The organism is Sporosarcina sp. P26b (genome assembly GCF_002743245.1).
Classification (GTDB): domain Bacteria; phylum Bacillota; class Bacilli; order Bacillales_A; family Planococcaceae; genus Sporosarcina; species Sporosarcina ureae_C.
On sequence record NZ_PDYW01000010.1, the window covers coordinates 1 to 57,019 of the forward strand.

64 protein-coding genes, 1 other RNA gene and 2 riboswitches (1 of these 67 cut by a window edge) are annotated in these 57,019 nt (G+C 39.3%); of the genes, 40 read left to right on the forward strand and 25 right to left on the reverse strand.

Going from position 1 to position 57,019, the window contains the following annotated elements:
* The 5 genes from CSV69_RS10440 to CSV69_RS10460 all read right to left on the reverse strand — a co-directional run.
* The coding region (locus tag CSV69_RS10440) for a transposase (protein ID WP_143560824.1) at positions 1–190 on the reverse strand (190 nt) is incomplete at its 3' end.
* A gap of 171 nt (positions 191–361) precedes the next feature.
* Positions 362–583, reverse strand: coding sequence for a hypothetical protein (locus CSV69_RS10445; protein WP_099693378.1), 222 nt, complete (start codon positions 581–583; stop codon positions 362–364).
* Positions 584–834: 251 nt separating this feature from the next.
* A riboswitch (cobalamin riboswitch) is annotated at positions 835–1,025 on the reverse strand.
* A gap of 97 nt (positions 1,026–1,122) precedes the next feature.
* Positions 1,123–2,469 (reverse strand): MATE family efflux transporter, encoded by a 1,347-nt coding sequence (locus CSV69_RS10450; protein WP_099693379.1) that lies wholly within the window; start codon positions 2,467–2,469, stop codon positions 1,123–1,125.
* Positions 2,466–2,930 carry a GNAT family N-acetyltransferase gene (locus tag CSV69_RS10455; RefSeq protein ID WP_085427225.1) on the reverse strand — a complete coding sequence of 155 codons (465 nt, stop codon included), beginning with the start codon at positions 2,928–2,930 and terminating at the stop codon, positions 2,466–2,468. The genes CSV69_RS10450 and CSV69_RS10455 overlap by 4 nt, the downstream gene beginning before the upstream one ends.
* Before the next feature lie 61 nt (positions 2,931–2,991).
* On the reverse strand, positions 2,992–3,552 hold the full coding sequence (locus tag CSV69_RS10460; protein WP_085427224.1) for a TetR/AcrR family transcriptional regulator: 561 nt from the start codon (positions 3,550–3,552) through the stop codon (positions 2,992–2,994).
* 199 nt (positions 3,553–3,751) lie between these two features.
* On the opposite strand from CSV69_RS10460, the gene CSV69_RS10465 reads away from it, so the two are divergent.
* Positions 3,752–5,188, forward strand: a complete 1,437-nt coding sequence (locus CSV69_RS10465) for an NAD(P)H-binding protein (protein ID WP_099693380.1) — start codon at positions 3,752–3,754, stop codon at positions 5,186–5,188.
* Positions 5,189–5,285: 97 nt separating this feature from the next.
* Here the strand turns inward: CSV69_RS10465 and CSV69_RS10470 are convergent, their stop codons facing one another.
* The 3 genes from CSV69_RS10470 to CSV69_RS10480 form a co-directional block, all read right to left on the reverse strand.
* The gene (locus CSV69_RS10470) at positions 5,286–7,031 is read right to left on the reverse strand and encodes a GMC family oxidoreductase (RefSeq protein WP_085427222.1); all 1,746 of its coding nucleotides are present in this window, start codon (positions 7,029–7,031) and stop codon (positions 5,286–5,288) included.
* Between the two features lie 17 nt (positions 7,032–7,048).
* Positions 7,049–7,882, reverse strand: coding sequence for a gluconate 2-dehydrogenase subunit 3 family protein (locus CSV69_RS10475; RefSeq protein WP_099625512.1), 834 nt, complete (start codon positions 7,880–7,882; stop codon positions 7,049–7,051).
* Positions 7,883–8,101: 219 nt separating this feature from the next.
* Positions 8,102–8,326, reverse strand: a complete 225-nt coding sequence (locus CSV69_RS10480) for a hypothetical protein (protein ID WP_085427220.1) — start codon at positions 8,324–8,326, stop codon at positions 8,102–8,104.
* A 295-nt stretch (positions 8,327–8,621) separates the two neighbouring features.
* On the opposite strand from CSV69_RS10480, the gene CSV69_RS10485 reads away from it, so the two are divergent.
* The gene (locus CSV69_RS10485) at positions 8,622–9,134 is read left to right on the forward strand and encodes a flavin reductase family protein (RefSeq protein WP_085427219.1); all 513 of its coding nucleotides are present in this window, start codon (positions 8,622–8,624) and stop codon (positions 9,132–9,134) included.
* A 73-nt stretch (positions 9,135–9,207) separates the two neighbouring features.
* Here CSV69_RS10485 and CSV69_RS10490 read toward each other — a convergent pair whose 3' ends face one another.
* Complete coding sequence (locus CSV69_RS10490; RefSeq protein ID WP_099693381.1) at positions 9,208–10,092, reverse strand: amidase; 885 nt, start codon at positions 10,090–10,092, stop codon at positions 9,208–9,210.
* Between the two features lie 216 nt (positions 10,093–10,308).
* Here CSV69_RS10490 and CSV69_RS10495 point away from each other — a divergent pair, with 216 nt between their 5' ends.
* The 4 genes from CSV69_RS10495 (at position 10,309) to CSV69_RS10510 (ending at position 14,901) form a co-directional block, all read left to right on the forward strand.
* Positions 10,309–11,394, forward strand: coding sequence for a hypothetical protein (locus CSV69_RS10495; protein WP_099693382.1), 1,086 nt, complete (start codon positions 10,309–10,311; stop codon positions 11,392–11,394).
* A 202-nt stretch (positions 11,395–11,596) separates the two neighbouring features.
* Positions 11,597–12,442 carry a response regulator gene (locus tag CSV69_RS10500; RefSeq protein ID WP_099693383.1) on the forward strand — a complete coding sequence of 282 codons (846 nt, stop codon included), beginning with the start codon at positions 11,597–11,599 and terminating at the stop codon, positions 12,440–12,442.
* A complete protein-coding gene (locus tag CSV69_RS10505; RefSeq protein WP_099693384.1) occupies positions 12,435–13,472 on the forward strand; it encodes a HEAT repeat domain-containing protein in 1,038 nt (345 codons plus the stop codon). Before CSV69_RS10500 ends, CSV69_RS10505 begins: the two co-directional genes overlap by 8 nt.
* Before the next feature lie 4 nt (positions 13,473–13,476).
* A complete protein-coding gene (locus CSV69_RS10510; RefSeq protein ID WP_085427214.1) occupies positions 13,477–14,901 on the forward strand; it encodes a glycosyltransferase family 2 protein in 1,425 nt (474 codons plus the stop codon).
* 69 nt (positions 14,902–14,970) lie between these two features.
* On the opposite strand, the gene CSV69_RS10515 is transcribed toward CSV69_RS10510, so the two are convergent.
* Complete coding sequence (locus CSV69_RS10515; protein ID WP_099625515.1) at positions 14,971–16,377, reverse strand: purine-cytosine permease family protein; 1,407 nt, start codon at positions 16,375–16,377, stop codon at positions 14,971–14,973.
* Positions 16,378–16,692: 315 nt separating this feature from the next.
* The gene (locus tag CSV69_RS10520) at positions 16,693–17,592 is read right to left on the reverse strand and encodes a catalase (protein ID WP_085427212.1); all 900 of its coding nucleotides are present in this window, start codon (positions 17,590–17,592) and stop codon (positions 16,693–16,695) included.
* Positions 17,593–17,706: 114 nt separating this feature from the next.
* Here CSV69_RS10520 and CSV69_RS10525 point away from each other — a divergent pair, with 114 nt between their 5' ends.
* Positions 17,707–18,150, forward strand: a complete 444-nt coding sequence (locus CSV69_RS10525) for a YusW family protein (protein WP_099693385.1) — start codon at positions 17,707–17,709, stop codon at positions 18,148–18,150.
* A gap of 229 nt (positions 18,151–18,379) precedes the next feature.
* On the opposite strand, the gene CSV69_RS10530 is transcribed toward CSV69_RS10525, so the two are convergent.
* Complete coding sequence (locus CSV69_RS10530) at positions 18,380–18,724, reverse strand: DUF3899 domain-containing protein (RefSeq protein WP_085427210.1); 345 nt, start codon at positions 18,722–18,724, stop codon at positions 18,380–18,382.
* Between the two features lie 190 nt (positions 18,725–18,914).
* On the opposite strand from CSV69_RS10530, the gene CSV69_RS10535 reads away from it, so the two are divergent.
* From CSV69_RS10535 to ytvA, 6 genes are all read left to right on the forward strand, one after another.
* Complete coding sequence (locus tag CSV69_RS10535; RefSeq protein WP_099693386.1) at positions 18,915–20,654, forward strand: peptide ABC transporter substrate-binding protein; 1,740 nt, start codon at positions 18,915–18,917, stop codon at positions 20,652–20,654.
* 176 nt (positions 20,655–20,830) lie between these two features.
* On the forward strand, positions 20,831–21,763 hold the full coding sequence (opp3b, locus tag CSV69_RS10540; RefSeq protein ID WP_099693387.1) for an oligopeptide ABC transporter permease: 933 nt from the start codon (positions 20,831–20,833) through the stop codon (positions 21,761–21,763).
* Positions 21,763–22,788 carry an oligopeptide ABC transporter permease gene (gene opp3C, locus CSV69_RS10545; RefSeq protein WP_085427207.1) on the forward strand — a complete coding sequence of 342 codons (1,026 nt, stop codon included), beginning with the start codon at positions 21,763–21,765 and terminating at the stop codon, positions 22,786–22,788. Before opp3b ends, opp3C begins: the two co-directional genes overlap by 1 nt.
* Positions 22,789–22,803: 15 nt before the next feature.
* On the forward strand, positions 22,804–23,868 hold the full coding sequence (locus CSV69_RS10550; RefSeq protein ID WP_099693388.1) for an ABC transporter ATP-binding protein: 1,065 nt from the start codon (positions 22,804–22,806) through the stop codon (positions 23,866–23,868).
* On the forward strand, positions 23,868–24,800 hold the full coding sequence (locus CSV69_RS10555) for an ABC transporter ATP-binding protein (protein WP_099693389.1): 933 nt from the start codon (positions 23,868–23,870) through the stop codon (positions 24,798–24,800). The genes CSV69_RS10550 and CSV69_RS10555 overlap by 1 nt, the downstream gene beginning before the upstream one ends.
* A 245-nt stretch (positions 24,801–25,045) precedes the next feature.
* Positions 25,046–25,786 (forward strand): YtvA family blue-light photoreceptor, encoded by a 741-nt coding sequence (gene ytvA / locus CSV69_RS10560; RefSeq protein WP_099693390.1) that lies wholly within the window; start codon positions 25,046–25,048, stop codon positions 25,784–25,786.
* A gap of 42 nt (positions 25,787–25,828) precedes the next feature.
* Here ytvA and CSV69_RS10565 read toward each other — a convergent pair whose 3' ends face one another.
* On the reverse strand, positions 25,829–26,317 hold the full coding sequence (locus CSV69_RS10565; protein WP_099625519.1) for a DinB family protein: 489 nt from the start codon (positions 26,315–26,317) through the stop codon (positions 25,829–25,831).
* Between the two features lie 81 nt (positions 26,318–26,398).
* Between CSV69_RS10565 and CSV69_RS10570 the strand changes: the two genes are divergently transcribed.
* The 6 genes from CSV69_RS10570 to CSV69_RS10595 all read left to right on the forward strand — a co-directional run bounded on the left by CSV69_RS10570 (position 26,399) and on the right by CSV69_RS10595 (position 30,884).
* Positions 26,399–27,037: a pentapeptide repeat-containing protein gene (locus tag CSV69_RS10570; RefSeq protein ID WP_085427202.1), complete on the forward strand. Its 639-nt coding sequence runs from the start codon at positions 26,399–26,401 to the stop codon at positions 27,035–27,037.
* Between the two features lie 169 nt (positions 27,038–27,206).
* Positions 27,207–27,761, forward strand: a complete 555-nt coding sequence (locus CSV69_RS10575) for a GNAT family N-acetyltransferase (protein ID WP_099693391.1) — start codon at positions 27,207–27,209, stop codon at positions 27,759–27,761.
* 90 nt (positions 27,762–27,851) lie between these two features.
* Entirely contained in the window at positions 27,852–28,517 is a 666-nt protein-coding gene (msrA, locus tag CSV69_RS10580) for a peptide-methionine (S)-S-oxide reductase MsrA (protein ID WP_233192366.1), read from the forward strand.
* Positions 28,518–28,613: 96 nt separating this feature from the next.
* On the forward strand, positions 28,614–29,786 hold the full coding sequence (locus CSV69_RS10585) for an MFS transporter (protein WP_085427200.1): 1,173 nt from the start codon (positions 28,614–28,616) through the stop codon (positions 29,784–29,786).
* A gap of 11 nt (positions 29,787–29,797) precedes the next feature.
* Positions 29,798–30,382 (forward strand): histidine phosphatase family protein, encoded by a 585-nt coding sequence (locus CSV69_RS10590; RefSeq protein WP_099693392.1) that lies wholly within the window; start codon positions 29,798–29,800, stop codon positions 30,380–30,382.
* Positions 30,372–30,884, forward strand: a complete 513-nt coding sequence (locus CSV69_RS10595; protein ID WP_099693393.1) for a YcxB family protein — start codon at positions 30,372–30,374, stop codon at positions 30,882–30,884. The genes CSV69_RS10590 and CSV69_RS10595 overlap by 11 nt, the downstream gene beginning before the upstream one ends.
* Before the next feature lie 35 nt (positions 30,885–30,919).
* Here the strand turns inward: CSV69_RS10595 and CSV69_RS10600 are convergent, their stop codons facing one another.
* Positions 30,920–32,542 carry an ABC1 kinase family protein gene (locus CSV69_RS10600; RefSeq protein ID WP_099693394.1) on the reverse strand — a complete coding sequence of 541 codons (1,623 nt, stop codon included), beginning with the start codon at positions 32,540–32,542 and terminating at the stop codon, positions 30,920–30,922.
* A gap of 30 nt (positions 32,543–32,572) precedes the next feature.
* Positions 32,573–32,764 carry a hypothetical protein gene (locus CSV69_RS16825; RefSeq protein ID WP_085427196.1) on the reverse strand — a complete coding sequence of 64 codons (192 nt, stop codon included), beginning with the start codon at positions 32,762–32,764 and terminating at the stop codon, positions 32,573–32,575.
* A gap of 126 nt (positions 32,765–32,890) precedes the next feature.
* Between CSV69_RS16825 and CSV69_RS16830 the strand changes: the two genes are divergently transcribed.
* Positions 32,891–33,037: a hypothetical protein gene (locus tag CSV69_RS16830; RefSeq protein WP_157129941.1), complete on the forward strand. Its 147-nt coding sequence runs from the start codon at positions 32,891–32,893 to the stop codon at positions 33,035–33,037.
* A 52-nt stretch (positions 33,038–33,089) separates the two neighbouring features.
* On the opposite strand, the gene CSV69_RS10610 is transcribed toward CSV69_RS16830, so the two are convergent.
* Both CSV69_RS10610 and CSV69_RS10615 read right to left on the reverse strand, forming a co-directional pair.
* On the reverse strand, positions 33,090–33,836 hold the full coding sequence (locus CSV69_RS10610; protein ID WP_085427195.1) for an AAA family ATPase: 747 nt from the start codon (positions 33,834–33,836) through the stop codon (positions 33,090–33,092).
* A 45-nt stretch (positions 33,837–33,881) separates the two neighbouring features.
* On the reverse strand, positions 33,882–34,673 hold the full coding sequence (locus CSV69_RS10615) for a class II aldolase/adducin family protein (RefSeq protein ID WP_085427194.1): 792 nt from the start codon (positions 34,671–34,673) through the stop codon (positions 33,882–33,884).
* Positions 34,674–34,857: 184 nt separating this feature from the next.
* Between CSV69_RS10615 and CSV69_RS10620 the strand changes: the two genes are divergently transcribed.
* From CSV69_RS10620 to CSV69_RS17415, 3 genes are all read left to right on the forward strand, one after another.
* Positions 34,858–35,679: a Cof-type HAD-IIB family hydrolase gene (locus tag CSV69_RS10620; RefSeq protein WP_099693395.1), complete on the forward strand. Its 822-nt coding sequence runs from the start codon at positions 34,858–34,860 to the stop codon at positions 35,677–35,679.
* A 145-nt stretch (positions 35,680–35,824) separates the two neighbouring features.
* Positions 35,825–36,361, forward strand: coding sequence for an acyl-CoA thioesterase (locus CSV69_RS10625; protein WP_085427192.1), 537 nt, complete (start codon positions 35,825–35,827; stop codon positions 36,359–36,361).
* Positions 36,362–36,601: 240 nt separating this feature from the next.
* Positions 36,602–37,384: an ASCH domain-containing protein gene (locus CSV69_RS17415; RefSeq protein WP_158232653.1), complete on the forward strand. Its 783-nt coding sequence runs from the start codon at positions 36,602–36,604 to the stop codon at positions 37,382–37,384.
* 142 nt (positions 37,385–37,526) lie between these two features.
* Here CSV69_RS17415 and CSV69_RS10635 read toward each other — a convergent pair whose 3' ends face one another.
* Positions 37,527–38,228: a YczE/YyaS/YitT family protein gene (locus CSV69_RS10635; protein WP_099693396.1), complete on the reverse strand. Its 702-nt coding sequence runs from the start codon at positions 38,226–38,228 to the stop codon at positions 37,527–37,529.
* A 123-nt stretch (positions 38,229–38,351) separates the two neighbouring features.
* On the opposite strand from CSV69_RS10635, the gene CSV69_RS10640 reads away from it, so the two are divergent.
* Complete coding sequence (locus CSV69_RS10640; RefSeq protein WP_099693397.1) at positions 38,352–39,254, forward strand: LysR family transcriptional regulator; 903 nt, start codon at positions 38,352–38,354, stop codon at positions 39,252–39,254.
* Between the two features lie 140 nt (positions 39,255–39,394).
* Here CSV69_RS10640 and tatA read toward each other — a convergent pair whose 3' ends face one another.
* Entirely contained in the window at positions 39,395–39,610 is a 216-nt protein-coding gene (tatA, locus tag CSV69_RS10645; RefSeq protein ID WP_085427190.1) for a twin-arginine translocase TatA/TatE family subunit, read from the reverse strand.
* A 135-nt stretch (positions 39,611–39,745) separates the two neighbouring features.
* On the opposite strand from tatA, the gene CSV69_RS10650 reads away from it, so the two are divergent.
* From CSV69_RS10650 to CSV69_RS10660, 3 genes are read left to right on the forward strand one after another with little or no spacing between them, the layout of a single operon-like run.
* Entirely contained in the window at positions 39,746–41,161 is a 1,416-nt protein-coding gene (locus CSV69_RS10650) for a spore germination protein (RefSeq protein WP_233192367.1), read from the forward strand.
* Positions 41,158–42,255: a GerAB/ArcD/ProY family transporter gene (locus tag CSV69_RS10655; RefSeq protein ID WP_085427188.1), complete on the forward strand. Its 1,098-nt coding sequence runs from the start codon at positions 41,158–41,160 to the stop codon at positions 42,253–42,255. The genes CSV69_RS10650 and CSV69_RS10655 overlap by 4 nt, the downstream gene beginning before the upstream one ends.
* The gene (locus tag CSV69_RS10660) at positions 42,252–43,376 is read left to right on the forward strand and encodes a Ger(x)C family spore germination protein (protein ID WP_085427187.1); all 1,125 of its coding nucleotides are present in this window, start codon (positions 42,252–42,254) and stop codon (positions 43,374–43,376) included. Before CSV69_RS10655 ends, CSV69_RS10660 begins: the two co-directional genes overlap by 4 nt.
* Before the next feature lie 67 nt (positions 43,377–43,443).
* On the opposite strand, the gene CSV69_RS16835 is transcribed toward CSV69_RS10660, so the two are convergent.
* The 3 genes from CSV69_RS16835 to CSV69_RS10670 form a co-directional block, all read right to left on the reverse strand.
* Positions 43,444–43,608 carry a hypothetical protein gene (locus CSV69_RS16835; RefSeq protein WP_157129940.1) on the reverse strand — a complete coding sequence of 55 codons (165 nt, stop codon included), beginning with the start codon at positions 43,606–43,608 and terminating at the stop codon, positions 43,444–43,446.
* Positions 43,609–43,738: 130 nt separating this feature from the next.
* Positions 43,739–44,236, reverse strand: a complete 498-nt coding sequence (locus CSV69_RS10665) for a DUF3231 family protein (RefSeq protein WP_085427186.1) — start codon at positions 44,234–44,236, stop codon at positions 43,739–43,741.
* Between the two features lie 66 nt (positions 44,237–44,302).
* Positions 44,303–44,788, reverse strand: coding sequence for an antibiotic biosynthesis monooxygenase family protein (locus CSV69_RS10670; RefSeq protein WP_269466768.1), 486 nt, complete (start codon positions 44,786–44,788; stop codon positions 44,303–44,305).
* A gap of 153 nt (positions 44,789–44,941) precedes the next feature.
* Between CSV69_RS10670 and CSV69_RS10675 the strand changes: the two genes are divergently transcribed.
* Entirely contained in the window at positions 44,942–45,265 is a 324-nt protein-coding gene (locus CSV69_RS10675) for a four-helix bundle copper-binding protein (protein ID WP_085427185.1), read from the forward strand.
* Positions 45,266–45,326: 61 nt separating this feature from the next.
* On the opposite strand, the gene ssrS is transcribed toward CSV69_RS10675, so the two are convergent.
* A non-coding RNA gene (gene ssrS, locus CSV69_RS10680) (6S RNA) lies at positions 45,327–45,521 on the reverse strand.
* 112 nt (positions 45,522–45,633) lie between these two features.
* On the opposite strand from ssrS, the gene CSV69_RS10685 reads away from it, so the two are divergent.
* The 4 genes from CSV69_RS10685 to CSV69_RS10700 all read left to right on the forward strand — a co-directional run bounded on the left by CSV69_RS10685 (position 45,634) and on the right by CSV69_RS10700 (position 48,974).
* Complete coding sequence (locus tag CSV69_RS10685) at positions 45,634–45,867, forward strand: hypothetical protein (RefSeq protein ID WP_099693399.1); 234 nt, start codon at positions 45,634–45,636, stop codon at positions 45,865–45,867.
* 59 nt (positions 45,868–45,926) lie between these two features.
* The gene (locus CSV69_RS10690) at positions 45,927–47,996 is read left to right on the forward strand and encodes a flagellar assembly protein A (RefSeq protein ID WP_085427183.1); all 2,070 of its coding nucleotides are present in this window, start codon (positions 45,927–45,929) and stop codon (positions 47,994–47,996) included.
* Positions 47,997–48,064: 68 nt separating this feature from the next.
* On the forward strand, positions 48,065–48,580 hold the full coding sequence (locus tag CSV69_RS10695; protein ID WP_085427182.1) for a type 1 glutamine amidotransferase domain-containing protein: 516 nt from the start codon (positions 48,065–48,067) through the stop codon (positions 48,578–48,580).
* Between the two features lie 160 nt (positions 48,581–48,740).
* Positions 48,741–48,974: a hypothetical protein gene (locus tag CSV69_RS10700; RefSeq protein ID WP_143560825.1), complete on the forward strand. Its 234-nt coding sequence runs from the start codon at positions 48,741–48,743 to the stop codon at positions 48,972–48,974.
* Between the two features lie 58 nt (positions 48,975–49,032).
* Here the strand turns inward: CSV69_RS10700 and CSV69_RS10705 are convergent, their stop codons facing one another.
* Both CSV69_RS10705 and CSV69_RS10710 read right to left on the reverse strand, forming a co-directional pair.
* Entirely contained in the window at positions 49,033–49,794 is a 762-nt protein-coding gene (locus tag CSV69_RS10705; RefSeq protein ID WP_085427180.1) for a glucose 1-dehydrogenase, read from the reverse strand.
* Positions 49,795–49,941: 147 nt separating this feature from the next.
* A complete protein-coding gene (locus CSV69_RS10710; RefSeq protein WP_085427179.1) occupies positions 49,942–51,072 on the reverse strand; it encodes a methionine biosynthesis PLP-dependent protein in 1,131 nt (376 codons plus the stop codon).
* Positions 51,073–51,152: 80 nt separating this feature from the next.
* A riboswitch (SAM riboswitch) is annotated at positions 51,153–51,254 on the reverse strand.
* Positions 51,255–51,411: 157 nt separating this feature from the next.
* Between CSV69_RS10710 and CSV69_RS10715 the strand changes: the two genes are divergently transcribed.
* From CSV69_RS10715 to CSV69_RS10750, 8 genes are all read left to right on the forward strand, one after another.
* On the forward strand, positions 51,412–51,750 hold the full coding sequence (locus tag CSV69_RS10715; RefSeq protein WP_085427178.1) for a DMT family transporter: 339 nt from the start codon (positions 51,412–51,414) through the stop codon (positions 51,748–51,750).
* A 2-nt stretch (positions 51,751–51,752) separates the two neighbouring features.
* On the forward strand, positions 51,753–52,067 hold the full coding sequence (locus CSV69_RS10720) for a DMT family transporter (RefSeq protein WP_085427177.1): 315 nt from the start codon (positions 51,753–51,755) through the stop codon (positions 52,065–52,067).
* Positions 52,068–52,085: 18 nt separating this feature from the next.
* Positions 52,086–52,601, forward strand: a complete 516-nt coding sequence (locus CSV69_RS10725; protein ID WP_369823322.1) for a methylated-DNA--[protein]-cysteine S-methyltransferase — start codon at positions 52,086–52,088, stop codon at positions 52,599–52,601.
* Between the two features lie 5 nt (positions 52,602–52,606).
* The gene (locus CSV69_RS10730; RefSeq protein ID WP_099625539.1) at positions 52,607–53,329 is read left to right on the forward strand and encodes a FadR/GntR family transcriptional regulator; all 723 of its coding nucleotides are present in this window, start codon (positions 52,607–52,609) and stop codon (positions 53,327–53,329) included.
* Between the two features lie 148 nt (positions 53,330–53,477).
* On the forward strand, positions 53,478–54,197 hold the full coding sequence (locus CSV69_RS10735) for a (Fe-S)-binding protein (RefSeq protein ID WP_085427175.1): 720 nt from the start codon (positions 53,478–53,480) through the stop codon (positions 54,195–54,197).
* Between the two features lie 20 nt (positions 54,198–54,217).
* The gene (locus CSV69_RS10740; protein WP_085427174.1) at positions 54,218–55,639 is read left to right on the forward strand and encodes a LutB/LldF family L-lactate oxidation iron-sulfur protein; all 1,422 of its coding nucleotides are present in this window, start codon (positions 54,218–54,220) and stop codon (positions 55,637–55,639) included.
* A gap of 2 nt (positions 55,640–55,641) precedes the next feature.
* Positions 55,642–56,358, forward strand: a complete 717-nt coding sequence (locus tag CSV69_RS10745) for a LutC/YkgG family protein (protein ID WP_085427173.1) — start codon at positions 55,642–55,644, stop codon at positions 56,356–56,358.
* A gap of 285 nt (positions 56,359–56,643) precedes the next feature.
* Positions 56,644–57,019, forward strand: partial view of a nicotinate phosphoribosyltransferase gene (locus CSV69_RS10750; RefSeq protein WP_099693400.1) — the 5' portion only. It continues 1,094 nt past the right edge of the window; the window shows 376 of its 1,470 coding nt (coding positions 1–376); it begins with the start codon at positions 56,644–56,646; its stop codon lies off the right edge, out of view.

The following is a 57,019-nucleotide window of genomic DNA, read 5'->3' on the forward strand; positions in this document are numbered from 1 at the left end:
ACAAAATGATCTTTAACATCATACGTGGATGATAAGATGGGCAACCTGTCTCACGCAAAAAACCGTCAAAAGCTTCATTAGGTATGCTTTCAATTAGATCATGCACAGCGTAAGCAATATCATGTTCTTGTAAGCTGATTTCTAAATCTAAAGGTAAAATCAGTTGATTCATGTTATAATCTTTAAACATAAGGATACCTCCGATACTTTTTGTTGTGGTGACTAAATTTTATCAGAAGGTATCCTTTTTTTCTTCCTAAAATTAAAAAATCCTATATAAAAAAGAACGGACCCCATAAACTTCAATGGGTCCGTTCTTTTTCGATTTCAAGGAGGGTTTTGTCCCAGCCTCTATTTATTATTAGTTACTACCAACCAATTCTTTTACTACTGTTTTATATGCTTTATCTAAATTATAAAGCTGCTGTTCTTTTTCTGTTTGATCTTTTGAAGTATCTTCGGAAATCTGTCTTTTCACATCATTGAGTACTAAGGGGAGTGGAGTAGAGTGAGTGCTCACTCGGTCCGACATCAGCGTATCCTTTAATAAGTTTGTAAAATCATCGATTGTTTGGTTATTCATAATTCATTCTCCTCATCGTGTTTTGTAGTGGTTCGTCGACAAAAAAACATCCGTCCGAGTAAATGCCTGGAAGGATGTTAAGTGGGAAGCCATGACGAATTAAACGGTTCAGTCGGATATTCATATATAGTGGATCGATAGAAGCTGTATCGAAGCCACCTAATGAATGTCCTGATCCCGTTTTTTCGTACGTCGGCTTGTGTATGATTGTTCATAAGCCGCACTTGACACCTCCTATCCGCGTAGGTTATTGGTGTGTACTGATCTAGGCAGGTCTCCTGGCTCGTCTTCAACGTATAATTCACCTTCCCATTTCCCTTGCGGTGAAACAGTGGTAACGAATTATACTCCAACTCACAGTTGCGGGACAGCATCGGTTTTTCACCGATTTCCCTTTTAAGCGTTTAAGAAAAATAAACGCACCTATCTCTAACACGATATTCAGTTGCTCTTTCAGTATATCACTATTATTTATGAAAGGAACAAAATAGCGCAGTATCCATTTAGGATCTGCACTATAACTTTTGTCTGTAATCACGTTACCCACTCAGTGAATGACGAGTCGCGTTTCGTTGATATAAATATACTCCAACAAATACGATAAACTCAGACGCAGGGATAGATAGCCAAATCCCATTTAGCCCAAAGAAGCGTGGTAAAATCATCAAGAAAATCAACATAATAATAATTTCGCGAGAAGCGGTGATCCAAGTCGCCATCCGAACATTACCGACTGACTGATAATACGTCATCATCACGAAGTTCGTACCTGTGAATAAATAGGCAATGAAGAATAAATTAATTCCGGTAGTGGCCAAATCTCTGACGGCTTGTGGGAAGACTCCGAAAATCGATACAATAGGGCCTGCTGCGAACTGTCCCACGAGGAAAAATACAGCACCTGCAATGACGACAGTGAGGGTGGCCTTTTTAACGGTTTCCTTCATTCTTTCTCGGTTGCCAGAACCTCTATAATAACTAATCAGTGGTTGTATTGCACCACCCATTCCTAGGAATAGCATCAGCATGACGCTGTGCACATAATTCAAAATAGAGAACGCTGCAACACCTTCCGTACCAGCCATTCGTTCGAACGCAATATTATGTGTGATGGTAAAGAAGGATATACCCAATTCGGATAAGAAACTTGGGAATCCAATGAATAGAATCGCTAGAAATAGTTTTTTATTGAATTTCAAGCGAATCAGTTTCAAGTTATTGGTCTGCCTAAAGAAGTGTGTTACTAGTACGAGCATACCCAAAAACGAAGCAATAATTGTCGCTGATGCAGCACCAGCGACTCCGTAGTCTAAAATGAATAAGAACACGTAGTTCAAAATAATATTGACGACAGACGTCACAATCAAACCAGCCATTGAGAGGTTCGGTGCTCCATCATTTCGCACGAAAATACTAAAAGTGTTTTCTACAGTGAAGATAAAACCAAATAATAAAATAACAAATAAGTATTGCGATACATAAGGGAATGTGGTCGCATTGGCCCCAAGCGCGTATGCTAGTGGATCCCTAAAGATAAAGGCAGTCAAACCTAATACAATAGTAAATAAGAATATGGAAATAATAGCGTGCGTAAAGATCGACCGGGCTTTTTGCGTATCCTTAGCGCCCATAGCCATCGAATATTTTGTAGCAGCACCGATACCAATCCATAAAGAAATAGCAAAAAAGATAGTATAAACGGGAGCCGAAATTCCGACTCCCGCTAATGCTTCTGCACCCAATCGATTACCGACCATGATGCCGTCTGCCACAATATTGATTGCCATTAGTAACATACCGACAGTTGAAGGTATCAAGTAACGTAAAAAGATACGTCCTACTGGCTCAGTATCTAATTGATTGAATTTGGGTGAAGAAGAATTCATTGCAAAGGACTCCTTTGAAGATCAAGTTCCATGATGAGGCAAGGGAATTCACCTACATCATCAATTTTTCCATTTAACTTAAAACCGAACTTTTCGTATAAACGCTGTGCGGCTTTATTACTTGGATAAATACTTAAGTAGATCTTATTGCATTGATACTTTTCTTCCATTCTGGTTAGTAGAAGTTTAAGAAATCTGCTAGCATAGCCTTTCCCTTGATGATGCTGATCTATCATAAAGCGATCCAGCCATACATTGCCATCTGCTTCACGTCCATGCATTGCATAGCCGACTAGTTCCTCTCCATCGTATAACCCAATAGACTTCCATTCAGGTTCAAATTGAGATTGTGCTAGTGAAAATGAATTGCTTTCAATAAAGTTCTTTTGGTTTTCGTGTACAGATAAATAGGCAACATCCTGCCAATTTTCATTCGTTACCTCACATGCGTGGAGGCTCATAATTCCATCTCGCTTTCATATTTTGTAAAACAGAAAAACTTTTAGTGTTTTATTAGTTTTTTTAGTCGTCACTTTTCTTAATAAATCCGAACAACAGGATATCCACAATAGAATCCAGTGCTTCGGTTACGGTCATGCGATTTTCGTAGAAAAATTTTCGATCAAGAGTGGAGTTCGTTGCATCTATAATCAATTTCATTAGTAACTCTATATTTTGATCGGCAATAATACCTTCATGAATACCTTGTTCAATCAATTCGCGTAGTTCATCCCATTCATGAAGTGCAGAGTGGACGCGTTCCCATTGTACGGGATGTGTTTTTCTCATCTGATCGAGGATTTGCCAGTTATAAAAATCATTATACTTTGGAATAACTGTTATGACTTTCTTGATCTTATCTACAAGTTGTAGTTCATTGTCTTTCATGATGATATCGGTTTTTTCGTCAAACTCTCGTAATGTCGAGTCAATAATCGCATCTAAAATTTCCGTTTTTGAAGAAAAATTTTCGTATAACGTCCGTTTACTGATGCCCAGTCTTTTCGCTAGATCATCCATTGTGAACTTCATACTTTTCTCATGAATTTCTTCGAGGAAAGCTTTCATAATACGTGCTTTCATTTATCGGACCCCTATCTTTATACATATCAAACAAAACTTAAAAAACAAATATAGTTTTCCTCGTTCATATCATTATAAATACTTTTAATGAAAAAAGCAAAGACTACTGCTTAAAAGTTGTATTAATTAAATATATAGGCTTATAAAACTCTTAGAATGGGTACTTTCAATGTATACGTACAAGAGAGGGTGAGATTGTATGGGTGAGAAGAAATTGGTCGTAGCTGTAGCTGGCGCGAGTGGTTATATCGGCAATAATCTATTGAAGAAACTTAAAGGGAAAGCTAAAGTTATTGGTCTGTCACGCAATGGCGATCAGAGGCAGAATACGGAAGATGTAGAGTGGCGTTCTTGTGATTTGTTTTCTATGAAAGATGCGGAGAAGGTTTTGGCAGGTGCTGATGTTGCGGTTTATCTCGTTCATTCTATGTTGAAATCAGCGAAACTATCTCAAGGAACTTTTGAAGATATGGATGTTATATTGGCAGATAATTTTGCACAGGCCGCGAAAAAACAAGGAATTAAGCAGATCGTCTATTTGGGTGGGATTATTCCAGATGAAGATGAAAAAGATTTATCCAGGCATTTAAAAAGCCGTTTGGAAGTGGAACGTATTTTGCGATCGTATACTGTTCCTGTCACCGCATTACGTGCAGGGCTGATAGTCGGCCCCAAAGGTTCTTCATTCCCAATTTTGTCGAAGCTAGTTAGACGGCTTCCGATAATGATTTTACCTAAATGGACACGTTCCGATACACAGCCCGTCGCACTCGATGATGTGATGAAATCATTAAGTTCATTAATACTAGACTTTGAACCTGCGCAACGATCTATCGATATAGGTGGTCCTGAGGTTATGACGTATAAAGTTATGATGGAGAAAACTGCAGAAGTAGCAGGGAAATCTTCACGAATGTTGGATGTTCCATTCTTCTCGCTAAGTCTATCAAGGCTTTGGTTGCGTCTCGTGACACAAACACCGAAAGAAATTGTCTATCCATTGGTGGAAAGCTTGAAACATCCAATGGTCGTGAATCCGAAGCATTATATGGAAGGTATTAGTGACGGTGAAATTCCATTTATTCAAGCGGCAAGAGAAGCGCTTGAAGCAGAAACGAAAGAAAAAGAAACACCGAAAAAGAAATCACCAATGGGGCCGCTTAAACAGGATGTACGATCTGTACAACGAATCGCGTTGCCTCATAGCTGGACAGCTGATGAGACTGCACGTTATTACGTCAAGTGGCTTTCTACTTTCCTTAATCCTTGGGTCAAGACGGAAGTAGACGACCAATTAAACTGTCGCATCGGTTTTCTAGGCGATCGAACACTATTAGAACTTAGTTATTCTGCTGATCGTAGTACAAAAGATCGCTCGCTTTACTATATAACGGGTGGATTATTAATGGATCCTGATTCCAATGAACGTGGCAGAATGGAGTTTCGAAAGATTCCGGGATCGAATGAAGTAATCATTGCCATTCATGATTATCTCCCTTCCATTCCGTGGTTTGTTTATTACGTTACACAAGCCAATATGCACGCATTTGTTATGTCTTGTTTCCGTCAACATATGTACAAGTTGGGTGCAATTGAACGTGATCGATTAGGAATTGTCGCTTCTAATGTACGATAAAGAAAAATCCAGATTCGCAGTGTTGCCCTGCGAATCTGGATTTTTGAGTATTTGAATTCAATAAGTACATAAATAGACGATAGAACCAGATGTTTTGTTAGGCGTTTAAAGTCTCTTGCTTGGCTTCTGCAAGCTGACCACCTTCTTTTAAATACTTCTCTACACCTTCTGCTGCCCGATATGCCAATGCGCCAATGGTTGAAGTCGGATGATGTCCACCAAATTGAGGAAATGCGGAACCACCCACTACGAATAAGTTGTCCATCTCCCACATTTGAAGGTAGTTATTCACTGCAGATGTTTCAGGATCCGCCCCCATAATAATTCCGCCTGCGTAGTGTCCACCTGAATAGATATGATCGAACTCTTCAGGCACTTCATCCTCGTCAATGATATCGGCACCCATTTCTTTCATGATTTCACTACATTTCTCGATTCCAAATTTCGCCATATTTCGATCGTGGTCTGTGTAACGATTCGTTATACGTAATAGGGGATCTCCGTATTCATCTTTGTATGTTGGATCCAAATCTACGTAGTTATGCCACCATGACATAACAGCAGGTGTATACCATGCGACTAGTGAACGATTAGCATAATGGATTGAGTTTTTCTTGAACTCAGGTCCCCACTTTGGTGTGCCGCTTGGGACGTGGTTTGTAGAAATAGCCCCATCACCGTATTGACGCATTTCGATACCGCCACCGTTGATGAAGTCTACATTAGAGTGATCAAAATTATCACCAGCAAAGTCACTCAACGTACCACCCAGAGCACCTGCCCCCATGTAGAGATTAAACTTTTTATTTTCAAAGAAGCCTCGAGCTCCAAGGAATGTGATGTTGAATTGTCCGTTAAAGTTGCGACCAATGGTTCCTTTACGTGTGGCTGGATCATACTGTGTTCCGATTTCTGAAAGCATCAATAAACGATTATTAGTGAATGAAAATGCACCTAATACAACAACGTCTGCTGGCTGCTCATATTCAATTCCTGTACGTGTATCAGTAAACATAACACCGGTTGCCTTACCGTCTTTATGCAGAACTCGACGTACTAAAGAATTGGTGCGGATTTCGCAGTTTCCGGTTTTGCGTGCAGTCGGAATAACTGTAGCCAATGGGTCCGATTTAGCCGTAAAATCACAACCGTACATCGTACAATAAGAGCAGAACATACATGCATTTAATTTTTCACCATCTGGATTAGTATACGCTTGTGATAAGTTACCGGCAGCGACTTGGAAAGGGTGATAACCCATCCTCTCAGTCGTTTCTTTGAATAATTTTACAGCCGGTGATGCTAACATAGGCGGGTTAGGGTAATCACTTGAACGCTTGTCACCAAGTGGATCGGGCTCGCCTGAAATTCCAGCGGTTTTCTCCCACTTATCGTAATAAGGTTCCATTTCGTCATATGTAATACCCCAGTCTTGAATCGTCATGCCTTCAGGAATTTTCTCTTTCCCATACCTTTCAATAGTTTTGGAACGCAATTCAAAATCGATAGCTCTCCAGCGATATGTAGCACCTGCCCAGTGAACACTACCCCCACCTAGATCGGTACCAGCCATCATTTCTGCTCTTGTTCGGACAGGGAGAGCGGTATCTTCAATTTTCACGCGTGAAGTAATCGTTTCAGGAGATAAGTTTTGCATCATTTCATAACGATCTGTATAACGCAATTCGTCTTTAACTCCTATATAGTCTTGTCGATCTTGTTTTTTACCTCGTTCAAGTGTTACTACCTGGTATCCGGCCTTGGCCAGCTCTGCAGAAACTACTCCACCTGCCCAGCCGCTTCCTACTACGACTACATCTACCTTTTTTAATTTCTTTGCCATATGAGTTCCTCCTGTTTTTAATGACCTTGATAATTTCGTAAGCTTTCAGGTTTCATTACGATGAAGTCTTCTTTTTCTATATCCGCGGTATAGCTCATACGTGGACCGGGGAATTCTTTCATCCTCCAGCCTTCCATATTGCGATTTCCACCATAGACGGGGTCAGCATAAGCTCCTTCAATAGTTGTTTGTAATAATAGATTAAAGAATGTTGTCGAAGCGACACCGTTCATCTTCGCTTTACCATCGTCAAACATCTGCAAAATCTCATCTTGCTGTTTCGGCTCTAGCTTATGGAAGTTCGTTTTGAATTTCTCCTGTGCGGTTTGTTCCAATGCTTGTACACCTTCCATGAAAATATCTCCCCTTGTCATAGGTGTCTGATATCTAAAGGCTGGTGTAGGTACTTGCGTTTCGGCATTTGGACCTTGGTCTTGGGTCGAATCTGCTTGGCTTTCATATGCGTCTACCACACCTGTCTGCAAAAACGGCCCTTTCATATATTCTTTTGCATTCATTCCCCATTCGCCAGCAAGCTGTCGGTCGATAAAGTAGGGGACACCTAGTTCAATAGCGCCTGGTCCTAAATCGTCGGTAGGAAATAACCTTTCAGTAGCAGCAGAAAGGATAAGAAAATCTTCGCTATTACTAAAGAATGTACGTGCTTCTAATAAGTGGCTGACTTCTTTTTCTGAGTTAATAGGTGCATTTGGTTTTTGTAGCTGGTTAGTCAATAGACCACCGAATAATGATCCGCCAACTAGACCTCCCGCCACTAAGCCGGTATTTTTAATGAAATTTCTACGACTAATTCCTTTTTGTGTATCCTCATGCGGTCTATGTTCTGTCACTTTATTCTCCTCCTTGTATAAGACTTTCATATTTTACCAATAGCACTCCTACATATCATGTTGTGATGAATGTCTAGAGATTATACATAATGTAACTTTTTGTAAATAAAACTTTTGAACAAACGAAATATTCAGTTAAATATAAGTAGGAAGAAAAAACCTCTGAAATACTTTAATTGATTTCAGGGGTTTTGAGCTTCTATTATTTACTGTTTTTTATTAGTCTTTGTTTTCATCGTCTGGTTCCATATCTACTTCAGGCTCCTCCATATCTGCATCATCATTTGGTGTAACATCAGCTGGCTGATCTACTTCAACGTCAACATCATCATTTTCATCAATAACCGGGTCATCGTCACCGCATGCACTGAGGACGCCGACAGAGAGAATTGCCGCTGCTCCCACTTTGAATAAGTTGTTTTTCTTGAGATTAGTTAAATTCATTATACGTATCCTCCTAGAAATGTTTGATAGACTTGCTACGTTTATAATAGCCGGATTTAGTGTTTATAAACATGTAAGATATAAAATAAAGCTTTAGTACCTTTAATGTGACTGGCTAAAGTAGCATGATACAAAATGAATACGTTGCATAAACTGAAAGAAAAACATATAACAAGTTGAGAAAAATGAAGAAAGATAGTGGAAGTGCTATGATATATATATACTTGCCTATTTCCAGAGAAATGGACTATATAAATTACTCGAAATGGCTCATCAATAAAGGAGAGAATGTTTTATGAAAAAAGAAGAACAACAGAATTTATTCAAAGAAATTATGGGGAATTACCCCACTGGTGTAACAGTGGTTACTGCAGTAACTGAAGACGGTACACCAGTCGGACTGACAGTAAACTCGTTTGCTTCTGTATCCTTGGATCCTATGCTTCTCTTATGGTCGATCGATCACAGAGTTTCTTCTATCAAAGCATTCACTGAAGGCGGTAAATTTGCTGTACACGTACTTGCAGGAGATCAAAAGGAACTTTGTAGTACATTTGCAAGCCGTGTAGAGGATCGTTTCTCTACATGTGAATGGGAAATGTCGGATAATGGTTTACCGATTATTGAAGACGCATTCGGTGTGTTTGAATGTAAGACTTTCCAGACGATTGAAGCGGGAGACCACACCATTATTATTGGTGAAGTAGTTGATCTAAAAGTTGAGAAAAACAAAGATCCTATGTTATATCATCGTAGAGTGTTTGGATCTGTACCACCAGTTTTCTATGAACAAGATAACAAAGCTTGAATTTAATGTGTATATGCCGTTATATATAAAGCCGTCTCCCAAACGAGACGGCTTTTCTTCGTATGGTCCACTATTATTTTCGTTTCATCCAGCTTTCTAATGAATGGACGGCAATTCCATGGAATTCTTCAGAATGATTAAATGATCGCTCTACTTCCTTTAACTGATTCTCCATATACGTATTACTCTTACCAAAGAACGACAGGTAATCACCTTCAGACGATTTACTAGTTTCTATTGCTACGCGTGCATGCTTACCAGCAGCGTTAGCATAATCCATTTCGCTTTGCGCTAAACTGATTATTCCGTTACGGCCATTAGCCTTGTTACGGTAGGCCATGACATTTATGCTGTCGGATTGGTCGATTAGCCATTCAGATAGAACGCCATCACCCATGTTAGTCGTATAGAAGGTTTGATCAAACCAAAATGGTATATCGATTCCAAAGTGCAGTCCAAGAAGAGCAGATTCTCCCGCAGCAAATCGAATATTTTGCTGATAGCTCTCAATAGTGTTTTGTAAACTAGAATTCCACGTTGGCAGTATGTATGGCTCTATGTCCAAATGAATACCAGCGAATTGTTCAGTCTTATCCGAAATGGATTGATACTTTTCAACCCAACGGAAGAAACTTTGTACAGAATCTTGGTCAGTTGCCCAATGGGGTGCACCGTCAAGAGCGTGTACTTCAATATTATGTTCACTAGCTTTTTGAATAAAGTGTTGATATGCATCATCTGGTATATCTGCGTTGACTTGTAAATATAGAGTAGATACGTTCTTTTGATCTAAAAAGCCAATGAGTAAATCAGACTTATCCACTATTTGGGATGTGTGCCACAACCAAGTGGCTTTTGGTTGATCGACGCGCATAGTTAGTATGGGTTTTAACCATATGAAGTTTGATAGAACCAATAAAATCGCCGCCAACCAAATTAGTCGTACTTTTTTCGACATAGTAGTCACCTTTCTTTAGAAACATAAGATAAAGTAGAACGGTGTAATCTAATAGTCCTACATATTCATTATACAATAATTTATGCAAAGGAATATAGTATATTAAGACTAAAGATATGTAAATGTTAATTGTATACAAGAATAATAGATGATATAATAATACTAGAATTGCGGTTGTAAGACAACAGTCGACAAGAGTAAAGGAGAGACTAGATAGTGAAAAAAATAGTAATAGCACTAGTATTGATCTTACTCGTCTTGTCGCCACGAATTTATTGGACACTCAAAGAAGAAAAGATCATGGATATAGCAGTAATTGATAAGTCCGTTGCCAAAAAGGATTATCGCGAGCATAACGGTTTATTCCATATATTAAAAGGAAAGAAAATTGTACGTCCTGATGGAGAATTCTATGATCTCGAACTCGATTATTATGGATTTGATCCATTTGATCAAATAGCTATGGAACCGTTCCGGACCCGACCACTTGATATGATTTATGTAGCAGATACTTATGGTGTATTCAGTGACGATCTTAAGGACAAGCCCGATGGTTCACGGTCTGAACTTTTATATGGTGGAATGGAACTGCTAGAGTGGCGAGAATTAATGGCAAGTAAGGATGAAAGCACAACGTTGATTGCCGAGTTTAATAGTTTTGCATCACCTACCAGTAAAGAAATGAGTGCGATCATGCAAAATGACCTAGGAATTACCTGGTCAGGTTGGATTGGACGCTATTTCACTGACTTGGGCAATGAAGAAGTCCCCCATTGGCTTATTGATGGGTATAAGGAGCAGATGAATAGTGAGTGGTTCTTTTCGGGTGCAGGCCTTACATTTGTCCATACATCGGGTGAAGTGATTGTCTTGGATGGACAGGAAAATAAAAGTGCTGCCCATTTTGAGTTGACAAAAGACGGAAAAGAAAAGTTTCCAAGAGTGTATTCATCTGATTATCTTTATTGGTTTGATGTAGTCGAGCCGTTTAAAAATACGAATGTATTGGCAACTTATGAATTTGATTTAACCGAAAAGGGACGCAGTGTTTTACTTGAGGCTGGCATACCTGAAACGTTCCCTGCAGTATTACACCAGGAACAGAATAATACATATTATTTTGCAGGAGACTATGCAGATTTTGATAAAAAGCCAATTGTGAAATGGCAGGGGATACATAATGTGTATAAATACTTTGCCAAAGATGTCTCGGCTTTCTACTGGTTAACATATTTCCCAATGATGGAAGAAATTTTGGATGAAACCTATGATAGGAAAAATAGTGAAAATGAAAGCATTTGAAACTATAAATCATTCCTTAAAACGCTGTTTTAATGGGTTGTGAAGTACATTATAATGGAAGTTTTGTTGTCCGTAAGATGCAAAAGAATTCCGTTATTGGATCATAACAGTAGGGGCAATAACATTATAAGATCGGCTGACACTCATGGGCTTACCCGAAGAAATTCTAACAGTAAATTAGCTGAAGAAAGGTGTAATCGGTATGAAAACCAAAAATAGTGAACTAAATATGTTGGATGCTTCACTCTTTCCGCAACTCTTTTATTGGCAAATGGCGAATACGAAACGTTTTCGGCAAGTATTCACTATAGTCTTTGTAAAAAGTCCTGAAAGTCCTGAAATTAAGAAGATCCTCCTCGAGCAAATACGTAACTCTGATTTATTGTTCAATTTCCCGACAGGTAAACCGGATATTATTTTAATGGCTAATACAGGTGAAGAAGAGGCAGATGTCTTTATTGATAGATTACGCCGTACAGAATCAACTCGTTCGTATCGGGTAGGTGTTTCAGTAATTGAAATTCGTAATGGAGATGCCACGCTTGAAGAAGTATTACAGATAGGGAATGATTCGGTTAACAGTGCTTTACAACTACCTGGGAATACACCTTTTATAAAAGACCGCACACTTAAAAAATTGGAGAGACAATGTGTGCGAGTGAGTATTATTGATGAAGATCCCGTTGTCACGATGGTTATACAAAAACTAGTGGAGCGCGTAAAGATAAAACAACTTGATCTGGAAATTCGCGTTTTTCATGACGGCCAATTCTTTATTGAATCTGACTGGTATCAATCGTCTCACACTCACTTAGTTATTGTGAATGACATTCTTCCAAGAAAAAATGGTTTAGAAGTGTTATACACACTACGTGAATTACCGAATTCTCAGAAATACCATGTATTTATGATGACGAAGCGAAAAAGTGAAGCAGAAATGATTTTTGCTTATGAAAATGGTGTTGATGATTATATAACGAAACCCTTTAATCCACATTTATTTGAAGCGCAAATTACGAAAGTGTTGAATCGTATTTATTATGGATAAGTTATTAGTTTCATTGTTACTAGTCATCGTGACCTTGTTAATCATACTTTTCGGTATGTTCTTTTTACTCGTTTTTTATAGAATGCAAGAAATGAAAAACAAGAAAGGAATTAGAGAGTATATCGAAGCTCGAAAAGATGACTGGTATGAATATTTACTAGGAGATGGCATGCCGATTGAAGTCCTTATGCCCAACGGACCACTAGAACTCGAAGCGATTGATGAATTGTTTTTTCGTTTTAGCTACCATTTTTCTTCCGATGAAATCAACAAAAAAGTTAATACTTTTGCAGCGTTATACATGAGTGACTACTATAGTAAGAATCTCCATAGTCGGAGCAGTGGTGTACGTATTAATGCACTCAATAAGATCAGTTTATTCAATTTAACATTTATGCTGGATCCTGTTTCCAAGGTATTGGCCAAAAGAAAGATCTATCCAAAAGCAGAATATCTATTGATTTACGAGATAATAATAAAGTTTTCTCGTACTGATTTTATTGCACATTTTATCCACCCTAAAGTCCCACTAGGCGAGTTTGATTATAAAAGGCTATTGTTAGAATTGGATGAGACACAAATTAGTTTACTAGCTGAAGACTTTAACGAATTACCTGACGTATTGCAATTGACGTTGATTGAAATTATAGGTGTTCGTCACTATCTCGATTGGCTTCCGCTGTTACATGAATGCCTGGATAGCCCGGCACAAGAATTGCGGATCCGCGCGTTAAAGAGTATAGCTAAATTGGAAGTCGCAGATGCGCTCAAATTATATGAAGGTTTTTCACATTCAGATGTTTGGGAAGAACGGTTGATGACTGCCAAGATTTTTCGTTCTGCTCCTACAGAAGAAGCATTGCCTGTTCTTAAACACTTGATAAAGGATTCTACTTATCCAGTTCGCGCGCAAGCTGCAAAATCGATAAAATCATTAAAAAATGGTCAACAAGCACTTTATTCTGTCATTACCACTTCATCTGATGAGTTCGCGGTGGATGTAGCTGAAGAGATGCTCGGAAAGGAGTAATGAGATGAATTTACCTGAAATTACTTCCTCGGTTTTTGCGTTTGTTGGCTATATATTGCTCGTATATATGTTGGCTGTTATTTTCTCATATACGTCGATGTTAATCATCGCATTCACTCAGTTAGGAAAAGAACGAAAGTTACAGAAGAATTTATCGGATGAAGGTGCAGTAGATTTTATATACACACAGCCTGTAACCGTAATCGTCCCTGCTTATAATGAGCAGGAGGGGGTGCTTGGTAACATCTATTCTTTGTTGGCACTGCAGTATCCTGAATTTGAGATACTTGTAGTTAATGATGGTTCTACCGATAATACCGAAGATATCGTGATTGAGCATTTCAATATGAGACCCATTCGAAAAGTAGTGAATCAGCAAATTGAAACACAGCCTATCGAAACAATTTATCAATCTGATATGCACCCCAATTTACTTTTGATTACGAAAGTGAATGGTGGAAAAGCGGATGCTTTAAATGTAGGCATCAATGTGTCAAAGTATCCATATTTCTGTTCGATTGATGGGGATTCAATATTGGATCGCACATCACTCTTGCGTGTAATGAAGCCTATCATGGAGTCTAATAAAGAAGTTATTGCGACAGGCGGCAACGTCCGGATTGCCAATGGATATGAAATCCAAATGGGGCAAGTTGTCAAAGAAGGCTTGCCAAGCTCAACTATTGTGATGATGCAAATTGTAGAGTATATGCGTGCGTTTCTAATGGGACGTATGGCGCTTAGTAAATATAATCTAGTATTAATCATATCGGGTGCATTCAGTGTTTTTTCGAAAAAATGGGTGTTACAAGTAGGTGGTTACGCCAAGAATACAGTCGGCGAGGACATGGAACTTGTGGTTAAGCTCCATGAGGAAATATCGGATCGTAAAGAAGATAAAGAAATCGTCTTTACACCGGATCCTGTTTGTTGGACGGAAGCTCCTGATAACTTCAAGGATCTACGCACACAGCGCCGACGTTGGCATCAAGGACTGGCTGAAAGTCTTTGGTTGCATAAAAAGATGGCATTCAATCCGAAGTATGGTTCAGTAGGTATGATATCGATTCCGTATTTCTTATTCATTGAATTACTTGGACCATTAATTGAATTGGCTGGCTATGCGTACATTGTGCTTTCTTTATTCATGGGAGAGGTGTATATGATCTTCGCGGGCATTTTAGGATTATTATTTATTCTATATGGATCCCTGTTTTCAATGGCATCGGTATTATTGGAAGCATGGAGCCGTAATACCTATCCGAAAGTGCAAGATCTATTTCGTTTAGTAATGCTATCGTTAACTGAAGTATTTTGGTATCGTCCGCTAACGCTAGTTTGGCGCGCTGAAGGAATTATACGTGCACTGCGTGGTAAACGTGAGTGGGGGAGCATCCAACGTAGGGGATTATCTGAAGACAGTGAATGAAAAATGCCTGAAGGATCGACTTGACCGATCTTTCAGGCATTTTTTCTTTGTAGGGAATTACTGTAGTTATTAACTTAATTTATCATCTGCTGTAATATCATTCGGTTCACGCACTAAATAGTATTTACCTTTTGTATACTTGGCAATGATTACTGTCAGTATAGCAGCCAGTATAGCAGCGACAAATGCAGCTGTAGATTGTAGGAATATACCTAGATAACCAGACGCCGCAACGGCGCCAAACGTACTTGCTATTAGTAATGAAGCGACACCGACAGGGTTCCATTTGTACAAGTACTCTTGTCGAGCGACATAATAGGTCGGACCAATTTTCAGCCACTTTTTGACGACCAATGCATCCGTCACTAGAATAGCAGCCCACGAAAATAGGAAAACACCCTGGAATGTCATGACCGTATCTAGATGATCCACGATTCCACCAAGCATCAGTAATATAGCACTTACAGCTGAGACGACTACCCAGAATCTGCGTCCCGGTGTGAAACGGAATACATTTTCGAAGAAATTTGATAGCGATAGGGAACTGCTGTAAATATTCGTTACATTAATTCGTAACTGTGTCAGCATCGTAAACAATGCTCCACCAATACCTAGCAATAGTACGATGTATACACCGGGATCCTTTTCCAAGAAACGTACGCCAAACCAAATTCCAAGTCCGCCCATTACACCGTAACAGAAAATTTGAGGAATGAAACCGATTGCAATAGAACCAAATTTTCGGTCGGATGGTTTTAAGAAACGGGCATAATCTGATGCGAGTAAAGCAGTCAATCCCATGATTCCATTATGCATTCCGATACAGAACAATAATGCTGTTCCACCAAATTCGACACCTTCAGGCATGTACGAAAACACGGAACCTGTATAAACAGCCGGTTTAATAAATGATAAAACAATAGCTGCAACAAGAAACACAAGAAAAACTGGCATAGACCATTTTTGAAGTTTGTCTAGCTGCTCAATACCGAACCAATTCAAGGGAATGACAAGTGTCCCAAAGACGACAATCAAAATCCACTTTGGAAAGTCAGGCATGAAAATGTGCACAGCCGATACAAGAATTAGTCCTTCAAATGCACAATACATAATGAAGTTTGAGGCGTAAATCAATGATGTTAGCGATGAGCCAATATAACCAAACCCGCCTCCGCGTGATAATAGATTCACGTTCATTCCGGACTTAGCCGATAAGTAGGCAATCACGGTACCGAGTAAGCCTGCTACAATTATGGCATAGATTGCGGACACAATAGCGTTTGGTGCACCGAATTGCAAAGCCATGACGCTGCCCATTTGAAAGTAAAAGATGGCAGTCGCGATTCCGAACGTGATGTTCGTAATGCTTAGCCAACTTTTAGTACGGTCTTCTAGAGGTACACGATCTAAGGAATAATCCTTTTCCGTTTCCTCTTCTTCCATAGTATTTAATGTTTTTTCTTCTTCCGTTGTCATACACATCAGCTCCTTGTAGTAAGTAGTCAACCCCTTCTGCCAGCTTAGCTAGCACGTTCTTATTCATATCGGAAATTGAGTTTGATTCGTCCATTGAATTGACACGTCAATAGTTTAACAAAAACATAATGAAAAAATCAAGGATAGCATAGCTTTGTATTGGCGATAGTGAAAGAACTTGATTTTCTAGATGATTATAGCCTATCTTTTCTTCAAGAAAAAATTTGCTAACGCTTATAATGTATTTTGTTTAGTGAAAATAGTAAAAATGAATTCAGCATTATAACCGCTCCTTTAGGTTTTTCTAGAGATTTATTAAAGTTCATTATTTACGCCACGTCGCTTGGCAGATTCCTCGTACGCAGCGGAGCGAAATAGTAATACCGGATCATCGCTGCATTCTATTCCTTCTATAGTAACTGTTGGATCGAAAACAAAGGCTTCTGCGTTATCTGCACGAAGAGAGTTCAGTGTCAGAGTTCCTGCCTCAATTTTCTTTCGGTCATTTGGCCAGGCAATAGTGGGGTCACTCGTTTGATCTCCTTGTTCAGCTAATTGCATAAGTAAGCGAAAACGTACAGGATGTCCTTGTTCTACTTTATGAATGAGTTCGTTTTCCATAGAGTTGCCTTCCGTATCAAAGTCATTTTGAGGTACAGGTTGCCATTCAAATCGCACGGCTTGTCTATCAAAGTCCATATTCTTCAAAAAGTACGCATGAATAGAATAGTAATGAAGGGTTTCGAAATTACGATACGGTTTCAGTTCTTTTAAAATGGAAGCAAATGCTTTGTACTCTGTGTCATGCATCAGAGCATCTATTCGTTGTGACCATGTACTGTTTGAATCAAATGCTTGTATTAGACGAATAAAGGCTTCTGGAGTTTTACTAATGAAGATTGGAATATTAACCATAGTCAAGTTTGTAAATGTACCATCAGATAATTGAAAGCGCACTGCCATTCCTTTAATTGGATTCAATCGCTCATTCGGGTTTGGGCTCGTAGAACTGTGAGAAAAACGTACAACAGCAGGAACTTCAGATTGCTGTAGATGAGTAGCTATTGTCCAAGGCATTGCAGCACCGGTTGGTTTAAAAGTCGCATCAAATGCAACTCCGGTCGCGTGCGCACGTCGCAAACTACTTTCCGTATGTACAGCTGACTCAATGGAATCAATTGCTTCTTTAGCGGTTAAGGGATTCTGATTATTCATTCGAAAACACTCCTTTACTTACCAACATACCCTTCATTAAATAAAACTAACCGATTAGAAAGTAGCAAAAAGGGTAATACTAGGGTTAATACGACATCTAGGAGGAATATTTTTATGAAACGTTTAGTAATAACAGGGGTATCAGTCATGGCGCTTGCATTGGCGGGATGTGGAACGAATGCGAAAGATGATAAAGTAGAAGAAAATTCTAATGCAGCTAATCCGCCGGTAGAGCAACCATTAGAACCAGCTACTGATGATACAAATCAAAATACTGATGGAGCTGTACCAGATACTACAACAGATTCCTCGACTGACTCGGCAACAGGAGATATGCAAGCCAACATGGACAAGCTATCATTTAAAGAAATTGAATTAGACGTTTCATACGGAAAAGACAAAGAGTATGAAGCGGAAATTGAACAAGATGAAAATGAACCAATTAAAGCCAAAGTAGAAGATGAACTAAATGAAATTTATTTGAAAGGTCAGGAAGCATTTGATGATGTATATTCAAAAGTGAAAAACCTAGATGTGACAAAAGATAGCTCGCAGTAAGAAACAATTGATCGTATACTAGAAGCTTTTAATCTTCAAGCGGATTATGAAAAATTCGAAGTGGAAATCAAATTCAACGATGGTAGTAAACTTGAGGTAGAAGATCGTAAATAATCAAGCTTTTTTAAATGCGATAGAAGTAAATAGCAAGTAATCACCGTTGTGTTATAAAATATATCAGTAAATTAAAAATCTCGGTATTTCCTATAAAGGAAGTACCGAGATTTTTTTATAGATAGTATAAAATAAGCGCCAAAATCATTAAAATGAAAGTTGGCATACCTGCAATGAAGAACCAAGCTGGACTCGCCGACATTACTTCGGATGGAGCACGCATAGATTCGATAGCTTCTCTTTGACCTTTTCTAGCAAACACTTTACGTGAACTCGTCATGAAGAAGTCGAAGAAGCCAGTACGGACGACAAACACAAGCCCACCAAAGAATAACAAAAGACCACTGACGAAAAAGGAAGCATTAATATAGCCTAATAATGAGATTTTACCGTATACTGAATAGGCAGAAATAATAATCACCAGCTGCGATATGAGAAATACAATACTATTACGTTTCATAGAAGTCCTTCTTTTCTTAATTAATGTTGATAGCTACTGTCTATCATACAAGAAATGAGTAAGAATGTGTAGAATCTTCAATAATAGTTTAAAATTAAGATAATATTGTTGTTAGCGTTTACATTCATAAGTTTTTCTTGTATAATGAAAAAGTTAGTACTTCAAAAACACCGAAGGGGAGGTCAACAATTTGAAGAGCAATAAGTGGCTTTTATTAATGGCACTAACATTAGTGCTAAGTATGTTCTTAGCTGCATGTGGCGGTTCGAAAGACGAAGACAAGCCGGCAGCAGATGGGGACGACAAGGACAAGGATGCGGCAACTGAAGAACCAGAAGAAAAACAGCATGCCAAAGACGAAGAAGGAGAGCCAGATGCTGAGCAAGTATTATACTTAGCTGAATCTGCTGCTATCCCATCTGTTGACTCATCAATCGTAGAAGACGCAGTTGGCTTCAACGTGTTGAATAATATCAACGAAGGTTTATACCGTTTAAACCAAGAAAATATCGCAGAACCTGCAATGGCTGCTGAAGAAGCAGAAGTAAGTGAAGATGGATTGACTTATACATTCAAACTTCGTGATGCAATGTGGGCTGATGAAACACCTGTAACAGCTAACGATTTCGTTTATGCTTGGCAGCGTGCAATTGATCCAGCAACTGGTTCACCTTACGGACCATTCATGATGTCTGGTGTAGTAGAAAACGCAACAGCAATTTCTGAAGAAAAAATGGAAGTATCTGAGCTTGGCGTTAAAGCTATAGATGAGAAGACGTTTGAAGTTAAACTTGAGCGTCCAGTACCATATTTCTTGTCACTTATGTCATTCGGAACTTTCTATCCACTTAAAGAAGAGTTTGTAGCTTCTAAAGCGGATGCATTTGCAACAAACTCTGATAACCTTCTTTCAAATGGACCATTCGTTTTAACTAAATGGGATGGAACAGGCGATAGCTGGACTTATGTTAAGAACGAACATTACTGGGATGCAGAAAACGTTAAACTTAATGAAATTCATGTAAACGTTGTAAAAGATTCTGCAACTGCAATTAAACTTTATCAAGATGGTAAGTTGGATCGTGCCGGAGTTTCTGGTGACCTAGCTATGCAATACCGTGATGATGAAGAAGCAGTTATTCAACCAGAAACATCTGTATTCTATTTCAAGTTTAACCAAGAGCGTGATGGTAAAGAAACACCACTTGCGAACGAAAACATTCGTAAAGCTATTGCTAAATCTTTCGAAAAGGAAGATATGGTAGATGTAGTACTAGCTAACGGTTCATTAGCTGCAAACTTCTTAGTACCAACAAACTTTGCATTTGATGAAAACGAAAAAGACTTCCGTGATTTAAGCGGCAACCACTTAGAGTACAATGTGGAAGAAGCACAAGATCATTGGAAAAAAGGTCTTGAAGAACTAGGTGTTGAATCTCTTGATCTAGAAATTCTTGGTGGCGACACTGAACTTTCTAAGAAAATGGACGAGTACTTCAAGTCTCAATTAGAAGGTAACCTAGAAGGACTTAAAATTTCGTTGAAAGAAGTACCATTCTCCGTACGTTTGGATTTGGATGGCAACCAAGACTATGATATTCAAGTATCAGGTTGGGGACCAGACTTCCAGGATCCGATTTCATTCTTGGATCTTTTCGTAACAGACGGTACAAATAACTTGATGTCTTACTCTAATCCAGAGTACGATAAATTGATTGAAGATTCTAAAGGCGAATTGGCTCTTAAGCCTGAGGAGCGTTATGAAGCATTCGCACAAGCTGAGAAAATTCTACTTGATGATGACGCTGCAATTGCACCAATTTACCAACGTGGTTTGATCTTCTTGCATAAGCCATACTTCAAAGGCTTAGTTGATCATCCATTCGGAGCGGACTATAGCTTCAAGTGGGCATATATTTCAGGTAAGTAATAGTATCGTTGTAAAGTCTTGAGTTTAATAGGGGAGAGTATATGGGGATCTGTATTCCATATACTCTCTTTTTAGTAACAGCGAATAGTTGCAATATTTAAAAAGTATTTTGTCGAAAATTGTCAAGTGATTACTAATAAGTAAAGTAAGAAACTCTTTTGGAGGTGTAACGTACCGTGGTTAAGTATATTGGAAAACGCATAGTATATATGTTTATAACGCTATTTTTAATTGCAACTGCCTCTTTTTTCCTCATGCAGACATTGCCTGGTTCACCAATTGCTTCTTACAATAAGTTGAATGATACACAAAAAGCGATTGTTGAAAAGAAATATGGGATCGATAAGCCTAAGCCTGTGCAGTATGCAATCTATATGAAAAATTTGGCTAAAGGTGACTTGGGGACGTCCTTTGTATTTAAAGGTAAGAGTGTCAACGACTTATTGGCTAAAAGATTGAAACCTTCTTTAATCTTGGGAGCGCAAGCGATGGTCTTCGGGACCATTGTCGGTATCCTGCTTGGTATGCTTGCAGCATTAAAGCATAATACATTTTGGGATTACGGAAGCACCTTCTTGGCAATACTAGGTATTTCTATTCCTTCCTTTGTATTTGCATCATTGTTGCAATATTGGATTGCTTCAGAGTGGCATCTATTACCGGTCGGTTTGTGGAATGACGGTTGGAAGTCAAGTGTCCTGCCATCGCTTGCACTCGCTATGGGGCCACTAGCCCTATCCGCGCGCTTTATACGGACTGAGATGATAGAAGTATTGAATTCAGATTATATTATTTTAGCGAAAGCAAAAGGTGCCAATGGTTTTGAAATTGCTTTCAAACACGCATTCCGAAACGCATTAATACCTTTAGTCACGGTCCTCGGACCACTTGCAGCTGGCTTGGTAACCGGTTCACTTGTAGTAGAACAAATTTTTGCTATTCCAGGAATTGGTGAGCAATTCGTATCGTCTATCATGACGAATGACCATGCCACGATCATGGGTACGACATTAATGTTCTCAGCCTTCCTTATAGTAGTTATTTTTATTGTGGATATTTTATACGGGGTCATCGATCCACGTATCCGCGTGTCTGGAGGTAAGGGATAATGCGTATTGAAAACGAACAAGAAAAATTAACACCAGAAGATTTTGAGCGAGTGACAATTGACGCGCATCATTCCGAACGTATAGAGAAACCAAGTTTGAGTTTCTGGCAAGATGCATGGTTAGGACTCCGTAAAAATAAAGCAGCTATTGTCAGTATGGTCGTTCTTCTGTTAGTTATACTGATGGCATTAATCGGTCCACATTTAAATGGGCATGCGGGTGACACGCAAAACTTACGTCACGCCAACTTACCACCTAAAATTCCTGGTATTGAAGCAACAGGACTATTTGATGGGGACGGTAAATTAGCTGGAAAAACTGTAAATCTATATGAAATGAAGAAAGTTGACGAGTACTATTGGTTTGGTACAGATGGACTTGGTCGTGATTTATTTACACGACTTTGGGAAGGTTCTCGTGTATCACTATTCATCGCATTTGTAGCCGCGGCTATTGATATGGTTATAGGGGTAGCTTATGGTGGGATTTCCGGATACTTTGGTGGACGGACAGACGACATCATGCAACGGATTGTTGAGATATTGATCGGTATACCTACATTAATTGTCGTCATTTTGATGATTATGATCATGGACCCAGGAATAACTGCGATAATTGTCGCCATCACCATAACCGGTTGGATAGGGATGTCGCGGATTGTACGAGCACAGACATTAAAATATAAATCCCAGGAGTTCGTTTTGGCTTCACGTACGCTAGGTGCCAAAGATGGCAAAATCATTACAAAGCACTTGTTGCCGAATATGCTTGGAATTATTATCATCAATACAATGTTCACGATTCCAAATGCCATTTTCTTTGAGGCATTTCTAAGCTTTATCGGAATTGGACTCCAGCCACCAGCTGCTTCATTAGGTACATTGATCAATGACGGATATAAAGTGATGGAGAATCAACCATACGTCTTATTGTTCCCGGCTATTGTTATCAGTGTTCTTATGATTGCATTTAACTTGATTGGTGATGGACTGCGTGATGCACTAGATCCTAAAATGAAAGATTAAGAGGAGGAGAGCAAGTTGACAAAAATATTAGAAGTAAAAGACCTCGAGCTTTCCTTCCATACATTTGCAGGTGAAGTGAAAGCTATCCGTGGTGTAAACTTTGATTTACACAAAGGTGAAACGCTCGCAATCGTAGGTGAGTCGGGATCAGGTAAATCGGTAACAACGAAATCGATCATGCGACTTCTTCCAGAGTCGAGTGCTGAATATAAAAATGGAGAAATTTTATTTGAAGGAAAAGATCTAACGAAGATCCCTGAAAAAGATATGCAAAAGATTCGTGGGAAAGACATTTCGATGATCTTTCAGGATCCGATGACTTCATTAAACCCGACTATGACAATTGGCAGACAAATTATGGAACCCATTTTGAAACATCAGAAGCTGAACAAGTCAGCAGCACGCAAGCAGACGATTGAGTTATTGAATCTTGTAGGCATTCCCAATGCAGAAAATCGTTACAAAATGTATCCGCATCAATTTTCAGGTGGGCAACGCCAGCGTATCGTTATCGCAATTGCGCTAGCATGTAACCCGAAAGTGCTGATCGCAGATGAGCCAACTACGGCACTAGATGTAACGATTCAAGCGCAAATTCTAGAGTTAATGAAAGAAATCCAGAAAAAGACTGATACATCTATCATATTTATCACGCACGATCTAGGTGTTGTAGCAAACGTTGCAGACCGTGTAGCTGTTATGTACGGTGGTCGAATTGTTGAAATAGGCACTGTGGATGAAATCTTCTATAATCCACAGCACCCATACACTTGGGGCTTGCTAAGCTCTATGCCATCCATGGATTTAGCGGATCAAAAACTTTATGCAATTCCGGGAACACCGCCTGATTTATTGAATCCTCCAAAAGGTGATGCTTTCGCGTTGCGGAGCGAATATGCCATGAAGATTGATATGGAACGTCGGGCTCCGTTCTTTAAAGTGAGTGATACACATTACGCTGCGACATGGTTATTGCACCCACAAGCACCACAGGTTGAACCGCCAGCGCTTGTTATTGAACGTATGAAAACATTTAAGGGTAGCCGGTACTATGTTGAACAGACGGGAGGTACTGTGTGATGTCAGATAATTTAATTGAAGTACGTAATTTGAAACAATATTTTAACGCTGGGAAATCAACTGAAGTACGTGCGATTGATGACATTAGCTTCACTATTAAACGTGGTGAAACATTCGGTTTAGTAGGGGAGTCAGGTTGTGGTAAGTCCACAACAGGGCGTACTATGATCCGATTATATGACGCGACAGCGGGTCAAGTTCTTTACAATGGTGTAGATGTACACGCACCGAAAAGTAAAAAAGAAACTCACGCATTGAATAGAAAGATGCAAATGATTTTCCAGGATCCTTATGCTTCATTGAATCCGAGAATGAAAGTCCTAGATATTATTGCTGAAGGACTCGATATACATGGTCTAGTAAAAGGCAAAGCCGATCGCAAGCAACGAGTAATTGATTTACTTGAAACTGTTGGGTTGAATCGTGAACACGCTGAACGTTACCCCCATGAGTTCTCAGGTGGTCAGCGTCAACGTATCGGAATTGCTCGTGCATTAGCCGTAGATCCCGAATTCATCATTGCGGATGAGCCAATATCGGCACTCGACGTTTCTATTCAAGCACAAGTTGTAAACTTGTTGAAGGAATTACAGGAAGAGAAAGGCTTGACATATTTATTCATTGCCCATGATTTATCAATGGTTAAATATATCTCCGATCGCATTGGTGTAATGTACTTTGGTAAACTGGTAGAGATGGCTCCAGCGGATGAATTATACCGAAATCCGATGCATGCTTATACGAAGTCTCTACTGTCAGCAATTCCTTTACCGGACCCAGTTTATGAGCGGTCACGTGTACGCCATCCGTATAATCCGAAAGATCATCAATACGAACCAGAGGATAAAGTGGAATTTCGTGAAGTTGCTCCTGAACACTTTGTTTTGTGCTCAGAAAAAGAATTTAACGAGATGCAAGTTGCACGTGTATAAGATAGAAACTCCTCTGACTATTGAAAAGTCAGGGGAGTTTTTTTATTCTATCAGTTGAAAAAGTCTTCAAGTAAATTATCGTGTTCAATGAGACATTTACAGTTTACTTCTATTGATGAAGATAGATTATTCATATTTCTAAGTCTTATATAGAAGAATATGCTACTATAAATAAAAGAATCTATTGAAAACGACGGGATGTGTGAAAAATAAAGAATTTAGCAGACACGATACAAAAACAGTTAATGGAAGCGTTAATTAACGGAAGTAGAGTTTCAGCAATCGTGACAGATGCATCACAAGACGACAATCCTATAATTTTTGTGAATAAAACGTTCGAAACTATGACGGGCTATACCGAAGATGAGGTATTAGGGCGAAATTGCAGATTTCTACAAGGAGAGGATACGGATCCGTCTACTGTGATGAAAATTAGAAGGGCGGTAGCAGAAAGAAATCCTCTTACAGTTGTGATAAAAAACTATAAAAAGGATGGTAGTCTATTTTGGAATCGCTTAAGCATCCGTCCTATCACTATTGAAGGAAAGAATTTCTTTATTGGAACACAGACAGACGTTTCTGTACAATACAAACAAATAGAAGAGCTTCACAGCAAAGATCATGAGATTGAACAGCTTATGCTTCCTATTATGATGATTTACGATAATTTGGCAGCTGTTTCGTTGATCGGTCAGATGAATGAAGAACGATTTGATTTGCTAATCGAGAAGTTAAGTGGTTTTGTCCACACTCAAGCAGTGGATCATGTAATGGTTGATGTTACGGGTCTCTATTGGCATGAAGAAACTTCTATAGAGCGTCTTTTGGAAATACAACAAGTTCTGGAGCTTATGGGCAGCAGTTTATATGTCACGGGAGTCTCTCCAGATCTAGCGCGTAAGTTGGTGGCAGCTAAAGATCCGAATCAAGAGTTGAAAACATATTCAAGTATTCAGCAAGCAATTTTTTATATCGATAGAAAATAAAATGACCCCCACTATACTGATGATACGTAGTGGGGGTCTTTATCAGATACCGATTTGATTTTTAACTTCTTTAATTTGTTCAATATGACGCAACTCGTGATAACCGACAAATGGAATCCACTGTGTAAGGCTCATTTCACCAAAAACAGGGTGTGGATAAGATTTCACTGCTAATTGATCTTCTGTTGCACTATCGGCAACTTCACGCAAAGCGGTATGAGTAGCAGAAAGCTTAGATTTTAACTCATCTAGCGTAGAATAGTCATCTGTCGGTGTAGCGAAGTTAGGTGCTTCTACTTTGGTTGATCGATCTACTGTAAGCTGAATCGGCTTGTCTGTTGTGATATTCTGCTCATCGGAAGCGAGCTGTTTTTGAATGGTTTTAGTGACTCCACCTTCCATCAAATACAGATGTTGCAAAAGTTGTTTGACAGACCATTCGTTTTCAGAAGGCTTTTTATTGATCTCTTCATCTGATAACTTTTCTACTTGCGCTAATAGTTCTTTACGTACTTGATCATTAATTTCCATTATCGTCACCTCTTTTTAATATAGTACCATTTACTAGGCCATAATACTTTTGGGAAAGCCTGAAGAAAAGGAGAAAATAAAATGAAGCGCAATCAACCTAAAATTCCTGATCACTTACTATCCGTACAGCTACAGGATGTACGCCATGATGAAGATCCCTTTTTGCAGAATGCATGTATAGTCGATGAAAGACTAGATGGACAAGAAATTGAGCGTGTTCAATTAACTAGCATGCTTATTAAGAATTCAAGTTTTCAAGGAGCCTCTCTACCTGAACTTTTTGTTACAGATGTTCGGTTTGAAAACTGTGATTTTTCTAATGCGGACTTGACCGGTATAAGCATTCATCGAGTAAGCTTTCATAATTGCAAAATGCTAGGCGTGAACTTTACAAATTCTCGATTCACAGATGTCTTGTTTGAGGAATGTATATGCAATCTTTCTGCGTTTGTTCATGCAAAATGGGAAAGGGTCTGGTTCGACAAATGTCTCGTTAAAGATGCAGATTTCTTTGATTGTAAACTGAAACATACCTACTTTATAGAAAGCAATCTGGATTCTGCTAGTTTTGATGAAACCCCATTGAAAGGTGTGGAGATTAAGACTTCAGAATTCGAAAGTATGACTGTATCATTAAAAGAATTAGAAGGTTGTATTGTATCTTCTTTGCAAGCAATTCAATTCGCCTCAATGTTGGGGTTAGATATCCGCGATGAATAATGCATTGCTAGGGAATACTAAAAGTGGGTAAAAATATTTAATCAGGATGGACCTTTCATTCTCTCATTATTACAAATACCTAAGTTGACTTTCTTTTCTGGCAGACTTAAAGTAGGTATATAAGAGATGGGAACGGGATAAAGTAACTGCCAGTGAAAGGGGTTAGGATATGTTCGTGCATCAAGTATCAGAGGATATTTCATTAAAACTTGTAGGGCAGAAAGACGCAGAAGTTTTATTTGCTTTGGTTGATGAGTCAAGAGAACATTTGCGGGAGTGGTTGCCGTGGGTGGATTCCATGACTGATGCGGATCAGTACGGTCCTATTATTGAAGCTTGGTTACAGCAGTTTGCTGAAGAAGATGGATTTCAAGCGGGGATTCTGTATAAAGGAAACCTAGCTGGCTTCGCAGGATTTCATTCAGTAAACTATGTAAATAAGCAAACAAGTATTGGTTTTTGGCTAGCAGAGGCATATCAAGGAAAAGGTATTATGCATGCCGTGGTCTCCTCACTGCTTGACTATGCTTTTGACGAATACAATGTACATCGCGTAGAAATTCGCTGTGGTATGGAAAATAAAAGAAGTCGAGCGATTCCTGAACGATTAGGGTTTAAGAAGGAAGGAATCATTCGTGATGGCGAGTACTTGTATGATCATTATCATGACTTAATTGTATATAGTATGCTTGAAGATGATTGGAAAAAGCACAGGAAATCTTGATGCATTTCTTACAGAGTCCACCTCTAAATGGACTCTTTTTTATATTTATATTTTCATTATAGTGAGATTAATACGAGGGAGTGGTTCGACTTGCTAACTATCAGTGAAATGGACAAAGAACTAATACAGAACAGGGAAATGGAAACCGCAACATTTGGAATGGGCTGTTTTTGGGGTCCTGAAGCTCGCTTCGGTAGCTTACAGGGTGTAATAAGGACAAGGGTGGGTTATGCAGGCGGTACTACGGTTGCCCCCACTTACAAGACAATCGGAGATCATACTGAAACCGTTGAAATCGATTACGATCCGAAAATTATTTCATACGAAGAAATACTACTTCATTTTTGGCGTAATCACTATCCTAATCGAGATCAATATAAAGGACAACAATACGTCTCTTCATTGCGTTACCATAATGATCAACAAGAACAGATAATCATTCAAGTAAAAAATGAGATGGAGAAGGAGCTTGGGGAGCAGATTGAAACGGAAATCACGCGATTAGAACAATTCACACTAGCTGAAGCACGTCATCAGAAATACTATTTGAAGCGCTACCCAAATGTTTTGGAGCAGTTACATCCTCTATATACTTCTGAAGAGTCGTTAAAGGGTTCAACATTTGCTGCTAGATTGAATGGTTTCGTCAAAGGATTTAGCACACGAGATCAAGTTTTGACCGAAATTGAAAGCTGGCCACTACAGGCAAGTGCACGTCAACATCTCATTCGACAGTTTTTGCAATTAAAGTGGTGAAATCAATAAAAGATCGAATCTTTTCTTCTTGTAACTTCATTCCACGCTTGCTATGATGTTCCAATATCAACATAGAATGAACGTAGGAGAGAGTAAATGAAAAAGGAATCTATCACATTAGGGCTATTGTTGACGAATTTACTGATCGCCTTTTTAGGAATTGGATTAGTCATTCCTGTCATGCCTAGATTAATGAATGAATTACATATAACAGGTACAGTGGTGGGCTATATGGTGGCAGTCTTTGCCATGGCGCAGTTGCTAGTTTCTCCTTTATCAGGGAGATGGGTCGATACATTTGGTCGAAAAAAGATGATTGTCATTGGCTTGATCATTTTTAGTTCATCAGAGTTTTTATTTGGAGTAGGACAAACATTGCCAGTGCTGTTTGCTTCCCGAATTTTGGGTGGAATCAGTGCGGCTTTCATTATGCCAGCCGTTACAGCGTTTATTGCGGATATTACGACGATGGAAACGCGCTCTAAAGCGCTCGGTTTTATGTCTGCCGCGATTTCCACAGGCTTTATATTAGGGCCGGGTATTGGTGGGTTTTTAGCTGGATATGGTACGCGGGTTCCTTTCTTCTTTGCAGGTGGACTCGCCTTGGTCGCAGCAATTTTTTCTTTTATCGCTTTGCGTGAACCTGAACGATATCAAGAAGCAGTGGCAGAGGATGTAACTAAGCCTGGATTAAAGAGGATTTTTGCCCGTCATTATTTCATCGTTTTTATCATTATTTTAATACTTTCTTTTGGTCTCGCATCATTTGAATCGATTTTTAGTTTGTTTGTGGATCATAAATTTGGATTTACACCAAAAGATATTGCGATCATCATTACAGGGAGCGGTCTAGTTGGGGCTGTTGCGCAAGTACTATTATTCGATAAGCTTGCCAGGACAATAGGGGAGAAACGTTTGATTTTCTTTTGTCTGATATTTTCTTCGATTTTAGTCTTCCTCGCGACGTTCGTACAGAGTTATTTTGCTGTATTGGCCGTTACGATGATCATCTTTGTAGGATTTGATTTAATACGGCCTGCAGCAACTTCTTATTTATCTAAAGTTGCTGGCAATGAACAAGGATTTGTTGGCGGTATGAACTCGATGTTCACTAGTATTGGAAATGTGTTTGGACCCATTATAGGTGGAGCGTTGTTCGATGTCGATGTGGATTATCCTTTCTATTTCGGTGCATTTGTATTAATGCTTGGAGTAGCACTTAATTATCTATGGATAAAAAGAACACCAGCTTTCAGACCTAATATTTAGGAGGGATTTCATTGACCATCGTAGGTTTTGTTCGACACGGTGTGACTGCTTGGAATAAAGAAGGCCGCGCACAAGGGAGTTCGAATATTCCTTTGGACGAAGAGGGGATAGAGGCTGCGAAGATGTTAGCATCACGCTTGGCAGATGAAGATTGGGATATCATTTTCACGAGCCCGATGACTCGCGCTAAGCAAACAGCGGATCTACTTGCAGAGCAGTCCGGGATAGAAGTTATAGAAGATCAACGTCTGCGTGAGCGAAGTGGTGGAATGATTGAAGGCACGACGGAACAAGAACGCCAGCAGAAGTGGGGACCACTGTGGAAGGAATTGGATTTACAGTTTGAGACTGGAGAGAGTGTAGTGGCTAGAGGTCTTGAATTTGTGAATGAACAGGTTCAAAAGTATCCTAATCAGCGTCTACTCTTCGTCAGTCATGGAAGTTTTATTAAACGAATAGTTGTTGCATTGATGGAAGATGAAAATTATGCTGTAAAGATCGATAACACTTCCTTAACAGTGATAGATGTAGAAAAGAAAAGTTGTGTATTGTTGAATGATACGGCACACTTAGCAGGAGGAACAGATGGAGATTGAGTATGAATTGACCGAGGAAGATGTTGTTGCATTTAATCTATACCATGTGAAACATTCCAAGGTGGGAAAAAACTCACTACAGTGGCAACGATATATATCCCCACTCATATTTTTATTGTTTGCTTACTTTTTGTCTGTTTTTACAGACATGCCAAGAGGCCCGCTGTTTGCAACGTTTGGTTTGACCGCTATTATATGGGTGATTTTATATCCAAAGTATTTCTATTTCCACATCACGCGACAAGTTGGTAAGATGCTGAAAGCTGGAAAAAATGAAGGTCTTGTTGGGAAGCATACAATGAACATGAACAAGGCGGGTATACACGATAAAACAGTAGTTGGTGAAACGAATGTACAGTGGATTGGTGTAAAGGATCTGATTGAAGATGCTGAGTACTTTTATATTTACACTAGTACTGTTAGCGCATATATTATACCTAAACGTGATGTCTATTCAGCGGAAGGTTTAAAAGCTTATGTACAAAAACGAATAAATGCATAATAAAAACTCAGGGTTTATTATAAACTCTGAGTTTTTTAATTTTCTAGCCGACGATATCGCCAGAAGGAAATCACTAGAACAATACTTGAGCCTATTGCTAATGTAGAATAATCGTCAAGTAAACTATATGCAAGAGTACCGAAAGAGCCCACTGCTACAATACCTGCGAATAAACGGTTCTGCATCTTTATTTGGAATTTGCGATGGTCTATATCGCGTTGTTTCATATAGCTATAGATTGCTGCAGGTTGCTCCAAAAACGAAGAAATTCTTGGTCCAAAACTTCGAATCTGCCCTACACCGTTTAATAACGAGCGCTGAAACTCTTTAGGGTTAGTAAACGGATTTTTATCTTTACTCTTCTGCTTAGCCCATTCTACTAAACGCGGTTTAGTGATAGCGAGTAAATCGATTGTGGGATCTAGTATATAGAGAACACCAACAAATACGGATACTGCGCGACCAAGAAAAGCGAAGTTAGCTGGCATTTGTACAGGTTGTGTTCGGACAATCACTTGCAGATCCCGAAGAAGATTCTCCACAACGAGCCCATTCATATCATATAAATCATTTGATTCGTATGCTTTCACGACTTTCTCGATGGCGTTGGCCAGCACTTTTCGATCCGCGTTAGGTAGTAAGAAGTTCATCGTCTCCAAGCCATCGATAACTCTGTCGTATTGCTTGAAAATGACACCTTCTGTGACTACGAACATTGCATCTGCATTTTCCTGTGTAATATTGACGACCATGCCGAAATCGATCAATACAAGCGTGCCATCTGAACGTATGAGTATATTGCCGCCATGTGGATCAGCATGGAATTGGCCACCTCCAAGAATTTGTTCCAAGAACAATCGAAACAAGCGATCAGATAATTTTTTACGATCGATATGATGTTTTTCTAAAAAAGGAATGTCAGTTATCTTGGAGCCTTCTATCCACTCCATTACAAGAACCTTTTTAGTTGTATATTCATCATAATAAACTGGGAACTTGACCCCTGCCATGTCGGGAAATCGTTCAGCGAAACCTCGTCCGTTCTTCATTTCTTCAACAAAGTTTAGTTCTGCGCCAATCACATCTGTCATTTCTTGATACAATAAATCTAAATCGATTTGTTTGCCTACGGAAGATACCTTCTTAGCCAGCCAAATGACAATTCGTACGGCCTTAAAATCTGCACGTAAAATACGCTCGATATCGGGACGTTGAATTTTTATGGCGACTTCTGAACCATTATGTAAAACTGCTCTGTAAACTTCGCCAATAGATGCAGATGCTACAGGCTTTGATGTAATATCCTTTAGATATTCGCTGTGAGGATTTCCCCATTCATCGTCTAGCAATTGTAATGCCTTATCAGAAGGAACCGGTGTAACCTGATCAGTAAGACCTTCTAATTCTGCAATGAATGATGCGGGCATGATGTCTGCACGTGTAGAAAGGAACTGCCCTAGTTTGACAAGTAACCCACCTAATTCAAGTGCCGTTTTTTTGTAGACTTTTGCTTGTTTTGTAACAAGCGTATTCCACTGATCGGTAACGGTAGGTGTAAAATTACCTCGATGGCGTCTTTGAAATATTATTATTTGAGTGAAAAATACGATTGCCATCCATACAATGCGTGTAATACGGTAAATAGCAGAACGCTTCATAGGCAGCTCCTCTTTCTGCAACAATCAATTTTATCTCTTATCAGGTTTCATTTCTCTTAAGCCCATTCTCATAGCAGCTACAGCACTCGTCACATTTAATATGACAGCAACCGCTAAAAACAACCATTTTAATTTCTCGGGTAAATCCAGAAAAATCGCTAAAAATAGAAATGTAAAACCAATGACCAGCATTAGTAAGTAGATAGACAATTTTTTAGGCACAAGTAGTCCACCTTTCTTAGGTAGTACCCTTATTGTAGCATGAAAAAACAAGAAATTTAAAAAGCGCGTTTTATTTTGCGTGTTTGGGGAATAATATAGTCATTCAATTAGACAGGAGTGTGGAAAATGACGAAAAGTTATGCAGATACACCTGGAAATGATAATGAAAAAAGTTCCGCGAAACTAGCCAATGAGGCGGCAAAAAAAGCCGAAAAACAAGTAGAAGAAATTAAAAAAGATGCAAGAGAGCAAGTAGAAAAAGAAAATAAGTAATGTCAAAAAGCGATTATTTCCGAGGGAATAGTCGCTTTTTGATGATATATATTCATTTTAGCAAATAATGTAGCATTCGATCTTTGTCATCAAAAAACTGCTTCATAATTTGATAGTGGCTTGTTTCTTCAAGTGTCGTTTCATGTGCACCTTCATCTGTAAATTCGATAATTTTTGCACCTGGATAAGATAATAGAAGGGGCGAATGTGTTGCGATCATGAACTGTGATTCTTCACCCACAAGGTCGTGAATCCTGCTTAGCATGGAAAGTTGACGCATAGGTGATAAGGCAGCTTCAGGTTCATCTAGTAAGTAGATGCCGTTACCTCTAAAGCGATGAATGAAAGTCGCCCAAAAAGATTCGCCATGAGACTGTTCGTGTAATGATGTCCCTCCAAAGCCGTCTATAATCCGAGGACTCGTACCAGGTGCATGATCCAGCTCTTCAATCGTCGTCGCCAAGTTGTAGAAAGTTTCTGCACGCAGAAAAAATCCATCTTTCGGTCGGGCGACACCCTTTATGAGTGTGATATATTCATCTAAGATGGAATGTGAATCGTAAGTAGAAAAATTGAAGTTCAGCGAACCGCCTTCTGGATTAAAACCAAAGGAAACTGCGATTGCTTCAAGTAATGTAGACTTCCCCATCCCATTCTCTCCAACGAAAAATGTCACATTAGGATGGAAATCCAACTCAGTGAGTGTATTGATACTAGGTAAATGAAAGGGATAGTGTTCAAAAGAAGGAACCATGTCCCGCTTCAAGCGCATTCCACGAATGAATTGTTTGGAATACATAGGATGACCCCCTTTTTATGACGGATGACAAATGATGAAGATAGATTAATCCAATAGGTCCGGTTCCTCACTTACAATCATTTCCCATAGCGGCTGGAAGTTTTCCCAACCATCGATATCTCTTCCTACTTGCTTGGCGGTGTTAGCAGCAAACTCTGCAGGAATCGGATTGACAATACCTGCGGCCTCCGCAAGTAATTGAACTTGGCAAGAACGCTCAAGCGTAATAAACCAAAATGCAGCAGCATCAACCGTCTGACCAACAGTTAAGGGACCGTGATTTTTAAGGAACATTGCCTTGTTATTCGCTAATGCGTTTGCAACTTTTACTCCTTCATTATCTTCATACACTACACCAGAAAACTCATCCAATACAGAGTGATCATTGTAAAATGCACAAGCATCTTGTGTTAATGGATCGATCAATCTACCTGTAGATGCCCAAGTCTTTCCGTACACAGGATGTAAGTGAACTGAAGCTGTGATATCTTCTCTAGCTTCATGAATCGCAGAGTGGATCACTAGAGCCGATTTATGAAGAGAGTATTTACCTTCTACGACTTCTCCGTCTGGATTTACTAAGACAAGATCGGATGCTTTGATCTTGCCAAATGGTATCCCGTACGGATTCACCCACATATGATCCTTGAATTCTGGATCGCGATACGTTGCGTGACCAGCGACACCTTCTGTAAAACCAAAACGGTTAAATAGTCGGAACGCACCTGCTAATCGCTGTTTATTATGTTGGCGTTCTTCATCAAGGGTGGTAAATATAGGATATTGCAAATAATCAATTACATTCTTACCGCTTACACGTTCTTCTATGAAATTCATGAAATAGACCTCCACTTTAGTAATTAGATGTTCTTTAAAAAGAATAACGTGATTTTACGAAAATATCAAACTTAATTTCATTATTTTATTACTTCTAACATTAATAATAGGCAACTTCACAGCATATCTGATAGGTAATTGGTAAACTACATGTTAGATAATGAGATGCGAAAGGGGCATGAAAATGAATTCTGATAAAAAAGTTGTGTTCTTTGATTTAGACGGTACTTTAATGAATCATGATAAAACGATTTTAGATTCAACTAAACAATCACTTACGGCATTGCGTAAGAAGGGGATCTACACTGTAATATGTACTGGCAGAGCGCCACTGATGTTCAAATCGTTGCTAGAGGAACTAGAATTTGATTCCTACGTATCCATGAATGGACAGCATGTAGTTTGGGAAGGAAAAGTAATCTATTCGAATCCTATGAAACCTGAAGTTATTCAGCAACTTACCGAACTTGCTCATAAAAATGGTCATGGATTAACGTACTCCACGTTCGAGTCGTTTGTCACGAACGCTGAAGCACATCCCCTTGTACAAGAAGGAACAGCGCGATTAAGAATACCTTATCCTGTCGTCGATCCGGAAGTATATTCCCATTCTGACGTGAATCAGGTTCAGATATACTCTACGCCAAAAGAAACGGAAGAATATATGGAATTATTTAAAGGTTACTCCTTTGTCAGATGGGATGAAAGTTCTGTGGATATGTTGCCTGAAGGGGCCTCCAAGGCAATCGGTATTCAAAAGATATTAGAACATCTGGATATTCCTACTGAAAATAGCTATGCATTTGGAGACGGTGCAAATGATATGCAAATGATCGAGGCAGTAGGCACTGGAATAGTAATGGATAATGGAATACCGGAATTGAAAGAAATAGCGGATTTTGTTACCGCATCTTGTTCAGAGGATGGAATAATGAAAGGTTTACTTCAAGTCGGTTTACTAGAGAAGAGAGACATTTCATTATTTCAACAAAACTGTAAACACTAAGTCGAACTATGTAAAATGAAAATCATTCTTGACAGTTGTGTGAACGAAGAGTATATTTAGATGATATACAAATGGAGAATATTTTAATTTTTCAAATTACTTATAGAGTAATTTGGTTCACTTCTTAGAGGAGGCCGTGTTTACAATGAAACTAGAAAAGCAGTGTCGGGATTCAAGGGTCGTACGAACGAGCAGGGTATTTCCTAATGACGTCAACAACCATAATACGTTGTTTGGCGGACGTTTAATGAGCGATATAGATCAAATCGCATCGATTTCCGCAGCCCGACACAGCAGAGCAGATTGTGTTACGGCATCTATGGATTCCGTCGACTTCCTGTATCCAATACGTCCTTCTGATTCAGTCTGCTTTGAGTCATACGTGACGTGGACTGGAAAATCTTCCATGGAGATTTTCGTAAAAGTTATTGCAGAAGATTTAGCAACGGGTAGTTGTAAAATAGCAGCAACTTCATTATTGACATTTGTTGCATTGGATGAGAACAAAAAGCCTTTAACTGTCCCACGTGTTATTCCTGTAACGGAAGAGGAAATATATTTACATGAAACTGCACCACAACGCGCAGAAATACGTAAAATGCGAAAACAACAGAGTAAGGAATTGGCAACTGTGTTAACGAATAATTACCCATGGCATGACCCAGTACAAGTGAATGCATAAAAATACTCAGTCAACTTCGTTTGACTGAGTATTTTTATAAAAGGATGTATAACTTCCAATACTATGATCCATACTACTAATAGATAGGACGTTCTCTAATTCGTTTTCTTGGAGGATACCTATCTTTTTATTGTTCAAAAATATATTCAACCATATTAAACACACAAAATGTATCAGAAAATAGTTAGTTAAAGCTATAATAGGAAAGAATATAGAGAAAGTAAGGGGATGTATCCAATTATGGTTAAAACGATTACTGCGGAGGAATTATTCAGCAAAATAAAAGCCGAACAAGAACTTGTACTCCTAGATGTACGTGCTGAGGATAAATATAATCAATTCCATATCGAAGCAAACACGGTAGAAGATTTAAACGTGCCGAAAACAGAAATCTTTGCGTTAGAAAATGAAGTGGAAAAAGTGATCCCACAGTTGACGAAAAATAGAGAGATGATTATTACGTGTACAACAGGAAATTCTGCAACTAAATGTGCAACCATTCTTTCAAGTAAAGACTACGATGTTACAGTATTGGAAGGCGGAATAACTGCGTGGAAAGAATATGTGAGTAACGAGTCGATTGAACGAATATGGGAAGAATTTAAGAGAGTTCATCCGGACGCGCCTGCACAGTACGAAGCATGGTCTTTCGGTAATTCAAAACAAATGGCGGATGAACTTGCAAAGTTGGTAGTGGAAGGAACTAAAACTGCTACATCTTCTAACTACACACTCTACGAATTAGAAGATGAACCGTTACCAGCGGTAGGTCTTCACAATATTATTTTGGACGGCAATGGAATAGCGGTAGCAATCGTCAAGAATATGTCAGTAGAAGTAATGCCTTTCAATGAAGTGACAGAAGAACATGCGTATTTAGAAGGGGAAGGGGATCGCTCATTGCATTATTGGAAAAAGGTTCATGAAGAGTTTTTTACAAATGAATTAAAGGACGTAAATCAAGACTTTTATCATGAATTGCCTGTAGTTTGTGAGACGTTTAAATTGTTGTATAAGAACTAAATTAGCCATGTAGAGTTATTGAGCTAACAGTAAGTATTCATCATAATATTTGAATGCTAATTAGATTACTTCTATTGGTAGGAAAAGGAGATGTTGAGCCCGTATTAGTACGGTATTCAACATCTCCTTTTGTTTATAAAAATTATTGCTGAACAGGTTCAACGATCTCTTCACTTTCTATGTTTACATTCTCTTTACCTTTATACATCCAGTTCTGCAGTAGTGGCTGAAAGCGAGGCATAACCTTGCCAAGAATTTTACCGATAAAATATGCAGCTAGTATCGTACCGATCCCGATAGCTCCAAGTGATTGAATAAATACTAAGCAAACGATACCCGCAACTGCGACATTTATCAAATCACTCGAGATTTTTGCTTTACCAAACTTCATATGAAAACGATCGCTTACAACATATGTTAGTGCATCATAAGGCATTAAAGGCAACTTTGCTGAGAAATAGGCTAACAATCCAGCTGATATAATATATAAACTGATCAATAAGTATAGATATCTGCCAACTAGTGTAGTAGGAGCAGGAAGTAACTGCACGATAGCTAATGTTAAGTCCATAAAAATACCAAAAAGAAAGACGATAGATAACTGAACAATGAATTCACGTATACCAATACGTGTTTTATTCAAGAAAATCTGTACGAAAACAAATAAGATATTTGCAAGTATGGTCGTTATACCGATGGTTAATCCTGAGGTAAGGGATATGGCATAAGCTAATGATGATACGGGGGAAACTCCAAGGTTTGCTTGTATAGAGAAACTAACACCTAAAGATAATAAAAACAATCCTATTACATATAGGGTGAGTCGTTTGGAAATGATATTCATACGATTGAAAAAACCTCTGCTTTCGTAATCTGATACAATTTATTTTATCACGTAAAGAAAGATATAAATAATATATAATAGTGAAAGACGACATATGAAATAGTGTATAACGGGGTGTGAATCATCGATATTAAACAGCTTCATTATTTTAAGGAAATTGTAGAACAAGAAAGTATTTCGAAAGCCGCGCATATTTTGCACATAGCCCAGCCGCCACTCAGTCAACAATTGAAAAGGCTGGAGATCGAGCTAGGCACAACATTGATCCATCGCTATCGACAAAAATGGGAGCTGACAGAAACAGGGCATATACTGTATCAATATGCAAAGAAACTATTGCTTAGCATGGATGATGTTGTGAGGCAAATCGAGGAAATTGAAAAAGGCAGTGCTGGAACATTGCGCATTGGTGTCTCGTCTGCTTGTTTGAATCTGCTTGTCGACTACGTCAGCATATATCGCAAACAGTTTCCGGATGTCAAAATCAGCATTGAAAAAGGGAATTCCGAAGAATTACTGAAGAAGCTGGATCATAAAGAAATAGAAGTAGCGTTATTATTGCGAATGGAAAATAGTACACACTGCGATGTATTGTCTTTAAAAGAACAGGAATATGTGGTGGTGAGTCCGCGCAGCTGGGGAGATGTATTTTCAACCGAACAGGTCACATTTAAAGACCTTGCCGAGTATCCTTTTATTATGCTTGCAGCAATGGAAGGGCATTCGTATTATGATAACATCTCAAAAGCTTTTCAAGAAGTACAAGCCACACCAAATATTATAATGGAAAGCAAAGATCTGACAACGGTTATCGCAATGGTTAGTAAAGGCTTAGGTTTTTCTATTATTCCACGTGTAGCTTATGCGGTGCCGATGGATCAATTAAAGATCTATGAATTACAGAAATTTGATTTTCGTGTTGAACCGGTCATGATCAAAACAAAGGGTGAGCGAGTTTCCAAAGCCGCAGCTCAATTTTGGGAGTTAGTAGATTCTGTGCATAACGACTTTAGCTTTAACAGGTGATAACAGAAATTGTGCAATGGAGATTCAAGATGTTTAAGATACAATGAGTATTTTTTTAAGAATTTCATCTTTGTAATCTCATCTGTAATGCTAATACAAAAAATCCAATCACATACGCGATTGGATTTTTTGTATAGATTTTATTTTACTTGTTCTTTCGTTTCTACTTTTTGTACTTCTGTTTTCTTGGGCTCATCATCATCGTCATCCATAATGTCTTTTGCCGATTTCTTGAATTCAGATAATGTCTTTCCTACTGCCGAACCAATTTCGGGTAATTTACGAGGGCCGAACAAAATTAAAATAATCACTAAAATAATAATTAAGCCAGGTACTCCAATTGCGGCTAAGTTCATAGCGATTCCTCCTCTCATTGCTTGAAAAATGTAGTCCTCTATATATCATAACCTATATTTGGTTGCACAAAACACTATTTGAAGATTTAAATGAAGAAGAGTAATTCATCCCTCTAATGATTAAACTTCCAATGATTGGACAAACTAATAAATAACTTGTTTGATGAGAAAGAAGTGATGAGTATGGATGAAGCAACACGTCATATAGAACCACCTGCATACTTTACACGTTTGGCTACACGACTAGAACCAACTGCAGATATAGTGAAAAAAACTTTGAAAAGTAGAGGTCGAGTAGTGCACCTTTTGTATTTGAAAAGTGTAGTAGATATGATGCAACTACAAGAAATTGTGGTGAAACCTTTCTATGAGATGTCAGCCGAACAGAATTTTCCCGAGTATATACAATCATTACCTTATGAAACCAAGATGCCAACTGGAGATGAAGAGGTTCTTATAGAAATAACGAAGGGTAATGTCTTTGTCATGATCGACAAGCAAATCACGTTACTTGAGTTAAAAATAGTAGCAGCCAATGCAGTGCAAGAGGCTATTATGGAGCCTACAGTGCACGGTCCCCAACTTGGGCTCAGTGAGAGTATTGAGACGAATATTAATCTAATGCGCCAACGCTATCATAAGCCTTCCTTGATTATTGAACCGATGCAATTGGAAGATGCTTCGAACCGTGATATTGCATTAATTTACGATGGAGAAAGAGTAAATCTTCAGCTATTGAAGAAAATTAGAAAGCGTATTCTAACGTTGGATGTAGAGCTGGTTCAGGCAAGCGGAGACTTACAGTATTACTTGAATAATAAAAAATACAGCTTGTTTCCAACCAGTCTTCTGACTGAGCGCCCAGATCGTATACTCCATAATATGGCGGTTGGAAAAGTCATTATATTAGTAGATGGAAGCCCTCATGCGATTATTGCACCTACAACGTTCTTTGATTTTATGCTTTCGATGGAAGATGCGTATTACTCATTTTGGGTAGTATCGTTAATACGATTTCTTAGATATGCAGGATTGTTTACATGTATTATGTTGCCATCTATATATGTTGGCGTTACTTCCTATACACCGGAAGTCCTCAGAACAGAGCTTGCTCTGACGGTGGCAGCGAGCAGGATTGGCGTTCCGTATCCCTCGTTTATTGAAGTGTTTTTCATGTTGATATTTATTGAACTACTGACGGAAGCTAGTATGCGGTTGCCAAATAGTATTAGCGCGACGGCTACAACAGTTGGAGGGTTGATACTTGGTACTGCAGCAGTAGAGGCTGCATTGACATCAAACATCATGGTCATTGTCGTCTCCCTTGTAGCGATTTCCACCTTTGTTATCCCAATAAGTGAAATGAATTACGCTGTCAGGGTTTGTCGTTTTTTACTATTGTTATATACGACGGTATTTGGTCTAGCAGGAATGATACTCGGAATGCTGGGTTTGTTGCTGTATTTGGTGAACAAAGACAGTTTCGGCGAGCCATATTTACGGATGTTTTGGAAAAATAGACAGGAAGAATTGAAGGTGGATGATTCATGAGCCGCTTTGTTTATTTTTTACTTATATCTAATATGACTGCCAACCTCATTGCGGCTAGTCCAAGAATCTTTTTCGCTAAGAGTGAAGAAGGAGCAATTGTCACAATGATCATTGCGTTATTTTTCGGCGTATTTATGAACTGGGCATTGATCACTTCTTTCAAAGCGTTTCCGGGGAAAAGCTTACCGCAAATTTTATCTTTATATCTATCGAAGTGGATTACTATTCCGGCATTATTTATCCTAGGAGTGATTTGGTATGTTTCGGGTCTTCAGACACTGATTACATACATAGATATTCTTTTACGATTTTTAACACCTGAGATGTCTGTTTATTTAGTGATTGCGATGTTCATTCCAGTGATCACTTTTGGAGTCATCATGCAAAGTCGGAATATATTATTTACACTTGAATTGGTGTTTGTTTTGGCATTTCCTGCTGCTGCATATTATATAGTAAAACTTTACTTTGCTGAACAGGTGAGTTGGGATCATGTGGGAATTGCGATGACTTTTATAGATAACCCACCTGACTATACAGTATTTACTACTGCGATATATTTATTTGTTGGAGCTTTTGATATCATTATTTTCAATTCATTCCTTAATAAAAAAATGACTTTTGGTATTAAGCAGGCTTTAATTGTGTTTATTTTGGGCGCTTTTGCACTTTTTACGACTTATTTTATTCCGATAGGTGTATTAGGATTTGATCAAGTGGAAGGTATTATGTACCCATGGATTCTGACCAGTGATTCTATTCGAATGAAGTTCGGGGTAATTGAGCGTGTAATATTTATATTTTTGCTTCTATTCTTAGCGATTGCCTTTTTAAATATAACGATTCATTGGCATGTTGCTTGTAAATTATTTCAGAGTGCCTTTGGTATAGAACATGTGAAATTGAAGTTGCGTAAAAAAGCCAGTCTTATCATAGTAGTTACGGTATTTTGGTTAATCGCAATCTATACAACACTAAAAGTTACTGAGTATGATTTGTTTCTTTACAGTAAGTATTACTTTAATACGATTCCAGTAGTATTTATTGGTCTAATGATTCTTATGCATGTAGTGAATAGGAGGGCGAAGTCTTGAAATTCCTCTCAGTGAGTAAATGGTTTATGGTTGTTTTATGTATGAGTGGTCTGTTGCTTCAATATGGCTGTGCGTTCAAAGATATAGATAAACGCTTATTTGTGTCTGCGATTGGGATTGATCCTGCCGAAAATATTGAGAATGGATATAAAGTGACATTGAAAGTCGCTTTGCCATTTGGCGCAATTAAAGATTCCCCCAAGCCTAGTTTTGCGTATCTGTCACGTGAAGGACAATCGATAGGCGAAGCGATTCGTATGCTGGAGACACATGTAGACAAAGTATTGGAACTCGGTCATATGAAAACCATTGTTGTTCATGAAAAACTTCTTAGGGATGATATGCAGTCGTTCATGGATTATTTTATTCGACGCGGTGATATCGAATTAATCGCATATGTTGCAGGTGCCAGACCGTCTGCCGAAACGATTTTAAAAGTTGAGCCAAATACTGAAGCACCGGCATCGGTTTCTCTAATCAACTTTTTTGGAACGACAGCGAATGATAGTCCATACGTTGTGACGACTTATTTGTTTCAATTGCGCAGAGATATACTAACTGACGGTATTAATCCTGTTGTGCCATTAATTGAAACAGATGAAAAAGGCGATGAACTCATAGTAAATAATGCTGTAGTAGTGGACGGAAGGGAAGACCCAGCTGTTTTATCTACCACTGAAACGAAATACTTTAATTCATTATTGAAACATTCAACTGGATTCACTTATTTGGTAAAAGAAGGAGGTTTGGAGTTATTATTGCATATTAGCCAAACGAAGATGACGTATCAATTTGTACCGAATAAAGGAAAATCGGCACCGCATGCGATAGATATGCACATTGGGATGAAAGGGACGATAGGTGAAGCTAATAAAGATTTATCTATTGCTAAATTGGATGAATATAATCGATTGGCCTCAAAAGAAGTGAAACAAAAAATCTTCCACTTTCTAACTAAAATGCAAGAGGAAAATCTGGATCCTTTTGGCTTTGGCTTACGTTACCGAACGACACGGTTGCATACAGAAGATACATTTACTACATGGCAACAAGCATACCCTGATATTGAGTTTAAAGTCACTGTGGATGTCAAACTACAGGGCACAGGAACGATAGAATAACTACTAGAAAAACGTCATCCATCAAAGTATTGGATGACGTTTTTCTAGTAGTTTTATGAAAGCTCTTTTACTTTCTATGGTTACGTCGCTCTTGATTTTCCAAGTTAGCTGGTTGCTGGCGCTTCTGATCGAAAGTAAACTCCTCACCGAACTCCATATTATCTAGCTGATGCGGCTTATCAAGTTGTACAGGTTGTACTTGCAGTTTTCTCTCAGGCTTCCGTTTTTTCATGGTAATCCACATCCTTCCTACCATTTAGATGAATTTCATTTACTTAGTTAGAATGAGTAAAAATACAGAATCTATTCATACTAAGAAAAAACTTCGCCAGCGATATGCGCTTGACGAAGTTATATGACGATTAGTTTAAATGTAGTGGTGGAGGAATGATCCAACCCTTTGATTTATTTAAGCTTAATAATTTGGCACCGAATGCTACTTTTTCCATATGGCATTTGGCAAACAGTGTCGCAACATCTTCACGTAAACATTGACCCATTGCCATGCTGCATGAGACTAATCCCTGACCTACGTTAATTGATATAGCTCCACTGATTTCGGGATCCATAAAGCGTGCACCAGCAGGAATTTCCTCGGCATTTGCTTTTGGTCTTTCCGGAAGGGCAGGAGGCGGTGTGATTCCATTGGCTTTCAATACTTTGCCAAAGTCTTTATTCTCGGCTTTCATAGTTTTGATAGCTTCTTCTAGTAGTTGAATCAGATCTTCGTCACCAGCATGATTAACAAAAGCTTCATACCCACTGATTAGTCCATTATTCGCACCCATAAATGACCAAATGGCTGTAACTTCTCCGTAATGTAAAGGCTGATCTTTTGGATTACCATCTAAAATACCCACAAAAACACTCTCCTCATCATTGTTTTAACTTCATGAGTAGTCTTTGCAGATATCCATTATTTATACTTACTTTTTATATGTCGTTACAAATGAAGGTCCAGAGAAAATATTAGGACGCTGATCGACGCCTTCTTTTGTGCCGCGCTTTGCATGTGCTTTTCCATAAGCTTGCGACTCTTGCCAGTTTTTGAAGGACTCTTCGTCTTCCCACATAGTTAAGATTACATATGTGTCGGAGTGTACAGGTCGCAATACACGGATTGCTACGAATCCTGGTTCTGCCTCTATAAGACGCGCACGATTATTAAAGCGCTGTTCAAACGTTTCTCTACCTTCTTCTGTTACTGGAATATTGTTTAATACTGCGAAACGACCAGAAGGTAAATCTCCGCTTTGATCCAAAATATCATATTCGACGGCTTGTTCGAGAGTTGTCGTTTCCGCTTCTTGCAGAACGAGCACTTCTTCATCATTATTCATCAATGATGCACGCGCTTCTTCTGGTAAGTTACCTGTTTCTTCTAGTGGGCCTGTCCATTTAAATAGTTTCAATTCAAACACCTCATCATTTTCTATTTTGTTGATTACTATACAGTATAACGGAGAAATGAAAATGCTTTCAATAAATAAGAAATACATGTTAGCTGTTTAATTTTAAAAAGGGAGGGAAGAGTATGTATAAAACTACTAATTGGAGGCGTTTGAATGAATCAAAAATACGAAGACGTGTTAGCTGTATTAGAGGATTGCGTCAAGGCTTGTAACCATTGTTTTGATGTGTGTTTAAAAGAAGAAGACGTAGGTATGATGGCAGACTGTATACGCTTGGATCGTGAGTGTGCGGATATCTGTACATATGCAATTCAAGCGATTTCTCGCCAAAGTCCATTTACGGATAAAATTTTGCAGTTATGTGCTGAGATTTGTGAACAGTGTGCAGAAGAGTGTGGCAAGCATGATCATGAACATTGCCAACAATGTGCTGAAGCATGCCGTAAGTGTGCGGACGCTTGTCGTAGTGTAGCGTAATAACGTATATACATTCAAAATAAAAAACCTTCCATACAAGATGGAAGGTTTTTTCTACGTTATGTAAGCCGTGTTTGCCGTACGTTGTCATAGAAAGTTTTAAACCACCACTCCTCAAAGTGGGTGTTTGCGGAAAACGTTCCTGTATGTCTGGGTTGCTAAAAAGGAATCCAGCATGCCATTTCCGTTTCGTAATAAACTCCCTTTTACAGCTTAAAGGTTAAAACTTAATGTCATACGAACAATACAGCTTGTAGATTTATCTTACACCTGTAAAAGTGAAAATGCAAATGGAAGGTTATTCTTTTTCGTGAAACCAAAACGTACTATAGAACGTATAGAAGTGAAAAGATAAGGAGTGATCATGTATGGAACAGCATGAAAACAGCTCAGAAAAAAAGGAACTTATCATCAGACAGACACAGGAAATCAATACCTTACATCAAGAAGTAGATGAATTGCGCAAAGAAGTAAAAGAACTACGTGAAGATATTGATTTAATTGATGTCTTTCAAAAAAAGCCAGTCATCACTGCTGCGGTAATAGGACAAATTGGATCTTTTATTATAGCCATACTAGTTATTATTGGAATATTTTTTTAATGCGGAGGTCCCGGTGTGATACTATAAAAGTAGTAGTATTATAGGCGGGGGTGGGTGTGATGAGAAAAGTAGTAACAGTTCAGGCGAATACAGTCGAAGAAGCGGTACAACAAGCTCTTGATATTTTAGAGCTGACTCGTCAACAAGTGCATGTGGAGATTCTCACCAATCCAGGACGACGTTTAATGGGGTTGCGTAAAGTCATGGCAGAAGTAAAAGTTTCAGGTAAAGAAAGCATGGCAGAAAATAAGCCTATTAAACGTCATCTTTCTAAAGTAGAGGAACTTGCAGCATTATTAGATGGACTGGATATGGAGAAACTCACTCATTCAACACCAAAAATTGAACAATCGGCTGTGCAAGAAAAATCACCTGTAAAGTCCGAACAGAATATAAGCAGTGCTAGAATTCAAAACGGTGAAATTCAATTTCAATTCGGGGAAGATCGCTTGCCATCTGTTATACCAAATGACCAAGCAATCTTAACAATCAATGGTGAATTACGATTAGAACCAGTACTTATTCAGCCCGAAGATCAAGTGAATATAACCATTCAGGATGAAGTCGTCGCCCCGAAATTCACTATTCAATTGATGGAGAAGGACATGATTGCCTTACTTTCTTTCACGCCGGGCAAGCGAGTCAAGCGTTCTTTAGTCGATACGTCATGGTCATCAAGATTGGCAATTCGCGTAGACGAGACGATTGAGTATACCAATGATCTGAAACCACAAGCAATTGTTGATGAATTGAAAATGATGGGTGTTCAGCAGGGAATCCTATTCCCCGCAATCAAAAAAGTGACAGAAGTAGATAAGCCATACGAGTTGATTGTAGCAAAGGGAACACTACCCGTTGCAGGGACAGATGGGGATTTGGAAGTACATATTCGCTATGAAGAATTCGATCCGGACAGCGAAGAAAAAGTAGATTTTAGAGAAATGAATGCAATTACTAATGTGAAAGAAGGACAAGTAATTGCGACACATATTGCACCTGTTGCTGGTACGCCTGGTCAAAGCTTGCTTGGAAGGCCGATTCCTGTAAAGCCAGTCCGCGATATTGTGTTACGGACCGGAAAAAATGTGAAGCAAGTACAAGAAGATATTGTAACGTTAATTTCTGGAAAACCCGTGTTGGATTGGCGTGATCGATTGGTGAAAATCGATGTGAATAATGAGTTTAATCATCCGGGAGAAGTTAGTCTTGAAAGTGGAAATATACGTTTTGAAGGCGATGTTCGTATTGGGGGCAACGTCTTACCTTCCATGTTTGTTGGTGCAACAGGTAGTGTCTTTGTTGGCGGTTCAGTTACGAAGGCTGAAATACATGCTATGAAGACTACCGTGGTGAAAGGCAATGTGCTGTCTTCCACTATAAGTGTAGGTAAGCAGGAAGCAATTGTAAGTGAATTAGCTACTTTGATTAAAAATGTGACAGATATGCTTGTACAAATCAAAGAAGCAGTCAATCAGATTTTTATTATTCGTGGCCATGGAGAAGCAGAACTAAGCCCATCAGAACTCAAGCGTTTGATTTCTATATTGATGGAGAAACGATATGCCCAGTTTGAAGACGTGAATAAGAAGTTCATCCAGAGAGTTCGTGAACAAAAGGACAAAGTAGATGCAGAGTGGGTCCACGTTGCGGATCGTTTATACGATTTATTTATTAATCCGCTCAATGAGAATCTTCAAAACATGGGGGAGTTTGAACAATTGATTGAGGATGCGTATATTCTCATTCAGCTATATGATACAGAAAGCTCTCCGCATATTAAATTGATTGTTCCATATGCCATTAATAGCACTTTGTATAGTTGCGGACATATTGATGTAGTTTCCAAAGGTGTTTACCATAGTAATTTAACAGCGGATGAAACCATTAAGATAAAAGGCGTTTGCAGAGGTGGGGAAATTTATGCACGATTGGAAGTATCACTGCAAGAGGCAGGTTCTGAAAGTCCTGTCAAAACAGTGGTTCGTACTAGTGAAGACGGACGTATAAAAATAGGCACAGCGTATGCTGGGACAGAAATCTATGTCGGTATTCGTAAGTATGTTTTCTCCAAAGATGCAACGAATATTTCTGCTCATTTGGACGCTGAGGGAGAGCTAGATCTAGGGTAACGATGTTTAGACTCTTTATAGTGGTGGAATAGTATATGCAGAACATCACATAAGGAGTGTTAAGCATTATGGCTAAAATTGCAACAGTACTAGGAGATATGTTTGAAGACTCGGAATACATGAAACCGGCGAAAGCGTATAAGGAAGCTGGCCATGAAGTAGAAGTGATCGGTGCGGAAGCAGGATCAGAAGTCACCGGTATGAAGGAAAACACAAAAGTGAAAATCGATAAAGCGATTGATGATGCTAAATCATCGGATTATGATGCATTATTTATCCCTGGTGGGTTCTCACCGGATATTTTACGTGCAGATGATCGTTTCGTGAAGTTCGTTAAAGAATTCATGGATGCAGATAAACCGGTATTCGCAATCTGTCATGGACCGCAATTGCTTATTACGGCAAAAGCACTTGAAGGACGCGATGCAACAGGTTATACATCTATTCGCGTAGATATGGAATATGCGGGTGCAAAGTATGCTGACAAAGAAGTCGTCGTCTGCCAGAACCAACTCGTAACAAGCCGTACACCAGATGATATACCGGCATTTAATCGCGAGTCACTAAAAATACTAGAAAAATAAACACTAGTTCAACCGTCAGGGCGTAATGTGCCTTGACGGTTTTTTTGTACTTTAAATTACCGCACCAACATACACTAACAGTATAATTTATTATTAGTTGAAAAAGATTCTCAATTGTACTTGAAAAAGGTTCTCAATGAGAGTATGCTAAAAGCAACGAATGAATCAGAGAGACGATCGCGTCTTACAATTGAAAGGTCGGGGATCTACTATGTATAAGATTGTTGCGTCAGCGGTAATTGCAGGAATTATATTAGGTGCAGTAGCGGGATTTTCATTTGGCAGTAAAGAGTTCGCTGGGATGTTCGCGGGAATGGCCGCACTTGCGTTTATAGCAGCACCGGCAGCGGTCGTCTATTCAAGTGAAAAGAAAAAGTGGCAACAAGTTCATTAATAAAGAAAAAGCATCCAAACTTTGGATGCTTTTTTGCATGTAAGTAGATAATGATATTTTAATATGCAGACCAACCGTTGTCAGCTTCCATTACGACACCGTTGACATAAGAGGATTCATCTGAAGCTAGGAATAGCGCAATATTAGCGATTTCTTCCTTCGTTCCAGGACGACTCATCATATTTACACCTCTTAATGCTTGCTTCATACCGAATTCATCAGGTTGAACTAAACTGTTTGTAATGTTGGTCGGTATTTGTGCGGGAGCAATTGCATTACAGCGTATGTTTAATGGGCCAAATTGAGAGGCGACACTTTTTGTCATACCTGCAACTGCGTGTTTTGACGCCGTATATGCGAGACCGCCACGTCCGCCAGTGACCGCTGAAATAGATGCCATATTAACGATAACACCTGCTTTTTTCTCTTCGAATATAGCTAGTGCTTTACGAGTTGCCCGCATTACTCCTGTTGTGTTGATTGCCAAAACTTTGTCCCATACATCATCAGTTACTGTAGCAGCAGAGTACATATTGTCCATGATCCCCGCATTGTTTACTAGAATATCCAGTGTGCCGAATTGCTCAACAGCTGTATCAATCATGTTTTGTACATCTTCTTCAATGGTAACGTTTGTTTTAACCGCAAGAGCCTCACCGCCTGCACTTATGATAGTCTGGACAGTTTCTTCTGCACCTTCCATATTCATATCTGCAATGATCAGTTTTGCACCTTCACGGGCATATAGTTCAGCGATTTCTCGTCCAATACCAGATCCGGCACCTGTTACTACTGCTACTTTATTTTCTAATCGTTTCATTAAAGCCGCCTCCAATTGTATTCGTATTTCTCATTCTATTATATACTTTAACGTCTAACTAATGAAGTTATTCGTGTTATTTCGATCAAATCAAAAACAGCTTGAACCGTCAAAATGAAATTGACTGTTTAAGCTGTTGGTCATACATTATTGTACTTTGACACCTTCTACTACCTCTTTTGCAGCGTAAAGTGCTTGTTTCACATCTGCAATTAAATCTTCCACGTCTTCCACGCCCACTGAGAAACGCAGCAGTCGGTCATCTACTCCGCGACGATTACGTTCTTCCAATGGAATATCCATATGCGTCTGCGTAGTTGGATACGTGATGAAGCTTTCGACTCCTCCTAAACTCTCCGCAAATGAAATTAGATTCATACTCTCTAGGAATGGTCCAACCCACTCACTGTTCTGCACTCGGAATGACAACATACCACCGATTCCTGCGTAGAGCACATCTACAATAAGAGGTTCTTGTTCTAAATATGATACCATCGCCTTTGCATTTGCGTCATGTTGTTTCATGCGTAAGTGCAGTGTCTTTAAACCGCGTACAACAAGCCATGAATCAAGAGGGGACAATGTAGCACCGATTGCATTGTGGTTTGTAAATAACCGTTCACATAATTCTTCACCCTTAGCGACGACAAGACCTGCTAGAACATCATTATGTCCACCGATATATTTTGTTGCACTATGGATGACAATATCTGCGCCTTCTTCGATTGGGCGCTGGAAATAAGGTGTCAAGAATGTGTTGTCGACAATCAACAATACATTATGCTTTTGAGCCAATTCCGCATACGTACGGATTGTTATATTTTGCATTAGCGGGTTCGTAGGTGTTTCTAGGAAAATCGCTTTTGTTTGATCTGTAATCGCTTGCTCGACTTCTGCTACATCATTGAACGAAAGGTAACGAGTCTTCACATTATACATTTCTTCATATTGATTAAATAAGCGATACGTGCCGCCGTATAAGTCTTCAGGCGCCAATAATTCTGAACCAGCCTTAAATAAAGATAATATTAGTTGAATGGCAGCCATCCCAGAGCTACATGCGAATCCTTGATCTCCTGATTCCAAGTTTGCAATTCCTTCTTCTAAAACAGAACGTGTTGGATTTTTTGTGCGTGTGTAATCATACCCGGTTGACTTGCCCAGTCCTTGATGATGATAAGCTGTTGACAAGTAAATTGGTGTGTTGACTGCGCCGGTTTTCTCATCGCTATGGTTGCCAAGTTGTACTAGTCTTGTTTCTAATCCGTTGTTTGTCATGAATATCCATCCCCCTAGAAAAAATAAAAAAGAACCTCTTCTTTTCGAATAGGCCCTCGAACATACAAGTGTATACAATATTCTCATCTTCAAGGTGATTGTCACCCTTGGATTTAGCACCGTGCCTGTGGCTGGTTGCTGAGACATCTCTGGGCCTATCCCTCCGTCTCTCTCGATAAGAATATTCGCAATATAGGCAAAACTGTTGACGGATTTATTCTATCATGCAGATATACTAGATGCAAGCTTCCTTTAAAGTGTGATCAGATGATTTTTTTGTTTCAGTAAAATATTTGCTATACTTACTAGATACGCATCACGATGGGGGGAGTCTTCCTTATGGCTTGGAGTTACGTCGCATTGGCGGCAGTTATAGAAATCCTCTGGGTAGTCGGTCTTCGGTACTCTGACACAGTACTCCAATGGACTGGAACCGGTGTGGCCATTATCTTTAGTTTTTATTTCATTATTAAGGCTTGTGAAAAATTGCCTTCGGGTACGGTGTATGCAGTCTTTACAGGATCCGGCGCCGCCGCTATCCTATTAGTGGATATATTCGTCTTTCATGCAGCGTTCACATGGGTTACGCTATCGTTCATCGGTTTGATTGTCATTGGCGTAGTTGGCATTAAGCTTACAACGGACGATGATCAGGTGGATGCAGAAGGAGGTGGCTGATAATGGCATGGGTGTATTTAGCTATTGCCAGTCTCGGTGAAATTTTCGGTGTAATGAGTATCAATTATTACTTGCAAAAGCGTTCCATTAAACGATTATTTCTCATTGTAGGGGTATTTGGCTTCGGCTTTATTTTCTTGTCACTTGCGATGAGAGAAATTCAGATGAGTACAGCTTATGCGGTTTGGACAGGATTTGGAGCAGCTGGAGCCGTGTTGATGGGAATATTGATTTTCAAAGAATCCGCCAGCCTCAAACGTCTTTTCTTTCTTTCGCTCATTATTCTAGGGGCTGTGGGCTTAAAACTATTCGGATGAAGGAGAGTGAATATTTTGGTGTATTGGACACAATTTGAATTTAATGAATGGCTAGTGACACTGGCAGCTACGGAAAAGGGACTGTGCTATGTCGGAATGGCTGACGATAGTGTAGAGCGATTAAAGGAATGGTTGAAACGCTCTGATACGGAAGGATTAATAGAAGACAAAACGAAGTTAACAGTCTATATAAGTGAGTTGAAAGAGTACTTATCAGGTACAATAACGAACTTCCCAACGGTTTCCTTCGATTTAAAAGGGACACTATTTCAGCAACAAGTATGGCAAGCCCTTCAACAAATACCGTATGGGGAAACTCGTACATATTCAAATATAGCGGAACGTATAGGAAATGTATCTTCTGTTCGTGCGGTGGCATCTGCAATAGGTAAAAACCCCGTGTTGATTGTAGTACCCTGTCACCGTGTTATTGCAAAAGACGGAAGTTTATCAGGCTACCGCGATGGCAAGGATTGTAAGCAAAGTTTATTACAATTAGAGAAGATAAGCTGGGTTAGTGATAGGACGGAGTGAGCAAGATGAAATATAAGCAAATTAAACCAAAGAAAATATATGAAGAAGTAGCAGATAGTTTATTGAACTCTATACAGTCGGGAGAGTTAAAACCGGGTGACAAATTGGACTCTGTACAGCAACTGGCTGAAAACTTTACCGTTGGCAGATCTACAATCCGTGAAGCCTTATCTACATTACGTGCTAGAGGACTGATTGAAATGCGTCAGGGAGAGGGTACATACGTCAAGGAGTTCTCTTCTGTCGATCTAATCTTTCCTCTGCAAAGTGCCATGCTTATGAATCAACAGGATATTCAACACTTATTGGCTGTAAGAAAAATAGTGGAGACCGGAGCGGCGGCGAATGCAGCGGAATCACGTACAGCAGATGATTTGGAGAAAATGGAAACGGCGCTTCATGAAATGAAGGAGCATGCCGGAGATATTCTACTGGGAGAAAAAGCGGATCTGGACTTTCATTTTGCCATCGCAGAAGCAACAAAAAATCCGTTATTGCTAAACTTATTAAGTCAAGTAGCCGAGTTGATGAGTGAATCGATGAGAGAGACGCGTCGCATTTGTCTCTACACAGAAACAGCAACAGTAGAGCGTTTACACGATGAACATGAGGCGATCTTTTTAGCTATTCAATCACAGCAACCAGAAAAAGCGGCTAGTACCATGCAAGCCCACTTGTTGAATGTAGAGTCTGTGTTAACGACATATTGGCAGTCGGTACATGAATAACACTGTTCACTCACTATACGTTGAGTGAATTTTTTAATAATAATGAATGAATGCTCTGTTAATGGAAGGATAAGTATAGTATGCTATGTAAAAAGTTAGTCATCTGATGACCTGTTGACTATAAAGATATTGCGAAGAGGTGAAAGGGATGAAGGTTAGCTTATTTATAACATGTTTGGTTGATATGTTTTATGCAGACGCAGGCAAAGACATGGTGGAAGTATTGGAGAGACAAGGCTGTGAGTTGTCATTTCCCAAAGGACAGGTATGTTGCGGACAACCTGCCTATAACAGTGGATATGTTGAAAGTTCAAAGTCAGCTATGAAGAATATGATTAAGACGTTTGAGGACGCTGAATACGTAGTTACACCTTCTGGATCATGTGCGACAATGTTTAAATTGTACCCGGACGTCTTTAAAGACGATCCGAATTGGTTACCACGAGCACAGAAGCTAGCGGATAAAACGTATGAATTCACACAGTTTCTTGTGAATGTTTTGCAAGTCGAAAATGTAGGAGCAAAATTGACAGGAAAAGCGACTTATCATCCCTCTTGCCATATGACGAGATTACTAGGTGCCAGTGAAGAACCTAGAAAACTATTGGATCAGGTGGAAGGTCTCGAAATGATCCCGCTACCAAACGCGCATAATTGCTGTGGTTTCGGTGGGACGTTCTCCGTCAAGATGGGAGATATTTCGGAACAAATGGTAGATGAGAAAGTCAATAGTGCCATGGCGACAGAAGCAGATTATTTAATTGGAGCGGACTGTGGTTGCCTGATGAATATTGGAGGGCGTGCAGAACGGGTCGGTAAGCCGATCCGTGTAATGCACATCGCACAAGTATTAAATAGCCACGAGTAAATAAAAGTGAGGTGATAAGTATGTCGATGAAATTCAGCAAGAAAAATTTTACGGATCGAACAAAAGACAATATAGCAGACGATTTTATGAGACAAGCAGTGGCAAGTGCTCAGGAGCGTTTACATGGTAGACGATTGGATGCCGCGGAAGAGTTGGGCAGTTGGGAAGAATGGCGTTCGCATGGGGAAGAAATTCGTCAGCATGTTCTAGAAAATCTAGACTTTTATTTATACCAGCTAAGTGAAAATGTAGCAGAGCGTGGCGGCCATGTCTTCTTTGCAAAAACCGCTGAAGAAGCGAGTAACTATGTTCGTAATGTTATCAAAGAAAAAGATGGCAAAAAAGTTGTGAAGTCAAAATCTATGGTAACGGAAGAGATTAATTTGAATGCTGTTTTAGAAGAAGCTGGATGCGAAGTTATCGAGACAGATTTAGGCGAGTATATTCTACAAGTAGACGACCATGACCCACCGTCCCATATCGTAGCACCAGCTCTTCATAAAAACAGAGAACAAATCCGCGAAGTGTTCGCGGAGAAATTAGATTATCATAATACATCCAAACCCGAAGAATTAGCTTTGCATGCACGGGAAAAACTGCGTCAGGAATTTCTAGATGCGGATATCGGTATTACAGGATGCAACTTTGCTATAGCTGAAACTGGCTCTATTAGTCTTGTAACCAATGAAGGCAATGCGCGACTTGTATCCGCGTTGCCAAAAACCCAAATTACCGTCATGGGGATGGAACGGGTAGTACCTTCCTTTGAAGAATTCGAAGTGCTAGTTAGTTTATTGACACGAAGTGCAGTAGGACAAAAATTAACAAGTTATGTAACGGCATTAACAGGTCCTCGCGATGAAGGAGATATAGATGGACCTGAAGAGTTTCACTTAGTGATAGTCGATAATGGACGTTCTGAAATATTAGGCACGGAATTCCAGTCCGTACTGCAATGTATCCGTTGTGCTGCATGTGTTAACGTATGCCCTGTCTACCGGCATATTGGCGGACACTCATACGGCTCGATCTATTCTGGTCCGATCGGTGCCGTACTATCTCCATTGCTTGGAGGATACGATGACTTCAAGGAGTTGCCGTTCGCTTCTACATTATGTGGAGCGTGCACAGATGCTTGTCCAGTGAAAATCCCTCTTCACGAACTACTTCATACTCATCGCCGTATCATTGTAGAAGAAGAAGGTCGCTCCCCAATTTCGGAAAGACTTGCGATGAAAGCGTTTGGCATAGGTGCTTCTTCAAACCCGTTGTACTCGATGGGTGCGAAAGTTGCATCCACTGCTATGAAGCCATTGACTAAAAATGATCGTATCTCAAAAGGGCCCGGTCCGTTAAAGGAATGGACGGATCTACGGGAGTTCCCGGCTGTTGGAAATACACGTTTCCGAGACTGGTTTTATGATCAGAAAGGGGGCAAATAAGTATGACAGGAACAATTCAAAATCGTGATGCTTTTCTTGGGAATATTGCGACACAATTAGGTCGTGAGCAGAAGGCACAAGTAGAAAAGCCCGAATGGAAACATCAGCCTCAACGCACAGTGCTTGCAAACGCTTCAATTGATGAGTTACTAGAAGTATTACGTGTTCAATGTGAGCAGATCCATACAGACATCGTTGAAACAACAAAAGAGGCGCTCCCAGCTGCGCTTGATGAAGTAGTAAAAGCCTACGGTGGCGGACCGTTATCCTTATGGAAAGACGAACGTTTTGCGGAATACGGATTATCTAAGCTGCTAGAAACTGATTGGCCTTCACAACAAATTGAAGTCAATAGTTGGGACACTTCACTTGGGGAGAAGAATATTGAATTGGCCGAGCAAGCAAATATCGGCATCACCTTCAGCGACATGACACTAGCCGAGTCAGGCACCGTCGTACTATTCAGTAGCCCAGACAAAGGACGTTCCGTCAGCCTACTCCCAACACACTATATTGCCCTAATACCAAAAAGTACACTAGTCCCAAGAATCACCCAAGCATCAGACATGATTCGGGAAAAACTCAACAACGGCGAGAAAGTTCCGTCCTGCATCAACTTCATCACAGGCCCAAGCAACTCCGCCGATATTGAAATGAACTTAGTCATTGGCGTACACGGACCGGTCAAAGCGACGTATATTGTTATAGAAGATTGCTAACGCAAGAAACTCTTCCTATGCTATTGAGTGGTTTTGAAGATCAGAACCTTTACAAGAAACGGATGTAAAATAATTACGTGAGAAAGAAGCTAATTTCCGACAACTATCGGAAATCAGCTTTTTTCTAATGCATTAACATTCAGTATTGGAAAACAACAGTGCCAACACATTTATACTTAAAATCCAATTTCTCAAGACAATTCACCACTTGATGATTACTTTACTGAGAAATAGGGAAAATAGTGTATAATGACAGTATTATTGCAGCGGAAGAAGGAGACGACTATGACTTCATCATACAAAGACGACAGCTTAGCGTTACACACAGACCTGTACCAGATCAATATGGCAGAATCATACTGGGCAGATGGTATCCACGAACGGAAAGCAGTATTCGAAGTATATTTCAGAAAAATTCCATTCGGCAACGGCTATGCAGTATTTTCTGGCCTTGAACATATCTTGACATATCTTGAGAATTTCTCATTCACTGAAAGCGACCTAGTCTATTTACGTGAAGAACTAGGATTCGCAGATGATTTCCTAGACTATTTGAAAGACATCCGTTTCACCGGAGACGTTTACTCCATGAAAGAGGGAGAACTCGTTTTTGCGAATGAACCAATTATTCGGATTGAAGCAAATCTTATAGAAGCACAAT

What these genes read in the sequence shown, in the direction of transcription:
- CSV69_RS10525 (WP_099693385.1), top strand. Translation starts at nt 17,707, where the DNA reads ATGAAACGTTTAGTAATAACAGGGGTATCAGTCATGGCGCTTGCATTG.
- CSV69_RS10720 (WP_085427177.1), top strand. Translation starts at nt 51,753, where the DNA reads ATGGCATGGGTGTATTTAGCTATTGCCAGTCTCGGTGAAATTTTCGGT.
- CSV69_RS10465 (WP_099693380.1), top strand. Translation starts at nt 3,752, where the DNA reads ATGGGTGAGAAGAAATTGGTCGTAGCTGTAGCTGGCGCGAGTGGTTAT.
- CSV69_RS10485 (WP_085427219.1), top strand. Translation starts at nt 8,622, where the DNA reads ATGAAAAAAGAAGAACAACAGAATTTATTCAAAGAAATTATGGGGAAT.
- CSV69_RS10625 (WP_085427192.1), top strand. Translation starts at nt 35,825, where the DNA reads ATGAAACTAGAAAAGCAGTGTCGGGATTCAAGGGTCGTACGAACGAGC.
- CSV69_RS10675 (WP_085427185.1), top strand. Translation starts at nt 44,942, where the DNA reads ATGAATCAAAAATACGAAGACGTGTTAGCTGTATTAGAGGATTGCGTC.
- CSV69_RS10455 (WP_085427225.1), bottom strand. Translation starts at nt 2,930, where the DNA reads ATGAGCCTCCACGCATGTGAGGTAACGAATGAAAATTGGCAGGATGTT.
- CSV69_RS10690 (WP_085427183.1), top strand. Translation starts at nt 45,927, where the DNA reads ATGAGAAAAGTAGTAACAGTTCAGGCGAATACAGTCGAAGAAGCGGTA.
- CSV69_RS10710 (WP_085427179.1), bottom strand. Translation starts at nt 51,072, where the DNA reads ATGACAAACAACGGATTAGAAACAAGACTAGTACAACTTGGCAACCAT.
- CSV69_RS10700 (WP_143560825.1), top strand. Translation starts at nt 48,741, where the DNA reads ATGAATCAGAGAGACGATCGCGTCTTACAATTGAAAGGTCGGGGATCT.
- CSV69_RS10610 (WP_085427195.1), bottom strand. Translation starts at nt 33,836, where the DNA reads ATGTATTCCAAACAATTCATTCGTGGAATGCGCTTGAAGCGGGACATG.
- CSV69_RS10510 (WP_085427214.1), top strand. Translation starts at nt 13,477, where the DNA reads ATGAATTTACCTGAAATTACTTCCTCGGTTTTTGCGTTTGTTGGCTAT.
- CSV69_RS17415 (WP_158232653.1), top strand. Translation starts at nt 36,602, where the DNA reads ATGGTTAAAACGATTACTGCGGAGGAATTATTCAGCAAAATAAAAGCC.
- CSV69_RS10695 (WP_085427182.1), top strand. Translation starts at nt 48,065, where the DNA reads ATGGCTAAAATTGCAACAGTACTAGGAGATATGTTTGAAGACTCGGAA.
- CSV69_RS16830 (WP_157129941.1), top strand. Translation starts at nt 32,891, where the DNA reads ATGACGAAAAGTTATGCAGATACACCTGGAAATGATAATGAAAAAAGT.
- CSV69_RS10685 (WP_099693399.1), top strand. Translation starts at nt 45,634, where the DNA reads ATGGAACAGCATGAAAACAGCTCAGAAAAAAAGGAACTTATCATCAGA.
- CSV69_RS10735 (WP_085427175.1), top strand. Translation starts at nt 53,478, where the DNA reads ATGAAGGTTAGCTTATTTATAACATGTTTGGTTGATATGTTTTATGCA.
- CSV69_RS10635 (WP_099693396.1), bottom strand. Translation starts at nt 38,228, where the DNA reads ATGAATATCATTTCCAAACGACTCACCCTATATGTAATAGGATTGTTT.
- CSV69_RS10530 (WP_085427210.1), bottom strand. Translation starts at nt 18,724, where the DNA reads ATGAAACGTAATAGTATTGTATTTCTCATATCGCAGCTGGTGATTATT.
- CSV69_RS10595 (WP_099693393.1), top strand. Translation starts at nt 30,372, where the DNA reads ATGGAGATTGAGTATGAATTGACCGAGGAAGATGTTGTTGCATTTAAT.
- CSV69_RS10500 (WP_099693383.1), top strand. Translation starts at nt 11,597, where the DNA reads ATGAAAACCAAAAATAGTGAACTAAATATGTTGGATGCTTCACTCTTT.
- CSV69_RS10600 (WP_099693394.1), bottom strand. Translation starts at nt 32,542, where the DNA reads ATGAAGCGTTCTGCTATTTACCGTATTACACGCATTGTATGGATGGCA.
- CSV69_RS10470 (WP_085427222.1), bottom strand. Translation starts at nt 7,031, where the DNA reads ATGGCAAAGAAATTAAAAAAGGTAGATGTAGTCGTAGTAGGAAGCGGC.
- CSV69_RS10480 (WP_085427220.1), bottom strand. Translation starts at nt 8,326, where the DNA reads ATGAATTTAACTAATCTCAAGAAAAACAACTTATTCAAAGTGGGAGCA.
- CSV69_RS10715 (WP_085427178.1), top strand. Translation starts at nt 51,412, where the DNA reads ATGGCTTGGAGTTACGTCGCATTGGCGGCAGTTATAGAAATCCTCTGG.
- CSV69_RS10615 (WP_085427194.1), bottom strand. Translation starts at nt 34,673, where the DNA reads ATGAATTTCATAGAAGAACGTGTAAGCGGTAAGAATGTAATTGATTAT.
- CSV69_RS10505 (WP_099693384.1), top strand. Translation starts at nt 12,435, where the DNA reads ATGGATAAGTTATTAGTTTCATTGTTACTAGTCATCGTGACCTTGTTA.
- CSV69_RS10445 (WP_099693378.1), bottom strand. Translation starts at nt 583, where the DNA reads ATGAATAACCAAACAATCGATGATTTTACAAACTTATTAAAGGATACG.
- CSV69_RS10460 (WP_085427224.1), bottom strand. Translation starts at nt 3,552, where the DNA reads ATGAAAGCACGTATTATGAAAGCTTTCCTCGAAGAAATTCATGAGAAA.
- opp3C (WP_085427207.1), top strand. Translation starts at nt 21,763, where the DNA reads ATGCGTATTGAAAACGAACAAGAAAAATTAACACCAGAAGATTTTGAG.
- CSV69_RS10570 (WP_085427202.1), top strand. Translation starts at nt 26,399, where the DNA reads ATGAAGCGCAATCAACCTAAAATTCCTGATCACTTACTATCCGTACAG.
- CSV69_RS10515 (WP_099625515.1), bottom strand. Translation starts at nt 16,377, where the DNA reads ATGACAACGGAAGAAGAAAAAACATTAAATACTATGGAAGAAGAGGAA.
- CSV69_RS10740 (WP_085427174.1), top strand. Translation starts at nt 54,218, where the DNA reads ATGTCGATGAAATTCAGCAAGAAAAATTTTACGGATCGAACAAAAGAC.
- CSV69_RS10450 (WP_099693379.1), bottom strand. Translation starts at nt 2,469, where the DNA reads ATGAATTCTTCTTCACCCAAATTCAATCAATTAGATACTGAGCCAGTA.
- CSV69_RS10705 (WP_085427180.1), bottom strand. Translation starts at nt 49,794, where the DNA reads ATGAAACGATTAGAAAATAAAGTAGCAGTAGTAACAGGTGCCGGATCT.
- tatA (WP_085427190.1), bottom strand. Translation starts at nt 39,610, where the DNA reads ATGAACTTAGCCGCAATTGGAGTACCTGGCTTAATTATTATTTTAGTG.
- CSV69_RS10730 (WP_099625539.1), top strand. Translation starts at nt 52,607, where the DNA reads ATGAAATATAAGCAAATTAAACCAAAGAAAATATATGAAGAAGTAGCA.
- CSV69_RS10585 (WP_085427200.1), top strand. Translation starts at nt 28,614, where the DNA reads ATGAAAAAGGAATCTATCACATTAGGGCTATTGTTGACGAATTTACTG.
- CSV69_RS16835 (WP_157129940.1), bottom strand. Translation starts at nt 43,608, where the DNA reads ATGAAAAAACGGAAGCCTGAGAGAAAACTGCAAGTACAACCTGTACAA.
- CSV69_RS10555 (WP_099693389.1), top strand. Translation starts at nt 23,868, where the DNA reads ATGTCAGATAATTTAATTGAAGTACGTAATTTGAAACAATATTTTAAC.
- CSV69_RS10520 (WP_085427212.1), bottom strand. Translation starts at nt 17,592, where the DNA reads ATGAATAATCAGAATCCCTTAACCGCTAAAGAAGCAATTGATTCCATT.
- CSV69_RS10565 (WP_099625519.1), bottom strand. Translation starts at nt 26,317, where the DNA reads ATGGAAATTAATGATCAAGTACGTAAAGAACTATTAGCGCAAGTAGAA.
- CSV69_RS10575 (WP_099693391.1), top strand. Translation starts at nt 27,207, where the DNA reads ATGTTCGTGCATCAAGTATCAGAGGATATTTCATTAAAACTTGTAGGG.
- CSV69_RS10745 (WP_085427173.1), top strand. Translation starts at nt 55,642, where the DNA reads ATGACAGGAACAATTCAAAATCGTGATGCTTTTCTTGGGAATATTGCG.
- CSV69_RS10655 (WP_085427188.1), top strand. Translation starts at nt 41,158, where the DNA reads ATGAGCCGCTTTGTTTATTTTTTACTTATATCTAATATGACTGCCAAC.
- CSV69_RS10620 (WP_099693395.1), top strand. Translation starts at nt 34,858, where the DNA reads ATGAATTCTGATAAAAAAGTTGTGTTCTTTGATTTAGACGGTACTTTA.
- CSV69_RS10490 (WP_099693381.1), bottom strand. Translation starts at nt 10,092, where the DNA reads ATGTCGAAAAAAGTACGACTAATTTGGTTGGCGGCGATTTTATTGGTT.
- ytvA (WP_099693390.1), top strand. Translation starts at nt 25,046, where the DNA reads ATGGAAGCGTTAATTAACGGAAGTAGAGTTTCAGCAATCGTGACAGAT.